The sequence below is a fragment of the Streptomyces sp. JK94 genome (genome assembly GCF_053613315.1).
This window is the reverse complement of the sequence record NZ_JBSICH010000038.1, coordinates 1-56,199: the sequence shown is the minus strand read 5'-3', so window position 1 is coordinate 56,199 and position 56,199 is coordinate 1. Positions and strand designations below refer to the sequence as shown.

The following is a 56,199-nucleotide window of genomic DNA, read 5'->3' as shown; positions in this document are numbered from 1 at the left end:
GGTGTCACCGCGCCGCTCGACCAGGCCGCGCTCGCTGAGCTGCTTGAGGCGCTTGGTGACGGCGGCGCCGGAGGAGAAGGTCTCCCGGGCCAGGTCGCCGGGGGTCAGCTCGTGCCCGGTGCGGCGCAGCGCGCCCAGCAGGTCGAACTCGGCGCGGCTGAGTCCGGCCCGGCGCAGCGGGGCGTCCTCGGCCTGCTGGAGGAGGGCCGCGCAGCGGTTGATACGGCCGATGATCTCCATCGGCCCGGTGTCGAGGTCGGGGTGGACGGCCCGCCACTGCCGCACGACCGCGGCGACGGTGTCCCCGCCCGGTCCGCCCCTCGCGTCGCCCCCGGCCGCCGAGCCCCCGTCGGTTGCGGTCATGGCCGTACGTCCTCCGTTCTCGTGCCCGTGTCCCGGTCCGGACGCGCTGTACGGCGTCGAACCGTTGCGGCGAGCGTACGGTGTCCGGACTGCTCGGCGAGCACGACCCTCTCCTGCGGCACGGCGCGTCCCCACCATTCACCGGCCGCCGCGTCGACGGTGGTCCGCAGGTCGGTCAGTGCGGCGGCCAGACTCCGGCGGGCGGCCTCCAGGGCGCCGGGCGCCGGGTCGGGATCGGCCAGGAGGCGGGCGGCGTGTTCGCGGGCACGGTCGGCCGCGGTCACCGCCTGTCCGACGCGGCTTCCCGCGCGCCGGTTGGTGACGACGACGGCGGCCAGGAAGCCGACCAGGGCGCCGACGAGGGTGTCCACCACGCGCTCGGTGATCAGCTCGCCGGGTGCCTGGTACCCGGTGAACTCGGTGATGAGCAACGCCATCGGGGTGACGCAGACGCTGCCGAGCCAGTAGTTGCGGGTGATGAGCGCTTCGGCACCGAAGTTGAGGGCGAGGCAGAACAGGACCAGGAGGGCCTGGCCCAGGTGGGCGAGCGGGGCGATGGCGGCGAACACCAGCACCCCGGCGACGTTGCCGACCACGCGCTGGACCGCGCGGCTCCACGTCAGGGTCATGTTGGCCTGGTACAGGGCGGCGGCGGTGACCAGGGCCCAGTAGGGGCGGCCGACACCGAGGGCGAGGGAGGCGTAGCCGGCCAGGGCGCAGCCGAGGGCGGTGCGCAGGGCGATCGGGGTCAGTGGGCCGAGCCGCTGCCCCAGGGGCGTGGGGCGGGCGGCGAGTTCGGCTTCCACGCCGAGGAGTTCGTCGGCGTCCCCCGGGGCGCCGCCGGTGCGGGGGACGCGGCCGGAGCCGCGCAGGGCGCGGGCCCAGGTGCGCAGCCGCTCCGGGTCGGTGTCGGCGGGCGCGGCCAGCGCGACCTCGGCGCGGACGACGAGGCGTTCCAGGGCGTGCCGGGTGGTGGCGTGCCTGCCGGTCGCGGGGAGGGAGAGCAGCGTCTGCCAGGCGGCCTGCACGGCGGCGTAACCGGCGGCGCGGGCGGGGATGTGGCCGTCGCCGGTGCCGTGGGTGCCGGCGTACTCGGCGGCGGCGACCAGGGCCTGGGCGGTGGCGCGGCGTTCCGGGCCGTGCGGTCGGACGAGCGCGGGGGCCATGCCGACGAGCCAGGCCCAGGCACCCGCGGCGGCGCCCAGGGCCAGGTGGGCGGGGACCTGGCCGAGGGTCTGCGGGACGAACAGGGCGGCGGAGCTGATGAAGGTCAGGACCACGTTGCCCGGCGGACCGAAGCGGGCGACGTCGCACAGGGTCTTCTGCACGGCGGCCAGCAGGGCGCCGACGGTGACCAGCACGACGGCGTCTCGGGTGAGCGAGGCGGTGACCAGGGCGACGGCCACACCGCCGAGCATCGTGAGCACCACCCGGGCCAGGACGCGGGCCCGCACCGCGTAGGGGCGGTTGTGGGCGTAGAGGGCGCACAGGGATCCGGCCATGGTGTACAGCGCCAGGTCGAGCCGGCCGAGCGTGAGCAGGATCAGGTTGGGCGGGGCGACGGCGGCGACCGAACTCAGGGCGGGCTTGAACCAGATCTCGGAGGGCCGGCGCAGGCGCAGTACGCCGGTCAGGGACAGACGCCGGCCGCGTGGAACGCCGGAGGCGGGGGTCGCACTGCTCATGGAATAAAGCTTAACATGTGTTTTATCCGTAAAATGATTCTGGGGGCCCGGCTTCCGCGGCCCACCTGCGGCGAGCCACCGCGCTCCCCCGAATACTCCCCGTGTACTTCCTTGCGCTCGCGTGTGCGCCGCGCGGCCCGGGCAGTCCTTGACCGACCGGCCAGCGTCGAGCGGGGAGGCACGCGTGCACGGACCGGCGTCGTCCGGATGGCTGCTGGTCGCGCTGTGCGCGACGACCGGCGCCTACTGCCTGCTGCGCATGCGCAGCAGGGTCGAGGAGCAGCGACGCGCGGCGGGCGGCGAGGCCCTCATGGGATTCGGCATGGCCGCGATGGCCGTGCCGGCGGCGGCGTTCACCCCGCCGCCGTGGGCCTGGCCGGTCTACGCCGCGGTGTTCGGCGCGGCCGGGCTGCGTGCCCTGTGGGCGGCCCGGTCCGGGCGGCACCATCTGCACCACCTCGTCGGGGCCGCGGCCATGGTCCACATGGCGGTGGCGATGTCCGGTTCCCCCGCCCACGGGCACGGCGCCTCCGGCCTCCCCGTGCTGACCGGGGTGCTGCTGCTCTACTTCACCGGGTACGTGCTGCTGACCGGCGTACGCCTGGTACCCGTCGCCTCCGGGGCCGGGGCCGGGGCCAGGGCCGGAGCCGGGGCCGGGGGCCTGCCGGCCGCGGGGTGGGGCGACCGGCCGGAGCTGGCGCTGGCCTGCCGGCTCTCCATGGGGATCGCGATGCTGGCCATGCTGGCGGCCGTGTGACATCCGGCGTCGGCACCCGCCGCACCGGGCAGGTGCGCACACCATCCCCGGCCCGGCCGGCAGGCGCCGTCGCCCGCGTCCCTGCGCACGACCGGCCGGCAGAGGCCGTCACCTGCGTGCACTTCGCGCGACCGGCCGGCAGGCGCCGTTGCCTGCGTCACTTTGCGCGGTGGGCCGTACACCCGGCGCCCCGGCGCTCATAGGCTGCCCCCATGATTCTCCCCGCGGCACTGTTGCTGCTCGGTGCCCTGACCGCAGTCCTCGCCCCCAGGCTGCTCGCGCGGGCCGACTGGCCGGACCGCGAACCGGTGGTCGCGCTGTGGGTGTGGCAGTGCGTCGTGGCGGCCGTGCTCCTGTGCTGCGCGCTGTCGATGACGTTCAGCGCGGCGGCGGCCTGGCACGCGGTGGGCGGGCACGTCTTCGCGACGGCGCCGGGCCCGGTGGCCGAGGCCTACGCGCTCGGCACGTCCGGCCCCTGGGCGGACACGACCGCCGTCACGCTGGCCTGCGGCGGGCTGTGGAGCCTCGCGATGCTGGTCCGGGTGGTCGTACGGGCCCGGGCGCGGCGTCGGCGGCGCCGGGCCGAACTCCTGCTGCGCGTGCCGCTGCTGCCCGGCGAGGTGCCCGGCTCGGACCCGCTGGTCGTCCTGGAGGGCGAGCGGCCCGGCGCCTGGTGGCTGCCCGGCACTCCCCCGCAGCTGGTCGTCACCACCGCCGCGTTGCGCCGTCTCACGGGCCGGCAGCTCGACGCGGTCCTCGCCCACGAGAGGGGGCACGCGCGGGCACGGCACGACTGGCTGCTCCACTGCTCGGCCGCGCTGGCGGAGGGATTCCCGCAGGTCCCGGTGTTCGCCGCGTTCCGCGACGAGATGCACCGGCTGGTCGAGCTGGCCGCCGACGACGTGGCCTCCCGCCGCTTCGGCCGGCTGACGACCGCCCTCGCGCTGGTCGAACTCAACGAGGGCCGCGGGGTGTTCGGGCCGTGTCCGACCCCGCAGGCGCAGGTCCCGCAGCGGGTGCACCGGCTGCTCACCCCGCCGGACCGGCTGACGGCGGCCCGGCGGGTACGGCTGACCGCGGCAGCCTCGCTGGTCCCGGTCGTGCCGGTGCTGGTGGCCTTCGTTCCCGGTCTGCGGGCACTGGGCTGATCCCGTACCGCCCGCCCCATTCCGGGGATTGGCCCCGGAACGCCCGAGTCCGCGAGTATCGCAGCATGCAGACGCCACCCGTCGAATCCCCGCCCGGCCCTCCGCGGTCCCGTGCCGCCCTCCGTACGACGTGGGTGCTCGCCCTGTGCTCCGCGCTGCTGCTCACCCTGGTCGCGGCCGAGTGGCGCCCGTTGATCGTCCTGGACGACGACATCGCCGGCGCGACGCACCGCTGGGCGGTCGACGAGCCGGGCATCACGCACGCCATGCGGATCCTCACCGACTGGGTGTGGGACACGTGGACGATGCGACTGCTGTGTGCGGTGGTGGCGGTGTGGCTGTGGTTGCGGCGCGGCGACCGGTGGACGGCCGTGTGGCTGGGGACGTCCTGTCTGCTGGGCAGCCTGTTCCAGCAGGCCCTGAAGGCGGCGGTGAACCGGCCCCGCCCGGTCTGGCCCGACCCCGTGGACTCCGCGCACTTCGCGGCCTTCCCCTCGGGCCATGCCATGACCGCCACGTTCGTGTGCGGCCTGCTGGTGTGGCTGGTCCACGACCGCGGCGCCGCCCGGGGCGCGCGCTCGACCGCTCTGGCCTTGGCGGTGGTCTCCGTGGCGGGCGTCGGCGTGACACGGGTGTGGCTCGGCGTCCACTGGGCCACGGACGTCGTCGGCGGCTGGCTCCTGGGCACCCTGGTCGTGGCCGTCGCGGTACTGGTCCACCGCCGACGGCATCCGTGACACGTCGGGCCGCGGCCACGGCTGCACGGGGCCCGGCCGTGCGCCCCGCCGCCGGGGGCCGCACCGGCCGCGCGGACGCGATCCCCGTATCCGCCCTTCCGTCCGTACGGGAAGCCGGCCCCTGTGCGCCGTGGACCGTCTGCCCTGAGCGCGGACCGTCCGCCGGCGAGCGAGCGGCCAACCTGGCCGCGGCGGTTCCGGCACGGGGCGCTGCGACGGAACCGTCCGGAGGCACCACTTCGCTTCGTCACGTAGCCCGAGGCAACCAGTGGGGCGGACCGCCCGCCTCGGACGATCCCCCGTGTCGCCCGAGGCAGACGTAGCCGGACCGGACCCACCAGGGCCCGTCCGCCTGCGCTGAGTATAGTTGGCTGTCAGCCAGTCAACGCAGGAGTACAGCATGTCCCCGCGCAGCGCCTCGGTCAATGAAGAGTTGCGGCGGCGTTCCAAGGAGCGGCTCCTGCAGGCCGCGGTCGAGCTGGTGGGCGAGCACGGGTACGACGCGACCACGCTGGGCGACATAGCCGAGCGGGCCGGGTCGGCGCGCGGTCTGGTCTCGTACTACTTCCCCGGCAAGCGCCAGCTGGTGCAGTCCGCCGTGCACCGGCTGATGCACCGCACACTGGAGGAGGCACTGGAGCGCGAGCCGCGTACCGCCGAGGGGCGGGAGCGGATGGCCCGGGCCATCGACGCGGTCCTGGGGCTCGCCCGGGACCGTCCGGTGCTGATGCGCCAGCACATGGCGGGCCTGCTCCAGGCCGATGTCGGTTTCGTGCCGTGCCCGGAGCAGCGGCGACTGGCGGAGCTGCTGCGGGACACGGTCGCCCGGCACGGCTCCCGGGACGTCGACCGCGACTATCCGGTGCTGCGCGCGCTGCTCATGGGCGCCGTCTTCGCCGCTCTGGTGCCGGGCGCGCCGATGCCCGTGCCGGCGCTGCGCGCCGAGCTGTTCGGGCGCTACCGGCTGGCGTGGGAACTGGGTGTCCCGCCGGACACCGAGGCGTCCGGCGGGACGGTGTGCGACACGGACCTCTCCCGCTTCTTCGCGACCGGCGGGTCCGTCCGGCCGGCCCGGGCGGACCCGGCCGACGGAGCGGACCGGCCGGCTCAGTCGAAGTAGTCCGGCTGGGTCTGCGTGTTGAGCTCGCGCAGGTGGACCCGCTTGGCCGGGTCGGTGCGCCGGTCGCTGAGCTTGAGGACGTCGAAGCCCTTGGCGATGTCGTTCGAGTAGATGTAGCCGTTGTAGTAGTACGCCGACCAGGAACCACCCGTGGTGACACCGTCCGTGGTCAGCGGGCCGCGCTCGAAGTAGGCGATCTCCTTCGGACGCTTGGAGTCGGTGAACTCCCAGACCGAGACACCGCCCTGGTACCAGGCCTGGACCATGATGTCGCGGCCCTTGACCGGGATCAGCGAGCCGTTGTGGGCGACGCAGTTCTCGGTGTCCGCCTGGTGACGGGGGATCTTGAAGTAGCTGCGGAAGACCAGTTCGCGGTGGTCGCCCCTGCCCACGATGTCGTAGATGCCGTCGGCGCCGCGGTTCGGGCCGATCTCCGCGTTGCAGGTCGCGGCGCCGCCGCCGCCCAGCTCGTCGGTGAACACGACCTTGTCGGCCTTCTGGTTGAAGGTCGCCGAGTGCCAGAACGCGAAGTTGACGTTGTCCTGGACCCGGTCGATGACCTTCGGGCGCTCGGGGTCCTTGATGGAGAACAGGATGCCGTCGCCCATGCAGGCACCCGCCGCCAGGTCCTGCGAGGGCAGAACGGTGATGTCGTGGCAGCCGGTGGTCTTGGAGACGCCCGGGTTGGTGGGCCCGCCCGGGTTGCCGCCGCCGTCGGGGCCCTCACCGGGGAACAGCACCGGGAAGCCCACCACGGCCGCCCGCTCGGGGGCGTTGCGCGGCACCTTGATGACGGAGATGCCGTCGTGCGGCGGCTGGCAGTCCGGGTAGGCGGCGTTCGGCGAGTACGAGGAGACGTAGACGTAGACGTTCCTGCGCTCGGGCACCAGGGTGTGGGTGTGCGAACCGCAGGCGGTCTCGACTGCGGCGACGTACTTCGGGTTCCGTTTGTCGCTGATGTCGAAGACCTTCATGCCCTCCCAGGAGGACTTCTCGGTCGCGGGCTGGGTGGTGCTGTTGCAACTGCTGTCGCTGCGCGAGGAGTCGGTCGACAGGAACAGCAGGTCGCCGGAGACGGAGATGTCGTTCTGCGAGCCGGGGCACAGCACCTGGGCGACGGTTTTCGGCTTCTTCGGGTTCTTGATGTCGAAGATGCGGAAGCCGTCGTAGTTGCCGGCGAAGGCGTACCGGCCCTGGAAGGCCAGGTCCGAGTTGGTGCCGGGCAGCGCGTCCTTGGGGATGTTGGCCAGGTGCTCGATGTTGTCCGAGTGGACCACCTCGTCCTGACCGGGTATCGCGCCGCTCTCGATCGCCTCGCGCACCTCGGCGCGCGCGCTCTTGGACACCTCCTGGGACGTGGCCGGGCCGTCCCCCGGGTCGGGGGTCGCCACGGCCGGGCCGGCCGTGAGCAGCGCGGACAGGAGTCCGGCGGCGGCGGCCGCGACTCCCAGGCGTCTGCGCCGCGTTCGCGGGTCGTTGAACAGGGTCACTGTTTCCTCCCTACGTCCGTTCCCGTCGGAACGGTTCACGCACCCCGCAGTATCGTCTTGGCCATGCACATATCAACAGGGGGAAACGAACTCGCTTTGAAGTTTTCCGATCAATGGCCCGCGGAAGCGTGCTAAGACGGTCGTTCCACTCACGAGGTGTTCCGGGCCCCTCCCACCCCATCGGGGCCCCAGCCACAGGAGGTCGTTGTGCCCTTCCGTCCCGCGTCGACCCGCGCGTCGCTCGTCACGGCCTCACTGACCGCCCTGGCCGTGCTCGGACTCGGGGCCTGCGACTCCGGCCCGGACACCGGGGCGGCGGCCCCGGCCGGGCCCTCGGTGATCGCCCCCGGCAAGCCGGGCGAGGGCAACCGGACGCTGTCCGCGCAGGACGCCGAGCGGCAGCGCGCCGACGACGACTCCCCCAACTCGGCGGACGTCTCCTACGCCCGGATGATGATCCAGCATCACGCCCAGGCCCTGGAGATGACCGGACTCGTCCCGGAACGCGCCGAGTCCGGCCAGGTCGAGAAGCTCGCCGACCGGATCTCCGCCGCGCAGGGACCGGAGATCACGGCGATGGAGGGCTGGCTGAAGACCCACGGCGAGGAGGAGACGGGCGGCGGACACGACCACGCCGCGATGCCGGGGATGGCGACCGAGGCCCAGCTGGAGAAGCTGCGCGCGGCGAAGGGCAAGGCCTTCGACCAGCTCTTCCTCAAGCTGATGATCACTCACCACGAGGGCGCGATCAGCATGGCCACGGAGGTGAAGGCGCAGGGCAACAACGTCCAGGTCGAGGAGATGGCGGACGACGTGGTCGCCCAGCAGACGAGCGAGATCTCCCGGATGCGCGGGATGCTCTGACGCCTCCCCGCGGCGCCTCAGCGACGCGCGCGACGCGGTGCCAGGAAGCCTTCGTCGCGCGCCTGACCGATCAGCCTGAGCGACTTCCGCCGGCCGTGCCCGGTCGCATCCATCACCGCGAGCACGGGATCGGCTCCCTCGGCGCGGGCCGCCCGGTACTCCTGGGCGACGAGCCGGCAGCTCTCCCTGCCGCGCGGCCACGCGGGGCGGGCCCGCCGCGACGCGACCCGCGCGGCACCGGCGGGAGCCGGTACGCACGCCTCGAACAGCGGGCTCTCCAGCCACTCGGCCAGCGCGGCCAGGTCGTCGAGGGACAACGGCGGTTCGGCCCGTACGTCCTCGATCATCAGGACGTGACCGCACAGCACGGCGAGCGCCTCCACCCGGGCGCCGTCGGTGAACGTCAGCCGGACGTCGAACCAGGAGGCCGTACCGCCGTCCTCGCGCACCGCCCAGGTCTGCCGCACGGACATCTCCCCGTCGTCCGGACAGCGGTCGGAAAGCCGAAGAGAACGATCAACGAAGGACGCTTCGAGCACACACGCAACGTAACCTCATGATCACATTCCGTACGAACAGAACACGCACGGAACGCGCAGCGTTCCCGGACGCGCACCCCGTCGGCGGAGCTGAGCCGGAAGGATGCCGGCGCCACCGGCGCCCTCCCGCCTCGGCCGGCGACACGGAGCGCCGCCGCACCGCGCGGCACCGTCAGTCGGAGCCGAGGCGGGCGTCCTGGCGGGCCGCGGCAGCCAGGAGGGTGTCGAGCAGCCCCGGGAAGAGCGCGTCCAGGTCGTCCCCTCGCAGGCCGTTCATCTTGGCCGTGCCCCGGTAGGCCTGCCGGATCACCCCGCTCTCGCGCAGGACCCGGAAGTGGTGCGTGGTGGTGGACTTGGTCACCGGCAGGTCGAAGTGCGAGCAGGAGAACAGCTCCCCGCGGTCGGCCGCGAGCTCCCGCACGATCCGCATCCGCACCGGGTCGGAGAGCGCGTGCAGCACGTTCTCCAGCCGGATCGCGCCGCGCGCCGGATGCGGCAGGTCACGGGCGGCGGCGGTGATGGCGGGGGGCACGGCGGCTCCAGTCGTCCGGGAGGGACCCATCGCCCAGGAGGGGCCTTCGTCGAGGGACCATTGTACGAAGGTCACCGTAGTTTGACATCCACCGTACTACGAGGGCTATCGTACGAGCGGTTCCGCCCTTCCCCGACCCCGGGAGCAGCCCTCCATGAGCGCCCTCTTCCAGCCTCTCCGGCTGCGCGACACCACGATCCCCAACCGGGCCTGGATGCCGCCGATGTGCCAGTACTCCGCCGCGCCGACGGGCCCCTCGGCGGGCGTCCCCGGCGACTGGCACGTCGCCCACTACGGCGCCCGCGCCGCCGGTGGCACCGGCCTGATCGTCGTCGAGGCCACCGGCGTGTCACCCGAGGGCCGCATCTCGCCGCAGGATCTCGGCCTGTGGAACGACACCCAGACCGAGGCCTTCCGCCGGATCACCGGTTTCCTCCGGGAGCAGGGCACGGTCCCGGCGATCCAGCTGGCACACGCCGGCCGCAAGGCGTCGACCGCACAGCCCTGGAAGGGCGGGGCCCCGGTGGGCCCGGACGCGTACGGCTGGCAGCCGGTGGCGCCGAGCGCGCTCGCGTTCGACGAGCGCCACCCGGTACCGGACGAACTGACGGTCGCGCAGCTCCAGGAGGTGGTCGGCCGGTTCGCGGACGCGGCACGCCGGGCCCTCGCCGCCGGTTTCGAGGTCGCCGAGATCCACGGCGCCCACGGCTACCTGATCCACGAGTTCCTGTCCCCGCACTCCAACCGCCGCACCGACGCCTACGGCGGCTCGTACGAGAACCGCACCCGTTTCGCCCTCGAGGTCGTCGACGCCGTGCGCGAGGTGTGGCCCGACGACAAGCCGCTGTTCTTCCGCGTATCGGCGACCGACTGGCTGGAGGAGGGAGGCTGGACACCCGAGGACACCGTCCGCTTCGCCCGGGACCTCCAGGCACACGGCATCGACCTCCTCGACGTCTCCACCGGCGGCAATGTCCCGCACGTCCGCATCCCGACCGGGCCCGGCTACCAGGTTCCGTTCGCCGCGGGCGTGAAGGCCGGGACCACGCTGCCGGTCGCCGCCGTCGGCCTGATCACCGACGCCGGGCAGGCCGAGAAGATCCTGGCCAACGGCGAGGCCGACGCTGTCCTCCTGGGGCGCGAACTGCTGCGCAACCCTTCCTGGGCCCAGCACGCGGCCCGGGAACTCGGTGACGAGATCCGGGTGCCGGATCAGTACGGGCGGGCCGTGTGAAGGGGATCGTCGCGCGAAGCGTTGACTAGAAAGCGCTTGCCCTCTACGGTCCGTTCATCAGCGTGACCGTCGCGGACGCTGTCGACCACCCTTGCGTCGCCTCGTGGGCCGCTCAGCGTGCGCGACACCAACACGAGCACAAACAGCATTCACGTACATGTTCCGTTCCACCCCCACTCCCTACGGAAGGGATCAGAACATGACTGCTGCGACACGCGCCCGCGCGCACCGGCGCGCCGCGACCGGCGCGCTGGCCGCTCTCGGACTCTCGGTTGGCATGCTCATGTCAGTCGGAGCGGCCGGGGCACACGCCGCCACCTGGCCGGCCCCCAACGGCAGCACAGGCGTCTCCGCCACCATCCCGGTCTCCGGCACCAAGGACTACGGGATGAAGCGCCTCTACGGCACGGGAGAACTGGGCTCCGGCAGCCAGGACGAGGACCAGGGACCGATCCTGGAACTGGCACCCGGCGCCGTCCTCAAGAACGTGATCATCGGTGCTCCCGCCGCGGACGGCATCCACTGCAAGGGCAGTTGCACCCTGCAGAACGTCTGGTGGGAGGACGTCGGCGAGGACGCGGCGACCTTCCGCGGCTCCTCCTCGTCGAACGTCTACACCGTTTCCGGCGGAGGCGCCAAGGAAGCCGACGACAAGGTGTTCCAGTTCAACGGCGCCGGGACGCTGAACGTGTCCAACTTCGCCGTCAAGAACTTCGGCACCTTCGTACGCTCCTGCGGCAACTGCTCGACGCAGTACAAGCGGACGATCAACCTCAACACCATCGAGGTGAGCTGGAAGGGCAGCCGGATCGCCGGCATCAACACCAACTACGGCGACAGCGCGACCCTGCGCAACATCACGATCGTGGGCGACAGCGGCAAGAAGATCGTCCCGTGCCAGAAGTACATCGGCAACGACGACGGAGACGAGCCGGGCTCGAACGGCTCGGGACCCGACGGCACACACTGCAAGTACGCGTCGTCCGACATCACCTACAAGTGATCCGTGCGTGACGGGCGGCTGATCCCGCCGCTCCGGGTCCGGGCGCCCCGCACCCGGACCTGGAGGCTCCCGCCGACCGGGCCCTCGTCCTCCAGGGCCCCCTCTCCGCCTCCGCCTCTCCGCCTCCCCTCCCGGCCTCCTCCTCCCTGCTTCTCTGCCGGCCCGCCGGCGCCTCCCGCGCGGCCCTGCCCGGCGGCGACCGGGGCAGGCGACCGGGGCAGGCGTCCGGCGCGCCGCCCGCCGGGGCCGGCCTCGACGGCGCCCTGGCGCGGTGCCTGCCGGGCGCGGGCCTGGCGGCCGGCGCCGACCCACCCCTACGGATCCGACACCACCGCTCTGACCTGCGGCGACTCCCTTCCCAGAGGTGACTGTCAGTGCCGGGGTGCAGACTGGCCCGTGTCCGAGACAAAGGCGTCGACGAGGACGCCGCGGAGGTGATCGGCATGACCGAGGTACTGCTCGCCGTGGGCACCCGCAAGGGCCTGTTCATCGGGCGCCGGCGGGGTGGCACCTGGGAGTTCGACGAGAGCCCCTACTTCAACGCACAGGCCGTCTACTCGGTCGCCCTCGACACCCGCGGCGGCACCCCGCGACTGCTGGCGGGCGGCGACAGCGCGCACTGGGGCCCGTCGGTGTTCCACTCCGACGACCTGGGCCGCACCTGGACGGAACCGGCGCAGCCGGCTGTCAAGTTCCCCAAGGACACCGGCGCTTCGCTGGAGCGGGTGTGGCAGCTGCACCCGGCCGCCGCCGAGCCGGACGTGGTCTACGCGGGCACGGAACCGGCCGCGCTGTACCGCTCGGAGGACCGCGGCGAGAGCTTCGAGCTGATGCGGCCCCTGTGGGAGCACCCCACGCGGTCCCGGTGGGTGCCGGGCGGCGGCGGGGAAGGGCTGCACACCGTGCTCACCGACCGGCGGGACCCGGGGTCGGTGACGGTCGCCGTCTCGACCGCGGGCGTGTTCCGCACGACGGACGGCGGCGAGAGCTGGGCGCCGTCCAACTCGGGTGTCTCCGCGGTCTTCCTGCCGGACCCCGACCCGGAGTTCGGCCAGTGCGTGCACAAGGTGGCGCGGGACGCGGCGACGCCCGACCGGCTGTACCTGCAGAACCACTGGGGGGTGTACCGCAGCGACGACGCGGGCGCGCGGTGGACGGACATCGGCGAGGGGCTGCCGTCCACGTTCGGCTTCGCGGTGGCCGCCCACCCGCACCGCGGCGACACCGCGTACGTCTTCCCGATCAACGCCGACGCGGACCGGGTGCCCGCGGACCACCGCTGCCGGGTCTTCCGCACGGAGGACGCGGGCAGGAGCTGGGAGCCGCTCACCGCGGGACTGCCCCAGGAGGCCCACTACGGCACGGTGCTGCGCGACGCCCTGTGCACCGACGACGCCGAGCAGGCGGGCGTGTACTTCGGCAACCGCAACGGCGAGGTGTTCGCGTCGGCCGACGACGGAGACAGCTGGGAGCAGTTGGCCTCCCACCTGCCGGACGTGCTGTGCGTGCGGGCGGCCGTCGTCCGATGAACCGAACCCGGGGGGACTGCTTCGGCCACCGGTTGATCGGCGTCACCCGTACGGCAGTAGGGTGACGCCCGTGGCACCACGACCCTTGAACGAAATCGTCGAAGCGGGCTGGGCGAAGGCTCTGGAACCCGTCGCCGGTCGGATCACCTCGATGGGTGAGTTCCTGCGCGCGGAGATCGCCGCCGGACGCACCTATCTCCCGGCCGGACCGAATGTCCTGCGGGCTTTCCAGCAGCCCTTCGACGACGTCCGGGTCCTGATCGTGGGTCAGGACCCGTATCCCACTCCGGGGCACGCGGTGGGCCTGTCGTTCTCGGTCGCGCCCGAGGTGCGTCCGCTGCCCGGCAGCCTCATCAACATCTTCCGGGAGCTGAACGCCGACCTGAATCTCCCGCAGCCCTCGAACGGGGACCTGACCCCGTGGACCCGGCAGGGCGTGCTGCTGCTCAACAGAGCACTCACCACGGCCCCGCGCAAGCCCGCCGCGCACCGCGGCAAGGGGTGGGAGGACGTCACCGAACAGGCGATCCGGGCCTTGGCGGCGCGCGGCAAGCCGATGGTGTCCATCCTCTGGGGCCGGGACGCCCGCAACCTGCGTCCCCTGCTCGGCGACCTGCCGTCCGTGGAGTCCGCGCACCCGTCCCCGATGTCGGCCGACCGGGGATTCTTCGGCTCCCGGCCGTTCAGCCGGGCCAACGACCTGCTGGTCCGACTGGGAGGTCAGCCGGTCGACTGGCGCCTGCCGTGAGCGGCGGCTACCTCGCCGTCGACTCCGGGGGCTCGGGCCTGCGCGTCGTCGTCGGCCGGGCCGGTGACGGCGGGGGTGGTCCGGACGGGCTCGGGCGGCGTACGTCGCGGGAGCCCGTGCGCACCGGCGCGCGTGGCATCGACCCCGGGCACCTGATGGGGCAACTGCTGCCCATGGCGAGGGCGTTGACCGCCGAGACCGGCGTGCCCCGGCTCGACACCGTCGTCGTCGGAGCCGCCGGGCTGGCCACCCTGGGCCACGCCCTGCGCGCCGAACTGCCCGGTGCGCTGGCCCGTGAGCTGGGTGTGCGGACGGTCGCCCTGGTCGCCGACGCCGTCACCGCGTACGTCGGCGCCCTCGGTCCGCGGGCCGGAGCGGTGGTCGCCGCCGGCACCGGCCTGGTCGCCACCGGCACCGACCTGGCGCGCTGGCGCAGGGCGGACGGCTGGGGTCATCTGCTGGGCGACTGCGGTGGCGGCGCCTGGATCGGCCGGGCCGGTCTGGAGGCGGCGCTGCGCGCCCACGACGGGCGCCGGGGCGGCTCCGCTCCCCTGCTGGCCCGGGCCGAGGAACGGTTCGGGCCGGTGGCGGGGCTGCCCGGCCGGCTCTACCCGCGTACGGACCGACCGGCCGTCCTGGCCTCCTTCGCGCCCGACGTGGCCGCCTGCGCGGCCGACGACCCCGTCGCCGCGGACATCCTGCGGGCCGCCGCGCGGCACATGGCCGACTCGGCCGCCGCGGTGTGCCCGCCCGGGGGCGAGCCGCGCGTCGCGGTCACCGGCGGCCTGCTGAAGATGGGCGAGCCCCTCCTCGCACCTCTGGAGGAGGCGCTGGCAAAGCGACTGCCGCACGCCCGGCGCACGGCCGCGGAGGGTGATCCTCTGCGGGGCGCGGTCCGTATCGCGACGGACCTGGTGACCGGCTCGTTCGCCCTTCCGGGCGATGACAGCCTGCTGTGGTTGACGACTGGAGCGTACGGCCGGTAATCGGTCCTCCGGCGAGGTGAATCGTGCCGATGTCAGCCGATCCGTACATCACTCTTCAGACAAAACCGGACGGATACCGCTCACCTGCACCCTCCCCGAACAGGGAAACCCGGGAAACCAGTAACATGCGGCGCCATGAGCTCCCCCACTGGGCCCGCGTCCGGCCTGCCAGTACGAATGCCGCGCCCCCGCCAGCCCGGACGGCACCGCCGTCCCGAACCCCTGGTGGCTCCGGAGGGCGCGCCGGCGCTCGTTCTCGCGGTGCCGGGGACGCCCAGTGGCGCCACCCGAGGCCTCGCCGACGAGGTCATCAGCATCGCCCGCTCCGAGCTGCCCGGCCTCGACGCCCGGATCGGCCACCTCGACGGGGACGACGAGGAGTTCCTCTCCCTGTCGACCGTGCTCGTGCGCACCGCCGAGGAGCGCGCCGCCCGCTACGAGCAGGCGGTCGCCGCCGGGCTGGCGGTGACGGAGCCCGAGGGCCCCGTCGCCGTCGTCGTGCCGCTGCTCGCCGGTCCGGACAGCGCGCTGCTGCGCCGGATCCGGCAGGCCGTCATGGACAGCCGGATCGCGGCCGAACTGACCGACGTGCTCGGCCCGCACCCGCTGCTGGCCGAGGCCTTGCACGTGCGGCTCTCCGAGGCCGGCCTGGCGCGCGCCGACCGTGCCCGCCTGTTCACCGTGGCGACCGCCGCGGACGGCATCATCCTGGCCTCCGTGGGCGGCGACGAGGCCGTGCAGGCGGCCGGGATCACCGGCATGCTGCTCGCCGCGCGCCTCGCCGTGCCGGTGATGGCCGCGGCCCTGGACGAGGAGGGCTCGATCGCTTCGGTCGCCGAGCAGCTGCGTTCCTCGGGGTCGCAGCAGCTGGCGCTCGCGCCGTACCTGATCGGCCCGGAGATCGAGGCGAGCCTGCTGGAGGAGGCTGCCAAGGAGGCGGGCTGCTCCACCGCCGAGCCGCTCGGCCCGTACCCGGCGATCGGCAAGCTGACGCTGGCCAGGTACACCACGGCGCTCGGCATCTCGCCGCAGCAGCCGCAGGGCGCGCCGGTGCGCTGACGGGCACGGCCCGCGCGGGCACCGCACGACCACACGTACGACACGACGGAAGGGGCCCGCTCCTCCGCCGGAGCGGGCCCCTTCCGTCGTGTCGTACGGCGCGGGAGCCACCGTGTGACGGGAGGGACCGGCCGCACGACCGCCCCGCCTCGCCCCGGGCAGCCGACCGGGTCCGGCGGAACCGGCGAGTCCGAGGGGTCCGAGGGGTCCGAGGGGTCCGACGGAACCAGCGAGCCCGGCGGGTCCGACGGAACCAGCGAGTCCGACGGGACCGACGGAACCGCTGAGTCCGATGGGACCGGCGGCACCAGTGAGCCGACGGGTCCGCGGGCCTGGTGAGACCGGTGGTCGTCAGCCGAAGACCACGCAGGACGCCGCGGGCACCGCGAGTGAGCCGGTGCGTCGCGGGATGCCGGTCTCCGGGTCCGGAGCGAACCAGGTCACGTCTCCGGAGCGCTCGTTGGCCGCGTACAGGAAGCCGCCCGACTCGGCGATCGCCCGCGGCCAGTGGCCGCCGCACGGCACGGTCCCGGACAGCCTCAGCCCGTCCGGCTCCACGACGAACACGGACAGCACGTCCTCACCGCGGGTCGCGGTCCACACGAAGCGGCCGTCGGGGGAGGCGACGATGCCGGACGGGTAGGCGTCGCCGGACGGGACGCCGGGCAGCACCGGTACCTCGCCGAGGGGCCGCAGGAGGCCGTCGGCGGCGTCCCAGTGGCACACGGTGACGGTCGGCGCCAGTTCGTTGACCACGTAGGCGCGGGAGCCGTCCGGGTGGAAGGCGAGGTGCCGCGGGCCCGAGCCGGGGCGCAGCGCGATCTCCCGGTGCACGGCGAGGGCGCCGTCCGCCAGGGTGCACACCCGTACCGAGTCGGTGCCGAGGTCCACGCTGACGGCCCACCGCCCGCTCGGGTCGGGCCGCACCTGATGGGCGTGCGGTCCCTGCTGGCGCTGGGCGTGCGGGCCCGAGCCGGTGTGCCGCAGGACGCCGGACGCGGCCCGGGCGAGGGAGCCGTCGGGGCGGACCGGCACGGCGGTGACGCTGCCGGAGCCGTAGTTGGCGGTCAGGACGTGTCCGGCGTGGAGACTGAGGTGGGTCGGGCCGTCGCCCCCGACGGGCACCGGCCGCCCGGCGGGCTCGGGCTTGTCCCCGCCCACCCGGTAGGCGGCCACCGCGCCCTCGGCCGTCTCGCTGACGGCGTAGAGCGTCTCCCCGTCGGGCGCCAGGGCGAGGTAGGAGGGGTCGGGGAGGCGGTCCGTGCCGTTCAGGACCGTGAGGGCGCCGGTGCCGGGCGCGACGGCCGCCGTGACGATGCCCGGCCCGCCGGCCGCCGTGAACGACCCGATGTAAGCCCGTCGCTGCCGCCTGCCGCCGTCCGCCACCGCTGGCCCCTCTCGTCCCGCCTCGTGCCGCCTCGGGCGGCGCCTCGTCGAGTGCCGACTGATCGTCTGCCCCGGGGCGACGGTAGCAGCCGCCCTCTTGCGGTCCAGACCAAACGGGTGGTGCGGGGCCGAACGGGGTCAGGCCCCGACGAGCGGTGAGCCGGAGGGGGCGCGCAGGGGTGCGGCCAGTTCGGCCAGGGCGCGTTCCACGCCGTGGAGGTGGGCCAGGGCGGGTTCGGTGGTGCCGGACCCGTCGGCCCGGGCGGGGACCGCTTCGCCTCCGGTGAGCGCCTCGACCGCGTTCTCGACACGCCAGCAGGCGGCGGCCAGTCGTGCGTCGTGCGAGGCCTCGGGGTCGGCGGCGACGGCGACCAGACCGCGAATCTCCCGGGCGCAGTCGTCGAGCAGGTCGAGTACGCGGCGGGCGCGGCGCTTACGGCCGTACATCGGGTTGAGCGGGTGCACGAGCGGGGCGAGCGACAGCCGTACCCGGCCGAGCAGCTGCTCCAGCTCGGCCACCCGCGGCGCCGGGTCGGCGCCCTCGGTCCCGGCGAGGCGGGCGGCCGCCTCGGCGGTGCAGGCGTGGACGCAGCGCAGGGCCCGCTGGATCCAGGCGTCGTTGACGGCGTGCGTGGTGACGGGCAGGAGGAAGAGCACCGCGAGCACGGCCCCCAGCGCCCCCACTCCGGTCTCGACGAGCCGCAGGGCGAGCAGCCCGGGGGTGAGGACGCCGAGGAGACCGTAGAGCAGCTCGGCGAGCAGCGTCACGCAGAGCATCATCCAGGTGTACGAGACGGCGGCAGTGTAGAAGATGCCGAAGACGCAGGCGGCGGCGAGGACGGCCGTGGGCACCGCGGACCCGGCCACCGGGACGGCGACCAGGAAGCCGAGTCCGATACCGACGACCGTGCCGAGGACCCGGCGGAAGCCGCGGACCAGGGTCTCGCCGCGTGAGGTGGTGTTGACGAACACCCACCAGGTGGCGCCGACGGCCCAGTACCAGCGCTCGTCGGACACCAGCTGGCCCACGACCAGGGCGAAGCCGGCGCCCGCGGTGGCCTGGACGGCCTGGCGGGTGGTGACGCGGGCGAGCCCGGTGCCGGCGGGCGGTGCGAGAACGGCGGGCGGGGGCAGGCGGCGCTCGTAGCACCACAGACCGAAGCGCACCGTCGCGGCGGCGGCCACGGACAGCAGCACGGCCGCGAACATCCCGGGCAGCCGGTCCGTGGTCGCGTGCAGGAACTGGGCGATGAAGAAGGTCATGAAGGCGAACACGCCGAGGCTGTGCCCGCGCGGGCCCCAACGCCTGGCGTACACGCCGGCGCCGACGACGGCGAGGAAGGTGAGGTCGCGGGCCGCGGGGTGGTCGTGCAGCGCCGCCGCGGCGGTGAGCACGGGCAGTCCGGTGACCGGCAGCAGCACGGTGGTGACCACCTGCCCGCGCACGGTGGCGTCGGTGACGGTGAACAGGGCGAGCAGCGCGGCCAGCCCGCCGATGACGGCCCCCATCAGGGAGGTGCCGGCCAGGCCGCAGACGACGACGGCCAGTCCGATACCGAGGACGGCCCGGGCGGCGAACCGCAACCGCGTCCGTCCCGGGTCCGGGCTCACGAACACCCTCTTCAGCACTGACTACCGCCCCCTCGCACTGGCCCCTGTGTCACCGGCATGAAAAAGGCGCCGCGGAATCCGCAGCGCCATCGACCCACCTATAGGAGCATCTTCCCCGCCACTGGCTCAACCGGCTCTCACGGAAGTGTGCCGTTGGTACAGTAGCGACGGTCGTTCCACGGCCACCGGAGAGCCAATGGCCGACGAAGGGAGCCGGGCGCCGTGGCGGTCGACGCACTCGACACCCGCATCCTGCGGCTGCTGCTGGAGCAGCCGCGCACCAGCGTGCGCGAGTACGCCCGTCTCCTCGGGATCGCCCGGGGCACGCTCCAGGCCCGGCTGGACCGCCTGGAGCGTGACGGTGTGATCACCGGCAGCGCTCCGTCCCTCTCCCCCGCCGCGCTGGGCCATCCGGTGCTCGCGTTCGTGCACATCGAGGTCACGCAGGGCCACCTGGACGAGGTCGGTGAGGCGCTGGCCGCCGTCCCGGAGATCGTCGAGGCCTTCTCCATCACGGGCGGCGGGGACCTGCTGACCCGCGTCGTGGCCCGGGACAACGCGCACCTGGAGGACGTGGTCCAGAAGCTGATCAGCCTGCCCGGCGTGGTGCGCACCCGCAGCGAGGTGGCGTTGCGCGAGCGCGTCCCGCACCGCCTGCTGCCCCTGGTGGAGTCGATCGGGCGTACGGCGCGGAAGTGACCCCCTGGCGTACTGCCGGCGGGTGAGGGCGTGTCCCTGGCGGTGGCGTCCGGATCGTCGTACGAGGCCACCGCGGCGATCCTCTCCCGCGCGGACTGACGAGGGTCAATCTTTTACCCGAGGAAGTGATCGGTTCGCCGCCCGCATCCGTATCTCCTGGTGTCCGAGCCTGTCCTCGTCCCAGGAGGCACGATGCGCGTCACGCGCACCACGGCAGGGACCGCCTTCGTGGCCGGTGCCCTGGTCCTCACCCTCACCGCGCTCGCCTACCCGACCATGCTCGGGGTGCAGAACGCGGGCAGCGCCCAGGACCGCGTCGTCACCAACACGCGGTACGGGCCGCTCACCGAGGCCGACCGGGACTTCGTGGTGAAGGTCCGTGCCGCGGGCTTGTGGGAACACCCGCTGGGGCTGATGGCCATGGAGCGGGGGACGACACCGGAGATGAAGGAGGCCGGCGAGCACCTCGTCGTCGGGCACGCCCGGCTCGACGCGACCTGCCGAAGAATCGCACCCGAACTCGGCATCACCCTGCCCAACCTGGCGTCCCCGCAGCAGCAGCGGTTCGTGTCGACCGTGGACGGGACCACGGGCAGGCAGTTCGACACCACCGCGGTCAACATCATGCGCATCACGCACGGCCAGATCTTCCCGGCCATCGCCAACATCCGCGCCAACACCAAGAACTCCCTGGTGCGGCAGTTGGCCGACCAGGCCAACGACACCGTGCTGGACCACATCACCGTGCTGGAGAAGACCGGGCTGGTCAACTTCGACCAGGTCAACTTCCAGCAGTCGGCCGCGCCGGGCCTGCCGAAGGCGCAGCTCACGCCGCCGGCGCCGCAGCCGGGCGAACCGGTGCTCTCCCTCACCCAGCCGCCCGGGCTGGACGTCAACACCTCCGCGCCGACGCCCGGTCCGACGGTCCGCTGAGGGGCCCGGGCCCCGCCGCGTCAACGGTGGCGGGGTCTGCCGCGCCTGCCGCCCTTGCCGCCGCCGCTGCTGTTGCCGCCCTTGCCGCCGCTCCTGGCCCCGCCCTTGGTACCACCCTTGGTGCCGGTGCCGGAGCCGCCCCTGGCGCCGCCGCCGGTCCGGTTCCCGGTGGCGGTCCTGCGCCCGGCCGGGGCCCCTTCGGTGCGCTCGCCCTTCGTCCGGGCCTGGGCGGGCTGCCGGCCGCGGGTGCTGTTGACGGTCCGGCCCCGGACGATGCCGATGAAGTCCTCCACCCGGTCCGTGTGGGCGTCCTCCGGCCAGGACAGCGCCACACTCGACTCGGGGGCGTCCGTGACCGTCCGGTACGTGAGGTCCTTGCGGTGGTGCAGCCGGGCCAGTGACAGCGGCATGAGCAGCACACCGATCCCGGCCGCGACCAGCTCGACGGCGTCCGCCGTGGTGGCCGGACGCTCGAAGGCGGGCCGGCCCGGCGGCCGCTCCCAGCCGAGGACGTCGTCCAAGGGGTGCAGCACGATCTCGTCGGCCAGGTCCTCGACGGTCACCTCGTCGGCCGCGGTGACGAGGTGGTCCCTGGGGACCACGACGACCGTGGTCTCGGTGTACAGCGGGATCGCGCTGAGGGCGGTCCGGTCGACGGGCAGCCGGACCAGCCCGGCGTCGGCGTCACCGCCCAGCAGCACGCCGTCCGCCTCCGCGGGGGTGGTCTGCCTCAGGGACAACGGGACGTCGGGCAGTCGCTCGTTCCAGATGCGCACCCACTTGTCGGGCGTCACCCCCGGGACGTACGCGAGCCGGAACGAGGGGGTTTCTTCCGAGCCTGTCACCCGGCCAGGCTACCGGCCGCGGCCGAAGGGCCGCGGCCGGCCGGGCACGGCCCTCGCACCGCGGTCACCCGGCGTGGTCGGCGGTCGCTCTGACGCTCGATACCCTTGACACCATGACGTCGCACCAGAACACCCAGACCATGAAGCCCGCGACCGCGGCGAAGAAGCTGGGTGTGTACCTCGAGGCCACACCCGTCGAGTTCCGGGAGGGCGTCGTCACACGCGCCGAGCTGAACACGCTCCAGGCCGACCCGCCGGCATGGCTGCGGGACCTGCGGCGCGACGGCCCGCACCCGCGTCCGGTGGTGGCGGCCAAGCTGGGAGTGTCCATCGCGGGTCTGCACCGGGGCGGTGTCACGGAGCCGCTCACCACCGAGCAGATCGAGACGCTGAAGCAGGAGCGCCCGGAGTGGCTGGAGCGGGAGCAGGCCGTCCAGGCCGACGTCCGCAAGGAGGCGGCCCGCGTGAAGAAGCTGCACGCCGACCGCGCGGAGTCGGCCGAGCGCGACTGACGTCACCCGGTGGGCGCGCCCCGCGCGTCCCGGCCCGCTGTCCCGGGACAGCGCTCACTCACCGCACCGGTTTCCCGGCCCGCGCTTCCCGGCCCGCCCTTCCCGGCTCACTTCTCGGGCTTCCGCTGCGTCGGGGCTCACTCCTCGGCCTTCAGCTCTGTCAGCCCTGTCAGCTCTGTCAGCTCTGTCAGCTCTGTCAGCTCTGTCAGCTCTGTCAGCTCTGTCAGCTCTGTCAGCTCTGTCAGCTCTGTCAGCTCTGTCAGCTCTGTCAGCTCCAGGCGTACTGCAAGCCAGTCCGACACGGCTACGGCGCTCAGTCGGTCATGGCTGCCTCCTCGCGGGACCGCCTCTTCGACCGGCGTCCCGGTCGGTCACACGCGTGCGCCGGGGCTGCTCTCAGCGCTGTGCGGTCCGGCCGAAGAGGTCGGCGAAGTCCACGGGCAGCCAGGTCAGGAGACGGTCGATGCGTTCGCCGGGCACCGCTTCGGTGAGAGTGGAGAGCACGGCACTCGCGTCCCACTCCGCCGTGCGCGGCCGGGCGCCGGTCTGCTGGGCCACGCGCCGGAGGAACTCCTCACGGCCGAAGGACTCCGGACGCCCGCGTTCCAACCGCAGCGCGTCGTCCAGGGGCGCCGGTAGTTCGGAGGCCAGGTCGGCGGCCTCCTCCGGACCGACGCGGGACGCCACCGCCCACAGGACGGCTGCGCTGACCTGCTCGGCCTCGTCCTCGCTGTGATACTCGCCGCGGTCACGGACCGAGGTCAGGAATTCGTCGAGCCGCACGGGTCCCCTCCTTCCGCCGGTACACCTTCGGGCCGGGTGCCCCTGGACCGGGCGGGGAAACGGCTCTGTCCCGCCCGGGGCCGGTGCGGGGGCGGAGCCGGGCCGGTCGGGATTGGTCGGGATTGGTACGGGGCCGGTCGGGATCGGTGCGGGGCCGGTGCGGGGCGCGGCTCGGAGCCGACGCGGGCTGGGTGGACACGGCTCCCGCGCAAGCACGGCTCCGGGCGGGCGCAGCTCCAGGCGAGCACCGCTCAGGCAGACGCAGCTCCGGAGGGGCGTGGATGTGCGGCGGGTGCTCTCACCGGCGTGGCCGCCGGGCGTCGGTGAGGGCGAGGAGCCGGGTCAGGGCGTCGTCGGTGAACAGTGCCCGTCCGGCGGCGACCCGCTCCCGCCGCGCCGGACCGGAGGCGGTGAGCCGCCGCACCGCCGCGAGCAGTGCGGCGTCGTCCTCGGCCACCTCCGACAGGCCCAGCGCAGCCATCCGCCGGACCCCGTCCGCACCGTGGCCGGGTATCGGGCGGTACCCCACGACCGGCAGCCCGGCGGCGAGCGCCTGTACGGCGGTCTGGCCGGCGGCGTTGTCGACCAGGGCGCGGGCGGCGTGCAGCAGGCCGGGCATGTCCGTCACCCAGCCCGGCGCCACCACGCCCGGTGTGCCGGACAGTTCGCGGCGCAGCCGTTCGTTGCCCCCGCACAGGACGACCGGCAGGAAGCCTTGGTCCGCCAGGAGCCGGACGGTGGCGGCCAGGCGCGAGCCGACTCCCCAGGCACCGGCGGACAACACCACGGCGGGCCTCCCCGGACCGAGCCGGTCGAACAGCCTCCGCCACTCGGCCGTCCCCGGAGCGTCGGTGAAGAACTCCGGAGCCACGACCGGGCCGCACGCCGACGCGGACGCGCCGGTGCTCTCCCGCACCTCGCGGGCCGCTTGCTCCGTGAGGCACAGACAGTGGTCGTTGCCGGTGTGGAGCCACTGCCGGTGGACGGCGAAGTCGATCACCAGGACGACACTGGGCACCGGCAGCAGGCCCCGGGCGCGGAGGTGACCGGTCAGCTGGGCGCCGAGGTGGAAGACGGGCACGACCACGTCCGCGCCCGTGCGCTCGGCCAGCTTCCGCAGCCGGCCGCCGGCGAGCCGCGCCAGGGGCGTGCCACCCGGCCGACGGCCGGCGCCGGGACGCAGGAACAGGCGGTACAGAGCGGCGTACGCCCAGGGGTAGTGGCGTACCGACCCGCGGTAGAAGCGCCGCAGCGCGCCGCCCAGGCCGTACGGCAGCAACGCGAGGACGTCGACGACGCACGCGTCGTCACCGCGTTCCCCGGCCCGGCGGACCAGTTCGGCGGCGACCGTGTCGTGCCCGGCGCCCATGCTCGCGCTGACCACGAGCAGACGCCGTCCGCCCCGGGGCACGGGCGGGGCCGTCGGCCGGCGGGGGGTCGATGAGCTGCGGGCATGCACGGCGGTCCAAGTTGCCCGTCCGACAAACCCCAAACCATGACGGATACGGACGTTTCGGGTGTGCGGTCAGGGATACTCCTTGATCGCCCGTCCGGCCGGACGCCGGAGCCCGACCACCGGGTCGGCCGCTCGTCGGCGTCCGCCCCGAGCCAAGGTGGTCCTCATGGTCCAAGCGTTCTCCCGCTCGCGGTCGGCTCCCGGACCGCAGGCCGCCGCGGCCGGCGCGGGGCGTGCCAGGCCCCGGCGGGAGCCCGTCGGCGGCCGGGTCACGCGGACGCGCACGGCGCTCGTGACGGGGGCGTCCTCCGGCATCGGCGCGGCCGTGGCCCGCCGGCTGGGCGACGAGGGCGACTGGCGGCTGGTACTCAGCGGACGCGACCCGTCGCGGCTGCGGGAGGTCGCCGAGGAGGCGTCGGCCACCGCCTTCGCCGCGGACCTCACCCTGCCCGGCGCCGACCGGCAGCTCGCCGACTTCACACTGGCCGCGGTGGGTCCGGTGGACCTGCTGGTGGCCGGCGCCGGGGTCGGCTGGGCCGGGGAGTTCCTGGACATGCCCCCGCACGCCATCGACGAGGTGCTCGGGATCAACGTGCCGGCCACCCTGCGGCTGGTGCGGCTGGTGCTCCCGGGCATGGTGGAGGCGGGATCGGGGCGGGTGGTGCTGATCGGATCGCTGGCGGGCAGCGTCGCGGTACGCGACGAGGCCGTGTACTCCGCCGCCAAGGCCGCGATCGGCGCCTTCGCCGACGCCCTGCGCTACGAGTTGCGGGGCACCGGCGTGGGGGTCACGCACGTGGTGCCCGGTGTCGTGGACACGCCTTTCTTCGAGCGTCGCGGGACGCCCTACCGGCGGTCACGGCCGCGTCCCGTGTCCGCCGAGCGGGTGGCCGACGCGGTGCGGACCGCGGTGGTGCGGGGCCGGGACGAGGTGTACGTCCCCGGCTGGCTCCGGTTGCCGTGCCGGGTGCGGGGCGCGGCTCCGGGACTGTACCGGCGGCTGGCCACCCGGTTCGGATGAGGTCCGGATGAGCGGGAGTGCGCGGCGGTGAGTGTCCTCACCGTCGTCCTGGCCCTGTGCGCGGCGCTGTCCAACGCCGCGGCGTCGGTGTTGCAGCGCCGGGCGGCGGCGTTGGACGAGAACCGGGCGGGGGCCGTTCACACGGTGGTGCGCTCCCTGCTGCGGCTGGTGCGCGACCCGTACTGGGTGGGCGGCGCGGCGCTGCTCGCGCTGACGACGGTGCTGCAGGGGGCCGCGCTGGCGGTGGGCAGTCTGGCCGTGGTCCAGCCGCTGATGGCCAGTGAGCTGCTGTTCACCCTGGTGGTCGGCAGCGTCGTCTTCCACCGGCGTCCCGACCCGCGGACCTGGCTGGCGTTCGTGGCCCTGGCCGGGGGGCTCGCGCTGTTCCTGGGCGCCGCCGCGCCGGCGGCCGGCCAGGACACCGCGACCCCGGGGCGGTGGGGCTGGGCGAGCCCGGTGCTGTTCGTCGTGGTGACCGCCCTCGCGTCGTTCGGCAGCCTGGTGCGCGGCGCGCCCCGCGCCGCGCTGTTCGGGTCGGCGTCCGCGGTGGCGTTCGGCGGTACGGCGGCGCTGCTGAAGGAGGTCACCGGGCGGCTCCCCCAGGGGGTGGGCGCCGTGCTGACCCAGTGGCCGCCGTACGCCATGGCGGTGGTGGGGGTCATCAGCTTCCTGCTGCTGCAGAGCGCGCTGCGGGCGGGGACCCTCGCGGCGTCGCAGCCGGCACTGACCCTCGGCGACGCGTTGACCAGTGTCGCCCTGGGCTGGGCCCTGTTCGGCGAGGAGATCGCCCTCGGGGTGCGGGTGGTGCCCGAGCTGATCGGCGTGGCGCTGATCGGCCTCGGCAGCGTCGGACTGGCCCGGGCGCCGTCGGTCCACGGGGCGTGGGACACGGCCCCGGCGGCTCGGGACGGCCCCCGGCCGGGCAGTCACGGCACGGAAACACGGACAGAACCGGGCCCAGGGCCATGACCGCGACCAGGGCCGAGGGCCAGGGGCCACACGCCACAGGGCCAAGGGGCAGGGGCCACGGGGCCCTCAACGCGGGGAACAAGCCAGGGACCAGGACCGGCGGGGACATGGCAGCACTGCGCGGCACGGCGACAGGAGGGACACCATGCGTCAGGGACCGGCTGTCGGACCGGCGGTGTACGCCGCCGTACCGGTCGCCGCCGTCGCGCTGGCCCACATCGGCCCGGCCGCGACCTGGCTGCCGGAACTCCGCAGGCGCCTGTTTCCGGGCCTGGCCGGGCAGGGCCGCCCCGACCACGTGGCGCTCACCTTCGACGACGGCCCCGATCCGGCGTCCACGCCGCGGTTCCTCGACGCACTGGACGAGCTCGGCGTGCGGGCGACGTTCTTCCTCCTCGGAGAGAACGTCGTGCGCCACCCGGCGACGGCGCGCGAACTGGCCCGGCGCGGCCACGAACTCGCCGTCCACGGCTGGGCACACGACCGCCCCTGGCTGCCGTCACCGGCCCGGGACGCGTACGAGCTGCTGCGCGCCGTCCGCGCGGTGGGCGAGGCCGCCGGACGCGCCCCGCGCTGGTACCGCCCGCCCTACGGCATCCTCACCTCCGGACGCTGGGCCGCGGCACGCCGGGCGGGGCTGCGGCCGGTGCTGTGGACGGCATGGGGGAAGGACTGGCGGCCGAACACCACGCCCGCCTCGGTGCGGGCCACGGTCGCGGCGGACCTGCGCGGCGGCGGCACGGTCCTCCTCCACGACACCGACCACGCCTCCGCCCCGGGCAGCTGGCAGGCCACCCTCGGCGCACTGCCCGGCGTCGTGCGCGACTGCCGGGAGGCGGGGCTGACGGTGGGGTCGCTGGGAGACCACGGGGTGGACCCCGGGCGACCACGTCAGCCGTCGGCCGACCGGACGGCGCGGGCCGGCACCAGCCTCCAGCCTCCAGCCACCTGACGGCTGACGGCTGACGGCTGACGGCTGACGGCTGACGGCTGACGGCTGACGGCTGACGGCTGACGGCTGACGGCTGACGGCTGACGGCTGACGGCTGACGGCTGACGGCTGACGGTACACGTCGCGCACCAGCCCGGTGACCGGACCGGCGACCCTCGCCCGGTGCAGGCGGCCGGGCGAACCCCGCCCCCACCACCGCCTTTCCCGCGGCCCCGCCCGGGCGGGGCCGCCCCCGGGCCGCCCCCGTCGGACAGCCCCCGGACGGGACGATCAGGCCGCCGCCCCCGTCAGGTCGCGGTGGATCGGCGCCGCCCCGCCGGTCAGGGGGACGCCCGTGCCGCCGCGCCGGGCGGCGACGATCTCCGCCGCGATGGAGAGCGCGGTCTCCTCGGGCGTCCGGGCGCCGAGGTCCAGGCCGATCGGTGAGCGGAGCCGGGACAGTTCGCCCTCGGTCAGGCCCGCCTCGCGCAGCCGCCGGTCGCGGTCCTCGTGGGTGCGGCGCGAGCCCATGGCGCCGACGTACGCGACCGGCATCCGCAGCGCCTCCGTCAGCAGCGGTACGTCGAACCTGGCGTCGTGGGTGAGTACGCACAGCACCGTGCGCGCGTCGGTCGGCGTGCTGCGCAGGTAGCGGTGCGGCCAGTCCACGACGACCTCGTCGGCCTCGGGGAAGCGGGCCGGTGTGGCGAAGACGGGCCGGGCGTCGCACACGGTCACGTGGTGGCCGAGGAACTTGCCGGCGCGCACCAGGGCCGCGGCGAAGTCGACCGCCCCGAAGACGATCATGCGGGGCGGCGGCACCCTGGACTCGACGAGCAGCGTGAGCCCGCCGGGGCAGTGCGCACCGTCCTGCGAGACGCCGACCGTGCCGGTCCGGCCGGCGTCCAGCAGGGCCCCGGCCTCGGCGACCGCCGTGCGGTCCAGGTCCGGACGGCCGCCGAGTCCCCCTTCGTACGAGCCGTCGGGGCGGACGAGCAGGGCCCGGCCCAGGAGCCCGGGCGGGCCCTCGACGACCCGGGCGAGGGCCGCGGTCCCACCCCGGGCGGCGGCCGACAGCGCCGCCCGGAGCACCTCCCGGTCGGGTGAGTCCGCGCCGACCGGCGTGACCAGCACGTCGATGACCCCGCCGCAGGTCAGTCCCACCGCGAAGGCGTCCTCGTCGCTGTAGCCGAACCGCTCGCGCACGGACTCGCCGTTTCGGAGGGCCTCGGCGCACAGCTCGTACACCGCGCCCTCGACACAGCCGCCGGAGACGGAACCGATCGCCGTGCCCCCGCTGTCGACGGCGAGGGCGGCGCCGGGCCCGCGCGGTGCGCTGCCGCCGACGGAGACGACCGTGGCGACGGCGAACTCCCGGCCCTCCGTGAGCCAGCCGTCCAGCTCGTCGGCGATGTCAAGCACCGGCCGCTCCCCCGCTCGCGGGCACCGCGGCCGACAGCACGCGGTCGGGCCGGATGGGCAGGCTGCGGTGGCGCACGCCGGTCGCGTGCCAGACGGCGTTGGCGACGGCCGCCGCCGCGCCGACGATGCCGATCTCACCGACGCCCTTGATGCCGACCGGGTCGTCCGGGTCGGGGTCGTCCACCCAGTCCGCCTCGACGTCCGGGACGTCGGCGTGCGTGGCGACGTGATAGGCGGCGAGGTCGGGGCCGTAGAGGCCGCCGGTCCGGTCCCGGACCGCTTCCTCGTGCAGGGCCATGGAGATGCCCCAGACCATGCCGCCGACCAGCTGGTTGCGGGCGGTGAGCGGGTTGACGATGCGGCCCGCCGCGAAGATGCCGAGCATCCGGCGCACCCGTACCTCACCGGTGGCGGTGTCCACGGCGACCTCGGCGAACTGCGCCCCGTAGGAGTGCCGTTCCTTCTGCGCCAGGGCGCCGAGGGCCTCGGTGGTGTCGGAGCGGACGGTGATGCCCTCCGGCGGGACGACGGCACCCAGGGCGAGCCGTTCGCGCAGTTCACCGGCCGCGGCTGTGATCGCCCACGCCCAGGAGCGGGTGCCCATCGAGCCGCCCGCGATCATCGCCGGCCCGAAGTCGCTGTCCCCGATGCGGACCCGGACCTGCTCGGGCGCGACCTCCAGCGCGTCCGCGGCGACCAGGGTGAGGGCGGTGCGGGCTCCGGTGCCGATGTCGGCGGCGGCGATCCGCACGGTGAAGGTGCCGTCGGCCTCCGCGGTCAGCAGGGCCGTGGAGGGGCCGGCACCCGCCCCGAACGAGGCCGCGGCCGTGCCGGTGCCCAGCAGCCAGCGTCCGTCGCGGCGCAGGCCGGGGCGCGGATCGCGGTCCGCCCAGCCGAACCGCCGGGCGCCCTCGTGGAAGCAGGCCGCGAGGTTACGGCTGCTGAACGGCAGGCCGGAGACCGGTCCGGCCTCGGGTTCGTTGCGCAGGCGCAGTTCGACGGGGTCGATGCCGCAGCGCTCGGCGAGTTCGTCGAGCGCCGACTCGATGGCGAAGGACCCCGGCGCCTCGCCCGGCGCGCGCATGAAGGTCGGGGACGGGACGTCGAGCCGTACGACGTGGTTGGCCGTGTGGTGGGCGTCGGCGTCGTACATCACCCTGGCCACACCGGCGCCGGGCTCGACGAACTCGTAGAAGGCCGAGGTCTGGTTCAGCGAGCGGTGCTCAAGGGCGCGCAGCCGGCCGCCGGCGTCGGCGCCGAGCCGCACGCGTTGGGCGGTGGGGCTGCGGTAGCCGGCCAGGGAGAACATCTGTCGCCTCGTCATCACCACCCGTACCGGTCGGTGCAGGACGGTCGCCGCCATGACCGCGGCCACCTGGTGGGCCCGCAGGCCCTTGCTGCCGAAGCCGCCGCCGATGTGTTCGGAGCGCACCCGCACCGCGGACTCGTCGAGCGAGAACATCTTCGCCAGCTCGCCCTGGACCCAGGTGGTGCCCTGGTTGGAGTCGACGACCTCCAGCCGGCCGCCGTCCCACAGGGCCGTGGCGGCGTGCGGCTCCATCATGCTGTGGTGCTCTTCGGGGGTGGTGTACTCCTCGTCCACCACGACGGCGGACGCGTCGAGGCCGGCCGCCAGGTCGCCCTTCGCGGTCTCGGCCGGCATGTGCCCGTCGGCGGGGTAGGCGCCCGGGTGGCCGGCGGTGAGCGCGGTGTCGTGCGGCTCCACGTCGTAGGTGACGACGAGTGCCTCGGCGGCCTCCCTGGCCTGCTCCGGCGTCTCGGCGACGACGAGGGCGACCGGCCAGCCCGCGTGCGGCACCCGTTCGTGCTGGAACACGGCGGCGGTCGGGTCCGGCGGGATCCCCAGCATGCCGATGAAGTCGGTGTCGACGCGCGGGGCGTTGCCGTGGTGCAGGACGCCGAGCACGCCCGGCATGCCGAGGACGGGGTCGGCGTCGATCGAGCGGATACGGCCGCGGGTGACGGTGGACAGCACCAGCCAGCCGTGCGCGAGGCCGGCGAAGGGGATCTCGCCGGCGTAGCGGGCGGCTCCGGTGACCTTGTCGCGGCCCTCCACGCGCGTGTGCGCGGTGCCGACGGCGCCCCTGGCCGCCGTACGGCCGGTCGTGGTGGTGGTCATCGGGCGGCCTCCTCGGCGAGTTCGGTCAGGACGGCCACCACGAGGTTGCGCACGAGGGGCAGCTTGTATCCGTTGTCGGGCAGGGGCCTGGCGGCCGCGAGTTCGGCGTCCGCGGCGGCGGCGAAGGTCGCGCCGTCGGCCGGCGCGCCGACCAGCACCTCCTCGGCCGCGCGGGCCCGCCAGGGCCGGGAGGCGACGGCTCCGAGGGCCAGCCGCGCGTCGCGTACGACGCCGTCCTCGACGTCGAGCGCGGCGGCGACCGAGCCGATCGCGAAGGCGTAGGAGGCGCGCTCGCGCACCTTGCGGTAGCGGGAGCGGGCGGCGACCGGGGCGGGCGGCAGGGTGACGCCGGTGATCAGCGCACCGGGCGGCAGGACGGTCTCGCGGTGCGGGGTGTCGCCGACGGGGAGGTAGAAGTCGGTGAGCGGCGACTCGCCCGGCCCGTCGGGTGTTTCGTAGGTGACGACCGCGTCGAAGGCGGCGAGGGCCACGCCCATGTCCGAGGGGTGCACGGCCACGCAGTGGTCGGAGGCGCCGAGGACGGCGTGGTTGTGGTGCTCGCCCGTGACGGCGGGGCAACCGCTGCCGGGGACGCGCTTGTTGCACGGCTTGCTCACGTCGGTGAAATAGCCGCAGCGGGTGCGCTGGAGCAGGTTGCCGCCGACGGTGGCCATGTTGCGCAGCTGCCCGGAGGCGCCCGCCAGCACCGCCTGGGTCAACGCCGGGTAACGGCGCCGCACTTCGGGGTGGGCGGCGAGGTCACTGTTGGTGACGGTCGCGCCGACGCGCAGGCCGCCGTCGGCGGTCGGTTCGATGCCGTCCAGGGGCAGTTCGCGGACGTCGACGAGCCGGGCGGGCCGCTCGACGCCGGTCTTCATCAGGTCGACGAGGTTGGTGCCGCCGCCGAGGTACCGGGCGTCCGGATCGGCGGCGAGCAGTGCCACCGCGCCGAAGACGTCGTCGGCGCGCTGGTAGCCGAACTCCCTCATGCCGCCGTCTCCTTCGCGGTCTCGTCCCCGGCACCGTCGCCGTCGCGGGCCGGCGCCTCGTGGGCCTCGGCCGCACGGGCGACCGCCTGGACGATCGAGACGTAGGCGCCGCAGCGGCACAGGTTCCCGCTCATGCGCTCGCGGATCTCGTCCGGTGTCAGGGGTGGTGGACCGGCCTCGGGGCGGACGTCCTCGGTGGCGGCGCTGGGCCAGCCGGCCGCGTGCTCCTCGATGACGGCGACGGCCGAGCAGATCTGGCCGGGTGTGCAGTAACCGCACTGGTAGCCGTCGAGGTCGAGGAAGGCCTGCTGCACCGGGTGCAGCCGGTCCCCCTCGGCCATGCCCTCGATGGTGGTGATCTCGCACCCCTCGGCGGCGACGGCGAGGTTCAGGCAGGAGACGGCACGGCGTCCGTCGACCAGGACGGTGCAGGCACCGCACTGGCCCTGGTCGCAGCCCTTCTTGGTGCCGGTGAGATCGAGGCGCTCGCGCAAGGCGTCGAGCAGGGTGGTGCGGTGGTCGACGGTCAGCTGGTGCTTCTCGCCGTTGATGTTCAGGATGACGGCGCTGGATGTCGACGAGGTCGCTGGGGCCATGATCAGCCTTCTTTGTGTCTGGTGACTACGTCTGGTGACGGTGGGGCTGTCGACTGTGTCTGGTGACTGGAGGAACGGTCCGCAGGCGGCGGGTTCACGTGTTCGGGGCCACCGGCGGGTCCCGCCGGCCGGATCCGCCGCTATCGTGGGGGGGGTAACCGGACAGCTGTCCGCTCACTGGAAACGTAACGGACAGTTGTCCGCTTAGCAAGGACGGGATTCGGCCATGACCCCGGAAGGAGGACGAGTGCCGCAGTCGAGCAGGGACAACCAGGACGCTCCCCTGCGCTCGGACGCCCAGCGCAACCGCGAGCGCATCCTGGAAGTGGCCACGGAGGAACTGACGCGCCGCGCGGACGCGCCACTGAGCGCCATCGCCAAGAAGGCGGGCGTCGGGCAGGGCACCTTCTACCGCAACTTCCCGCACCGTGAGGCGCTCGTCCTGGAGGTCTACCGCTACGAGATGCAGCAGGTGGCCGATGCCGCGACCCAGCTGCTTGCCACGCGGGAGCCCGAGCAGGCCCTGCGCGAGTGGATGGACCGGCTGGCCCGGTTCGCCATGACCAAGGCCGGACTGGCGGACGCGATCCGTCTGGTCACCTGCGCGCCCGGGGGGCCGGCGAAGCCGGGGCCCACCCCCGTGCTGGACGCCGCCGGGCTCCTGCTCCGTGTCAACGAGGAGGCCGGGACCATCCGCCCGGGAGTCTCCGCGGACGACTTCTTCCTCGCCATCGGCGGCCTCTGGCAGGTCGACCCCCGCGAGGACTGGCAGCCGCGGGTCACCCGCCTCCTGGACCTGGTGATGGACGGACTGCGGGCGGTCACACCGAGCCGGCCACCACCCCCGCGGAATACGGACGGGAACACCGAGCCAGTCCCCGCGCCGCGGACGGCCGCGGGGAGACCCGGCCGGCCCTTCCCGTGACGCCGGACAATGAGCCCTCGACGGACTCCGGCAGTCGGGGCCGGAGCAGAATCAGGACAGGAGTGGCCGCTCGTGCCGGGGCCACGGGCGGACGGCCGGTGCGACGACTGAGCCGTACCAGGCCTCGCGGCTCCGCTCCGGGCACGATCCGCCGGGCACAACCTCAGGAGGGAAAGCGTGACCGAGACCAGCAACAGCCGATCCGCCACCGATGAGGCGCAGGGGGCGCCCCGAAGCCGACTGGAACGCCTGATGCGCCTCCTCCCCCTGATCGCCCCCGTTCTGCTGTGGGCCGTGCCGTGCTGGGTACTCCTGCACACCGGTCAGCACTGGCCGCTCCCCGTCGCACTGACCGGCACCGCACTGTTCGCCCTCGGCCTGGCCGGTATGCCGCTCGCGATGGCGCGCGGCCACGGCCGACGCCAGCGGGACCGGGCGGCGATCGTCGGTGACACGCTGCTGGGCGCCGTCTGGGTCCTGTTCACCTGGTCCGTCCTGCTCGGTGTCCTGCTGCGGCCCGCCCTGGCCGTGGCCGGCATCGGTGACGGACAGGACCGGGCGCGCATCGTCACCTGGGCCGTCCTCGGCACGGCCGCCGTACTGCTCGCCTGGGGGTACGCCGAGGCGCGCCGCGTGCCGCGCGTGCGCCGGCTCGACGTACGACTCCCGCGTCTGGGAGCCGGACTGGACGGCACCCGAGTCGTCCTGATCACCGACACCCACTACGGTCCACTGGACCGCGCCCGCTGGTCGGCACGGGTCTGCGAGACGGTGAACACCCTGGAGGCCGACCTGGTCTGCCACACCGGCGACATCGCGGACGGCACGGCCGAACGCCGTCGCGCCCAGGCCGCCCCGCTGGGCACCGTGCGGGCGACCCGGGCCCGTGTCTACGTCACCGGCAACCACGAGTACTACAGCGAGGCCCAGGGCTGGGTCGACCTGATGGACGAGCTGGGCTGGGAACCGCTGCGCAACCGTCACCTGCTGCTCGAACGCGGCGGTGACGCCCTCGTGGTCGCCGGTGTCGACGACGTCACCGCCGAGTCCTCGGGGCTGGCGGGCCACCGCGCCCACCTCGCCGGAGCCCTGCACGGCGCCGACCCCGACCTCCCCGTCCTCCTCCTCGCCCACCAGCCCAAGTTCGTCGACCGCGCGGCAGCCCACGGCGTCGATCTCCAGCTCTCCGGCCACACCCACGGCGGTCAGATCTGGCCCTTCCACCACTTGGTCCGCCTCGACCAGCCGGCCCTCGCCGGTCTCAGCCACCACGGCACCCGCACACTCCTCTACACCAGCCGCGGCACCGGCTTCTGGGGCCCGCCCTTCCGCGTCTTCGCCCCCAGCGAGATCACCCTGCTCGTGCTCCGTTCCCCCCAGCAGCCCACTCCGTCCCAGGCGGGAGAACGGGACCGGCCGTGGCCTGCCTGAGCGCGCGGACCTGACGTGGGTGCTCGACGCGTTGGGCCTTCCCCGGCAGCCTGGGCACTCCGACCCGGCCGCGCGCACGGGTTTCGGCGCATCTCACTCCTTCCGGTACCGGAGGCCGCCTCACCGTCACGTTTCTCCTGAGCGCAGGGTTGCGCAGATGTACTCAACCCGCCAGGTCCGGGACCGACGGACCGCAGGAGACAGGTGACGGACATGCGAACCGAGGCTGCCGAGCGGGCCGAACTGGTCTTCTCCCTTTTCGACGCCAACGGCAACGGAGTCCTCGACTCCGCCGACTTCGACCTCATGACGGGACGTGCTCTGGAGGCGGCCGTCGCATCGGACGACGGGGCCAAGGAGGGCATCCGGGCCGCGTTCCGCCGCTACTGGACGACGTTGGCCGCGGAACTGGACGCCAACGGCGACGGCGTCATCACCATCGACGAGTTCCGCCCGTTCGTGCTCGACCCCGAGCGCTTCGGGCCCACGATCACCGAGTTCGCCGAAGCGCTCGCCGTACTGGGCGACCCCGACGGGGACGGCCTGATCGAGCGTCCGCTCTTCGTATCGCTCATGACGGCGATCGGCTTCGCGGAGGCGAACATCCACGCGCTCTTCGACGCCTTCGGCCCGGATGCCGAGGACCGCGTCACCGTGGCCACGTGGGCCGCCGGCATCAAGGACTACTACGCGCCGGACATGGCCGGGATCCCGGGCGACCAGTTGGTGGCCGTCCGGGCCGCCTGACACGGCCGGGACATGGACGCCCCGCGGCGGTCGTCCGTGTCGTGGGTGTCAGGGTCGTGGCTTGTGCGCGAAGACCCACCGGTTACCCTCCAGCGCGTCGTTCGGCTCGGGGAGGGGGCCGCGTCCCTGCAGGCGGGTGAAGTCGAAGGGCGTGTGCATCGAGGTGGTCCAGCCCTTGGCCGCCAGGTCGCCCGCGGAGTCGGGGCGTGGCCCCTTGTCGAAGAGGTCGAGCAGGTCGATGCCGATCTGCTCGCGCGTCGCCGTGTAGATCGGGCTGTCGCGGTACGCCAGCAGGTCCTGCTCCAGCTTGGCCTCGAAGGCCAGGGCGCTGCCCCGGGTGGTGAGCCGGTCCACCGTGTCGACGAGGTACGTCTCGGCGGGACCCGGCAGGTAGAAGAGCAGTCCTTCGGCCAGCCAGACGCTCGGGGCGGCCGGGTCGAAACCCGCGGAGGTCAGCGCGGTGACCCAGTCGGCGCGCAGGTCGACCGGTACGGGGACGCGCTTCGCCTTCGGGGCGGCCGGTAGCCCCGTGAGCACGTGATGCTTGAAGGCCAGTACGCCCGCCCGGTCGATCTCGAAGACGACGCAGTCGGACGGCAGGTCCAGCCGGAAGGCACGGGTGTCCAACCCCGCTCCCAGCAGGACCACCTGGCGGGCGTCCGCACCGACCGACCGGAGGACGAAATCGTCGAGGACCCTCGTCCGCAGGCCGAAGTAGCGGGCGAACCTCCCCCACAGCGGATCGTCGTCCCCGTCCGGGACCTGCTGGATGCGCACCGGCCAGTCCGCGCAGGCCCCGGCCGCGCGCACGAAGTGTTCCGCATAGTGGTCCTGGGCCAGGCTGTCGTGGCGGTGGGTCTCGATCGCCCGTGCGGCGGCGACCAGGAGGGCGGTCAGTCCCACACCTCCGTCCACGCCTTCCGCGTCACCCCCCCGCGTCGCCGCGGCGGTCGCATCCCCTTCGTCGCGTTCGCCGCGCGCGAAGGGCGAGGAGGGCCCGCCGGTGGGACGGCGAGGGTCTTCGGTGCTGGTCGTTTCACTCATCGGTCTCCTCTTTCCGGCAGCAGGACGGGCTTGACCACGCGTCCGGCGTCGCAGTCGCGTTCCGCCTCGTTGATGTCGGCCAGCGGATAGGTGCGGATCAGTGCGTCGAAGGGGAAGCGGCCGGCCTGCCACAGGTCGATCAGCCGGGGTATCAGCAGTCCGGGTACGGCGTCCCCTTCGCAGATGTGCCGGATGCTGCGGCCCCGGTCGAGCGTGCCCGGTTCGAGCGGCAGCGCGGTGTGGAGGCGTGCCACGAGACCGAGCACGCCGGTGGGGCGCAGGGCGCGGAGTGCGTCGTTGATCAACGGGGCCGAGGCCGTGGTGTCCAGGGCGTACTGCGCGCCGCCGTCGGTCTGCCGCCGGAGGCGCTCGTCCAGTCCGGCCGTAGTGGTCAGGGGGATCGCGCCGAAGCGTTCGGCCAGGGCCAGGCGTCCGGGGTTCCCGTCGACGGCCACGGTCCGTGCGCCGGCGGCTGCGGCCGCCATCACCGCGCTCAGGCCCACCGCTCCCGCGCCGAGGACGACGAGGGTGTCGCCGGGTCCGGCGCGGAAGGTGTTCAGCACGGCTCCGGCACCGGTGAGGACACCGCAGCCGAGCGGTCCGAGCAGCTCGAGCGGCAGGGCGGGGTCGACCCGGACGGCGTTGCGCGCCGGGACGAGGGCGTATGCGGCGAAGGAGGACTGGCCGAACCACCGGGGGGCCAGCGCTCCGCCCATGGCGTCGGTGAGGCGTCGCGTGTGCTCCTCGCGCCCGCCGAGGAGGTTGAGGGAGGCGAAGGAGTCACAGTAGGCGGGGGCCGCTCCGCGGCAGTTCCGGCATTGTCCGCAGGAGTCGAAGCTCAGTACGACGTGGTCGCCGACACCGGTCGTGCCGTCCGGGCCGTCGCCCGAAGCCACGACGACTCCGGCCCCCTCGTGGCCGAGGATCACCGGCAGCGGGGTGCGGCCGGCCGATCGCCGGACCGCGAGATCGGTCCGGCACATTCCGCAGCCGGTGATCTCGACGAGGATCTCACCGGCGGCCGGACCGTCGCTCAGGACCACCTCCTCGACCGCGAACGGGGCGTCGTACGAGCGCAGCACAGCAGCCTGGAACCTCACCGTCCTCCCTCCCGCGGCCGGTGGACGACGAACGGCCGGAGGTTGCCGTACAGGCCCCAGGGCCCGCCCGCGACGCCGACTCCGCTGTCCTTGACGCCTGCGAAGGGCTGGGCGAGGGAGAGTTCGGCGTGGTGGTTGATCCAGGCCGTGCCGCATTCGAGCCGGTCGGCCGTCGCCGTCGCCCGGTCGAGGTCCGTGCCCCACACCGAACCGCCCAGCCCGAAGCCGGTGCCGTTGGCCGCGTCGACGGCTTCGTCGAGGTGCCGGTACGGCAGCACCGGCAGGACCGGTCCGAACTGTTCCCCGGTCACCACCGGGTCGTCGGGGAGGACGTCGGTGAGGATCGTGGGCGCGAAGAAGTGGCCCGGTCCGTCGAGCCGGTGACCGCCGGCCGCCGCCCGGGCACCGGCCGCCAGGGCCCGGTGCGTGACCTGCTCGATCCGGGCCAGTTGGGGGGCGTTGTTGACCGGCCCGAGCCGGGTGGCCGGGTCCAGGCCGGATCCGACGACGACCGTCTTCGCACGGTGGGCGAGGGCCTCGACGACCTCGGCGTGGAGCCGGGCCGGTGCGTAGACGCGTTTGACCGCCATGCAGACCTGCCCGCAGTTGCGGAAGGCGGCCCAGAACAGCCGGTCCGCGATCCGGTCCACGTCGACGTCGTCCAGGAGGACGGCCGCGTCGTTGCCGCCGAGTTCCAGGGTGACACGGACGAGCGAGGCCGCCGCCGTCGCGGCGACGGCCCGCCCGGTCGGCACCGAGCCGGTGAAGGTGACGTGGCGGATGCCCGGGTGGGAGGCGAGACGGGCACCGAGGGGTTCCCGGCCGGTGACGACGGTCAGGACGTCCTCGGGCAGCACCGCGGCGAGGACGGCACCGAGCAGTCGGGTGGCGAGGGGGGTGTACGGGGACGGTTTGAGGACCACGGTGTTGCCGGCCGCGAGCGCGGGCGCGAACTTCGCCGCCGCCAGTTGGAGGGGGAAGTTCCACGGCACGATCGCGGCGACGGGCCCGAGGGGGCGCCAGCGGATCTCGCTGTGCACGGGCCGGCCGTCGTTGATCCGCTGGGTGCCGGGTGCCAGGTCGGCGAAGTACCGCAGCCGGGCCGCCGTACGGGCGACCTCCGCGCGGGCCTCGCCCAGGGGCTTGCCCTGTTCCCGGGTGAGCAGCCGAGCGAGGTCGTCACCGGCCGCTTCCACGGCGTCGGCGGCGGCGTGCAGGGCCGTGGTGCGGGCGGCCGGGTCGGCGCGCCATCCGGTCCAGGCGCGCCCGGCCCGGTCGACCACGTCGTCCAGCTCGTCCGGCCGCTGGTCGGGGGCCTCGTCGAAGGGCTGTCCGGTGGCCGGGTCGACGACGGCGAGGGGTGCGGCACGCCGTCCGGGGACGCGGTCGGCTTCCGGGGTCGGCATCCCGGTGGTCAGTTGACGGCCGGGACGCCGGCGGCGCACTCCCGGGCCTGCCGGTCCATCTCCGCCCGGAAGGCGGCGACCAGGTGCGGCTGGATCCGTCCGGCCGTGCGGTCACCGCCCGCGCAGACCGCTCCCCGCACGCCCACGATGTCCGTGCCGATACGGGTCAGCGGACCGAGGTCGGCCTGCCTGACGCTGCCCGCGAGGGCGGCCAGCAGGCCGGACGCGTGGGCGCGGCGGACGAACTCGGCGCAGGCGTCCGGCGGGACGTGGTCGAAGAGCCGTGTCCCGTCCTTGACCGCGGTGTCCAGCATGGCCGCGTCGGCACCGGCGCGGGCGGCGATGTCCGGGAGGGCGAGCGGATTGACGCAGCCGACACGGTGGGCGTCGGCGTAGCCCGAGGCGACGACGAACGCGTCCGGGCGGTGGTCCTTCACCGCCCGGACGACCGCCCGCATGACCTCGACGCCCTGCTCGGGGGTCGTGCATCCGTACAGGCCCACCTTGATGTACGTGGCGCCGGAGACGGCCGCGCCCAGCGCGGCCTGCGCCACCGTGCCGGGCTTGTACGGCACGTCGCCCACGGTGGCGGACACCGGTGTGTCCGCCGGTACCGCGTCGCGGATCTCCCGGATGACCCAGGGGAAGTTGGCGCCGAGAGAGCCCTCGTCGGGCTTCTTGACGTCGACGATGTCGAGGTGCTCCGCCGCCTTCGCACAGTCGAGGGCCTCTGCGACGCCGTCCGGGGAGATGAGAAGCAACACCGTGAACTCCTTCCACCGCGAGTCCGCCCGGCCGAGGGGCGGGGGACCGCGGATCACCTGGTTCATGTGCGGTGCGCTCATCATTTCCGCCGCCCGTGCGCACCGGTAGGGCGTGCGGAGCTTCCCGGGCGGCGCCTTCGGGCGCACGTACGACTCCACATGCACCGGCGTGAACCAGGGCCCGTCGCTCCGCGCCGGACCCGGCCGACCGCCCTCGCGTGCGTGCCGGCCTTCCCGCTCGGTGCGCCCGGAGGTCGCCGTCGCCCTCCACGTCGCGACTGCTCCGGGCTCGCCCGAAGAAGCCCAACGGCACCTGCCGGTGGGGGTTGCCCTCGTCGCTGTCCGCCGACCTCCGTCGAGGCGACAGCCAAGGCGCCCGCACGCGTGCTTCACTCGACGCGTCATGGTTGACGCCGGGTCTCGCCGGTCGATCAGCGCGACGGTCCGGTTCCGCGTGGAGGCGTCGAGCGGCGCCGCGATCCCCCGGTTCGCAGACCCTGGCAGGGCCAGAATGGATAGGTCGTCCATGTGGAGGCCGTCCAGGCTCCGGCCGGTACCGTCGGGGGCCCAGGACGCGGGCGAAGCCGACGATCGCGTCATACTCGACTCCGGTCCTGGTCCCGTGGTTGACCTGGGCACGGACCGACTCGCCCGCGGCAGACCGGCCCGCTGCGTCCCGGCGACCCGAGGCCCCGCTGTCGTCCTGGTGTCCGGGCCCGCCCGCGACCCGGCAGCCGAAGCCTGGGCCAACCGGCCCGTCGCCGAAGTCGGCGGACAGGAGTAGCTGCTGTACGAAGGCCCCGAGGACCTCCTCCACGAGTCGCGGGACGGTGATGTGGTCCGACGGCGGGTACGGCGCGCTGTGCGTGCACGGCGCCACCCCGGCCCTCCAGGTCGGTGAGGTGCGCGAGATGGTCCGCGCCGCCCACGAGACCGGCTTCCAGCTCCGCGTCCACGTCACCGGTGACCGGGCGATCGACACGGTCGTGGACGCGTTCGTCGCGGCACAGGAGGCCTCGCCCCGGGCGGACGCGCGGCACTACGTCACCCACGGCGACTTCATCTCCACGCGGTCGCTGTCCAGGCTGGCGGCCCACGGCTACGGGGTGAACATGAATCCGGCCATCAAGTGGACCGTCTGCGACCTCATGGACGAGGTGGTGGGCGCGGAGCGTTCCGCCCACCAGTGGCCGGTGCGGACCGCGTTCGCCTCCGGCGCCACCGTGCGCGCCGGTTCGGACGCGCCGATCACCGAACCCGACTGGCGGCGCGGCGTGGCCGGCATGCTGCTGCAAAAGTCGAAGGCCGGCGGCCGCAGGAGCGGCCCGGAACAGTGCGTCGGCCTGAACGAGGCGCTGCGCGCCTACACGGTGAACGCCGCCCGGCAGGACTCCGCGGAGGAGTGGAAGGGGTCCGTCGAACCGGGCAAGGTCGCCGACCTGTGCGTACGGGACCGCCCGTTGCTCGACGCCGCACCGCACGACATCGCCGATGTAGGGGTGGACCTCACGGTGTTCGACGGGCGAATCGTCCACGAACTCTGACGGGTGGCCGACCGTACACTTTGTCTCGAACGACCGGACGGACCTCACGGGGCCGTCCGGTTCTGCCGAGAGAACCGAGGAGCAGGCCTTGCCCGGGCAGCGATCCATCACCGAAGCGGAGAAGCTCGCGGAGGCCAAGCTGGGAGGCATCCCGGTCCGGCGGGAGCAGATGGCGGCTGTGGCCAACATCTATCGCGCCGCCGCCACGGTCCGGCACCACCTGGAGAACTCCGTGCTGCGGGGCTCGGACCTGACCTGGACGGCGTTCGTCGTGCTGTGGGTGGTCTGGGTCTGGGGTGAGGCGGAGACCCGGCACATCGCCGAGGAGGCGGGCATCTCCAAGGGGACCCTGACCGGTGTCTCGCGCACCCTGGAAGCCCGCGGTCTGCTGGTGCGCGGCGGCCATCCCACCGATGGCCGGCTTGTCCTGCTGCGCCTGACGGAGGAGGGCGAGGAGTTCATGCGCCGCGTCTTCCCGGCCTTCAACGACGAGGAGGCCTTCGTCACCTCGGGGTTGACCGGCGAGGAGTGCCGGACGCTGGCGGACGGGCTGCGGCGCGTGGTCCTTCAGGTGGAGCAGCACGGTGAGGACCGCCGAAGGTCGCTGCTCGACGGCGCCGAGCCCGCGCGCCGGCGCAGCGGCCGGCGTGCCAGGAGCTGAGCCGGCCGTTCCGCGCCCCGCAGGTCAGCGGACGCCGCCCGCGGCCCCGACCAGCGCGTCGAACAGGCTCTGTTGTCCGGGGTTGTCGGCGGCGGTGTCCTCCGGGTGCCACTGCACCGCCAGAAACCAGCCGTCCTCGCCGCCGTTGCGCTCCACGGCCTCGACCGTGCCGTCGGCGGCGCGGGCGGTGACGACGAGCCCGTCGCCGAGCCGGTCGACGTGCTGGTGGTGGTAACAGGACGCCTCCAGTTTGTCGGCCCCGGTGACGTCGGCCACGGTCGAACCCGGGGTGAGGGACACCGGGTGCCGGACATGCCGGTGCTCCTGCCCGGAGCCGCCCATGTCCTGGTGCAGCGTGCCGCCGAGCGCCGTGTTGACGACCTGCAGCCCTCGGCAGACGGCCAGCAGCGGCAGTCCCAGCGCGAACGTCTGCCGGGCGACCTCCAGGTCGAAGCCGTCCTGTTCGTCGTCCACGTCGTACACGGTCTCGTGGGCGGTGCCGGCACCGTAGCGGTGCGGGGCCAGGTCGCCGCCGCCGGGGAGCAGGACGCCGTCGAAGCGGGCGAGGCGGGCGGCGACCTCGGCCGGGGAGGCGGTGCCGTCGGGGGCGTGCGGGTGGATGGTGGCGGGTTCGCCGCCGGCCCGCCAGACCGCCTCGACCAGGGCGCGGGCGTTGACCTCGGCGGCGTAGCGCAGGGCCGAGGTGGTGGCGGAGAAGCGGGCGGGGATCGCGATGAGAGGGCGGTGGGTCACAGCTGTATCCACGTGGTCTTCAGTTCGGTGTACTTCTCCAGAGCGTGGACGGACTTGTCCCGTCCGTTGCCGGACTGCTTCCAGCCGCCGAAGGGCACGGTGAGGTCGCCCTCCTCGTAGCAGTTGACCCAGACGGTGCCCGCCTTCAGGGCGCGGGCGGCCTGGTGGGCGGTGGACAGGTCGGAGGTCCACAGCCCGGCGGCGAGGCCGTACTCGGTCGCGTTGGCGAGGGCTACGGCCTCGTCGAGGTCGTCGAAGGGCAGGACGGACAGAACCGGACCGAAGATCTCCTCCCCGGCCAGCCGGCTGCCGGGGGCGACCCGGTCGAAGACGGTGGGCTGGAGGTAGGTGCCGCCGGTCTCGACGAGGGCGCGTTCACCTCCGGTGCGCAGCCGCGCTCCGGCGTCGACGCCCGCGTTGATGTGGCCGAGGACCTTCTCCAGGTGGTCCTGCCCGACCAGTGCGCCCATCTCGGTGGCCGGGTCCAGGGGGTCACCGACACGCAGGGCGCGGGCCCGCTGGACGACGGCTTCGGTGACCTGTTCGGCGATGGAGGAATGCACCAGGAGCCGGGAGGGGGCGGTGCACATCTCGCCCTGGTTGAAGAAGATGCCCCAGGCGGCGGTGGCGGCGGCCTTGTCCAGGTCGGGGGCGTCGGGCAGGACGATGTTCGGGGACTTGCCGCCCAGTTCGAGCCAGACCCGCTTGAGGTTGGAGTCGGCGGCGTAGCGCAGGAAGTGACGGCCGACGGCGGTGGAGCCGGTGAAGGCGAGGACGTCGACGTCCGGGTGGAGGCCGAGGGCGCGTCCGGCGACCGGTCCGTCACCGGCGACGACGTTGAGGACGCCGGGCGGCAGGCCGGCCTCGGTGGCGAGTGCGCCGAGGCGCAGTGCGGACAGCGGTGAGTTCTCGGAGGGCTTGAGGACGACCGTGCAGCCGGCGGCGAGGGCGGGGGCGACCTTCCAGCCGGCCAGGGTCAGCGGGAAGTTCCAGGGGACGACGGCGCCGACGACGCCGGTCGGCTGACGGGTGACGAGGGCGAGGGCGTCGGGCGCCGTGTGCGGGGACTCGTCGGTGAGCTTGTCGGCCAACTGTCCGTACCAGCGGAAGGTGTTGATCAGGGCGCGCAGCTCGATGTCGTGGGCGTCGGTGATGGGCTTGCCCATCTCCAGGCTGACGGTGAGGGCGAGGTCCGCCCGGTGCTCCTCGAAGAGGTCGGCCATGCGGTTCAGGACCCGGCCGCGTTCGGCGGGGGCGAGCCGGGGCCAGGGCCCGTGGTCGAAGGCACGGCGGGCCGCGGCCACCGCCAGGTCGACCTCGGCGACGCCGCCGTCGGCGACCTCGGCGAGTATCCGGCCGTCCCTGGGGGAGACCACGGAAAAGGTGCCACCGCCGTGGTGCGGCGCGCCGTCGATGACGTGAGCGCCGGGGAGCGGGAGGGTCTCGGCGCGGGTGATCCAGTCGTCACGGGTGGCTTCCACCGTGAGTCCTCTTTTCGTGGAGTGCGGACGGAGCGGGTACGGGGGTGATCGGTGCGCCGGCTCAGCGGACGGTGCGCAGCGGCAGGGAGAGCAGGTCCTCCCCCACCACCACGCGTCCGCCGAAGCCGGCGCGGGCCCGCCGTGCCCAGAAGCCCTTGCCGACCTTGGCGGGGTCGGCCGGTACGAGGTGGCTGAGCACCAGCGTGCCGACGCCGGCGCGTTCGGCCGGCGGGCCGGCCTCGGTGACGTCGGTGTGCGAGACGCGGAGGTGGTCCAGCAGGGCGTCGTCGAGACCGGAGTCCGCGTGGAAGTCCAGGTCGATGACCTCGTGCACGAGGATGTCGGCACCCCGGGCGAGCCGGACCAGGTTGTCGGAGGCGGAGGTGTCGCCGGAGAAGACGACGGAGCCGTAGGGGGTGTCGAAGCGGTAGGCGTACGACGGGAAGACCGGGCCGTGCGGGACGAGGACCGCGGTGACGGTGACGGTGCCGTCGTCGGCGACGGTGAAGGGCTCCATGTCGGGGGCGGTGGGTCCGTGAGGGGCGGCGCCCGCCTCGGGCGCGTCGACCTCGTGGACGCGCATCAGGTCCCGGACGTCGGTGATGCCCGAGTCCCGCAGGAAGACGTTGGTGCTGTAGGCGAACGCCTCGACCTGCCTGGCCAGCAGGTCCGCGAGCCCGGGGGTGGGGTCGGACGGGGCGACGGTGGGTACGGTCCCCCCGCCGTACACGGGCGGCAGGCCGCCGGCCGGTCCGGGGCCGTGCACGTCGACGGGCGAGGTGATGCCGTCGTTGCTGTCGTTGACGCCGAAGCCCGGCAGCAGGAAGAAGTTGTGCAGGTCGGCGATGTGGTCGGCGTGCAGGTGGGTGACGAAGACGGCGGTCAGGTCCCGGTAGCGCAGGCCGACCGCCAGGTACTGGGTGACGGCGGCGCGTCCGGCGTCCACCAGGTACACGCGTCCGTCGACGGTGAGGGCGGAGGAGATGCCCGCGCGGCCCGGTTCCGGGGGCGGCCCGCCCGCCGTGCCGAGCAGCACCAGGCGGTTCGCCGGGAAGGTGCGGCCCGGCGCGGCGGCGGCCGTCTCGGTGGCGAGCGCCGGGAGCAGGGCGGCGGAGGCAGCGGCGGCGGTGCCGCCGAGGACGGTACGCCGGTCCGTGCTTCTCGGCCGGCTCCCGGCCCGGTCGCGGCGGGCCGCTGCCCCGGGCCGGTGGGCGTCGTGCGTCATGTGCGGGTTCCTTTCAGGCGGCTGGGATCGGCGCGGGGTTACGTGCGGGGTTACGTGCGGGGTTACGTGCGGGGTTACGTGCGGGGTTACGTGCGGGGTTACGTGCGGGGTTACGTGCGCGGCCGGATGCCGGCCGCGCACGACACGTCCCTGCGGGGTGGTTCAGTCCGGGAGCCGAGCCGTCCGGCGCCGCCGCAGCCGGTCGGCGCCGACACCCAGCAGCATCACCACCGGCACCGTCCCCACCAGCCACACGGCCGTGCCCATGTCACCGCCGATCAGCGTGGTGAAGTTGGCCAGGATCAGCCAGACGGCACCCGCGAGACCCAGTGCTCCGAGCACCGGAGCGATCACGGTGTTCCACGGGCGGGAGTCGACGCCCTCACGGCGGAAGAAGACGATGACGGAGACCGACGTCAGCAGGTAGAGCAGCATCATCGCCAGGACGGCGAGCCCGCTGAACCAGGAGAACAGGCTCACCACCGGGTCCCTGCCGCCCAGCGCGAACGGGACGACGAGGGCGAGAGCGATCACCGTTTGGGCACATCCGGCGACCCAGGGGGCGCGGTGACGGTTGAGGCGGCACAGCCCCGTCGGCAGCAGCCGGTCCCGTCCGAGGGAGAACAGGTAGCGGTTGGCGGAGTTGTGGAAGGTGAGGATACCGGCGAAGAGGGAGGTGGCCAGCAGGATCGGCAGGACCTCGTTGACCCAGCCGCCGAACTCTGCCGCGATCGGTGCGAAGACGAAGCCCGAGGAGTCGCCGCTCTCCAGCGCCGCGCCCGCCGCGCCGGGGGCCTCGGAGGCGCCCCAGGCCGAGATCAACATCCAGGAGGTCAGCGCGAAGAAGCAGGTGACCACGACCACGGCGAGGTAGGTGGCGCGGGGCACGGTCTTCTTCGGGTCGCGGGCCTCCTCGCCGTAGATGGCGGTGGCCTCGAAGCCGAACATGGACGCCACCGCGAACATCACCGCGATGCCCGGGGCGCCCGCCATGACGGCCGACGGGGAGAAACTGTCGGAGACACCGAGCCCCTCGGGCCCGCCGCCCTTGAACAGGGTGACCAGGCCGAAGACGAGCAGGATGCTGAACTCCGCGAGGACCAGGACCGCGAGCACCTTCGCGCCGACCTCGATGCCGGTCACCGCGAGGGCCTGCACCACGGCCATGGTGATCAGAGCCCAGGCCCACCAGGGCAGGTCGAGGCCGGCGTGGTCGGCGATCAGGGGGCTCATGGTGGCGCCGTACAGGCCGTACATGGCGCCCTGGATGACGCAGTAGGAGAAGAGGGCGACGGCCGCGCTGCCCGCGCCGGCGGTCCGGCCGAGCCCGGTGCCCACGTAGGTGTAGAACGCGCCGGCGTTGACGACATGGCGGCCCATGGCGACGAAGCCGACGGAGAAGAGCAGGATGACCGCGCCGGCCAGGACGTAGGCGGCTGGGGTACCGGCCCCGTTGCCGGTGGCGACCGAGATCGGGGCGGCCCCCGCGATGCCCGTGAGGGGCGCCTGGCCGGACAGGACGAAGAAGAGGATGCCCAGGACACCCAGGGCGTTTGGTTTGAGCGCGGTCGCGGTGGGCGTGTCGCGTACGGTCCGCTCCGCGGGCACCGTCTGACTGTCCACTCGGATCACCTGCCAAGGAAAGAGGAGGGTCGTTTCAGGCCAAACGAGTTGCCTCATCGTGGGGCGCTCCTATCCGTTTGGCAAGGGGTGGGGAGCGGACGATCCCCGTGAGCGCCGAATCCTTACCGAGCCGAAACCGGAGCGCCCCGTGAGCGGGTCGCGAGCGGACGAACCGGCGGTCTCAGTCGCCGTCGCGCTCGTCGGCCAGGGTGCGGAGCAGGTCGCGCAGTTCGGTGAGGGCTTCCTCGGTGACGTCCTGCTCGCCGAAGACGAGCTGGTGCAGGACGAGCCCCTCCAGGGCGGCGAAGACCAGCCGGGACAGCCCGCGGTCGACGGGCCGGGACAGCAGCCGGGACAGGTCGCGCCGGGTGGCGGCGAAGTACTCCTCGTACAGGGCGCGCAGCTGCGGCAGCAGTTCCGGCCTGCGCCGGGCCTCCAGGAGCAGTTCGTACTGGAAGGCCTGGAGGTCCGGCCCGGACTCGACCATGGCGGCGAGTCCGGTGGCGAAGTCGTCGGCCTTGCCGGTGCCGGTGTCCATCGCGCTGCTGCTCAGGGAGGAGCGGATGGCGTGGGCGACCGCCTCCTCGATGAGCGCGTCCCGGGAGCCGAAGTGGTGCACGACGAGCCCGTGGGTGACGCCGGCCTCCTCGGCGACGGCCCGGTAGGTCAGCTTGCGCAGACCGCCCCGGGCCACCACCCGAACAGCGGCGTCCAGCAGCGCCACCCGTCCCGCGCCGTAGTTCGTCACGCGCTTGCGGGGACGGCGCTCGCCGGCGGGCTGGACGGGGTCGGTCATGCCGACGACCCTACCGGCGGCACCCGGATCACCGCTTGGGCGGCCTGACGCCGCGGAACTCCCAGTCACCGCCGAGGGCGGTGGACAGGACCTCCTCGGACTCCGTCGGCCGGGCTCCCACGTCGGTGCGGACCGCGGTCGGTCCGGTGACGATGTGGTTGGTCAGGCGGCCGAGTCCCTCGACCTCCACCTCGACGGTGTCGCCGGGCCGCACGGGCCGGGAGTTGGCCGGGGTGCCGGAGAGCAGGACGTCTCCGGGGCAGAGGGTGATGGTGCGGGCGATGTCGGCGACGAGGTAGTGCATGTCCCACTTCATCTCGTCGGTGGAGCCGTCCTGCACCACCTCGCCGTTCACGAAGGTCCGCAGCCGTTTGCCGTGGAAGTCCCAGTCGGTGACCAGGCCGGGGCCGAGCGGGCAGAGCGTGTCGGAGCCCTTGACGCGGAGCATGGAGCCGGCGTCGGTGTCGCGGAAGTCGTGCAGACCGTAGTCGTTGGCCACCGTGTAGCCGGCGATGTACTCCCCCGCCTCGGCCGGGGAGATGTTCCGCGCCGTCTTTCCGATGACGATGGCGACCTCCCCCTCGTAGTTGAGCCACTTGCAGCCCTCGGGCCGCACGATCGCGCCCTTGTGCGCGTTGAGGGAGGAGGTGGGCTTGTGGAAGTAGGTCGGGGTGTCGGGCAGGCCGATCCGGAACTCGTCGACGCGGCTGCGGTGGTTGAGGTGGACGGCGACGACCTTGGAGGGTACGACCGGCGGCAGGTGCTGCGCGTCGTCGGTCTTGACGCGGCGGCCGTCGGCGGCGACCAGTTCGTCACCGTCGACGGTGACCTGGACGGTCGCGCCGTCCAGGAGGATACGGCGGTACTCGGGCATGGGCGCAAGCCTTTCTAGGAGCGGGTCCGGCCATCGGCCGGGCGGTCGAACCAGAGGTGCACCTGTCCGGTGCCGATGGAGTTCTCGTACTCGCCGTACTGGCGGGCCTTGGCGGTGCACGCCTGCTCGCCGAGGGCGCCGGCCATCATCAAGTAGTGGAAGAACTTCGCCTCGGGCTTGTACTTCCAGAACTCGTCCATGGTGTCGAGGACCTTGTCGTGGCGGCCCTCCTTGAACCAGGCGATGCGCTCGAAGTCGGCCTCGCGCGCCTCGGGAGTGAAGATGTGTGCCGGGTCGCTGGCCTCGTGGTCGCGCAGTTCGCGCAGTGGCCAGAAGGTGTGCGAGAGGGCGCCGGAGGCGATCAGCAGGACACGGCGGCCGGGGGTGGCGGCGATGCCGTCGGCCAGGGCGCGGCCCAGGCGCAGGTGGTCCTCCATGTCGCCGGTCTGGCAGACGCCGATGGTCACCCACCGCTTGTCGGGCAGGCCCTCGCCGAGGAACTTCCACAGGTTGATCGTGGCGTAGTAGATCGGCAGGTACTCGTCCTCGATCGCGGTGATCCAGGTGCCGTGCTTGTCGGCGCAGGAGGCGATGTTGCGGGCGAGTTCGGGGTCGCCGGGGAAGTCGTAGGGCATGCGGCACATGCCGCGCGGCAGTTCCTCGGAGGTGAACAGGCCGGCCCGGCGCTGCTGTGCGGTCACCACGAACTCGACGGTGGTCGCCCAGTGGGAGTCGAGGACGACGACGGTGTCGTAGTCGTCGCGCGCGAAGACGTCCTCGCGGAGCTGCTGAAGGCCGGTGACGAGGGTGATTTCCTTGCCCCCGTTCAGCTCCAGGCGCGTCTCCTCGGGGAGCACGATGGTGGGGACGTGGGCCAACAGGCCCGCCCCGACGATCTCACCCATGGTCCTTCCACCCCTTCGGTGCGGTGACGGTGTTCTTGAGGTCGCAGTAGAAGTCGAAGCTCCAGGTACCGCCCTCACGGCCGACCCCGGAGTGGCGGGAGCCGCCGAACGGAGCCTGGAGATCGCGGACGAAGAAGCAGTTGACCCAGACGGTGCCCGCGACGAGCTGTGCGGTGACCCGCTCGGCGCGCTCGGGGTCGCCGGTGGCGACGGTGGCGGCCAGGCCGAAGCGGGTGTCGTTGGCCAGGCGGACCGCCTCCGCCTCGTCGGCGAAGGTCTGCAGGGTCAGGACGGGTCCGAAGACCTCCTCCTGCACGATCTCGGAGTCCTGGGCGACATCGGTCAGCAGGGTCGGGAGGTAGTACTGGCCCTCGCCGCGCCGGCCGCCGACGACCGCGCGCGCGCCGGCCGCGAGGGCGCGTTGCACGAAGCCGTCGATCTTCTCCAGCTGCCGGGGGTGGATGTTGGGGCCGAGATCGGTGGCCTCGTCGCGCGGGTCGCCCTGCTTCAGTCGCGCCGCCTTCTCGGTGAAGCGGCGGGTGAACTCCTCGGCGACGCTCTCCTCGACGAGGATGCGGGTGGCGGCGAGGCAGACCTGGCCGGCGTTGTCGTACTGCTCGACCGCGAGGTCGACGGCGAGGTCCAGGTCGGCGTCGGCGAAGACCAGCAGCGGGGACTTGCCGCCGAGTTCCAGGCTGAGCGGGGTGAGGTTGGCGGCGGCCGACGCCGCGATGTGCTTGGCGGTCGGCACCGAGCCGGTGAAGCTGATGCGCCGCACGTCCGGGTGGGAGGTGAGGGCGTCACCGATCTCGGAGCCGTGGCCCTGGACGACGTTGAGGACGCCCGCGGGCAGCCCGGCCTCGGCGGCGATGTCCGCGAGCAGGGACGCGGTCAGCGGGGACCACTCGGCGGGCTTGAGGACCACCGTGTTGCCCGCCGCGAGGGCCGGGGCGACCTTCCACGTCTCCATCATCAGCGGGGCGTTCCACGGCGTGATCAGCACGCAGGGGCCGGCCGGATCCCAGCTGACGTGGTTGGTGTGGCCACGTGTCTGGAAGTCCTCGTGCTCCAGCTTCAGCAGCCAGTCGGCGAAGAAGCGGAGGTTGTGGGCGGCGCGCGGCATGACGCCGCGGCGGTGGGAGCGGAGCAGGGCGCCGTTGTCGCAGGTCTCGACGTTGGCGAGTTCTTCGAGGCGCTTCTCGATGCCGTCGGCGATCGCGTGCAGGAGGCGGGCGCGCTCGGCTCGGGGGGTGGCGGCCCAGCCGGGGAAGGCGGCCTTGGCGGCGGCGACGGCCGCGGCGGCCTCCATGGCCCTGCCTCGGGAGATCTCGCCGAGGGTGCTGCCGTCGATGGGTGAGGTGTCGGTGAAGGTCTCGGTGGAGGCGACGCGTTCGCCGCCGATGAAGTGGCGGGTGTCGACGGTGACTCCGGCGACGGTGGTGAGGTGTCCGCTCATGGTCGCGGGGGCTCCTGGGGTGCGTGAGGACGGTTTCACTCGGCGGCGGCGCCGGACGTGCCGGACTCCAGCAGACGGCCGCCGTCCCAGACGACGCCGACCTGGCGGTAGTAGGCGGCGATCGGCTCGCGGATCTCCAGCCGGGCCAGTTCCTCGGTGGGCGACTCGAACAGTTCCAGCTCGGCGTCGCCGGTCCAGGCCTGGCCGCCCTCGAAGGAGGCGGCGCCGGACTCGATCAGCTCGTCCAGTGCGAGGCCCTTGCCCTTCTCGATGGAAGGCAGCCAGCGGTGGTGGGCCATCGGACGGCTGTTGACGAAGCCGTTGGTCTCGGACGGCTCGCGCAGGGTGACGACGGCCTGCGCCAGGCGCCGGTCGGCGGCGGCGAGGGTGGCGCCGAACCGGGCGCCGGCCTCGATGCGCGGCGCGGGACCGTAGGGGTGCGGGCGGGTCTGGTGGATGGAGCCGAGCTTCTTCGGGTAGCCCTGGTGCAGTCCGCGGGCGATCGCGAAGTCCTTGTCGACCCAGATGTGGACGCAGCGGGTGTAGGTCTGCCCGTTGTACGTGCAGCGGACGACGGCGAACGCCTCCTTGTACTGGGCGAGCACCGGGTCCAGCAGTTCGTGGCCGTCGGCGGAGCAGGACTGCCAGTCGGCCCAGATCAGGGCGACCGCGCCCGGGTCCTCGTCGGCGAGTTCCAGCGGCTCGGGCAGCAGTTCGCGCACCCGGGCGGGGTCGGTGCGGTACTCGACGGTCAGCAGGTCACCGGAGTAGCGCCAGGGCGGGCTGGGGATCAGGGACGAGGCACCCGTCGCCGTCTTGGGGTGGAAGTATCCACGGACACTGGTCACTTGGGTTCCTTACGCGGTGAGGGCGGGCTGCTTCAGCAGTTCGGCGCGGTAGCGGGCGGCGGTCGCCGCGGCGGCCCGGCCGCCGAGGGCGACGACACCGACCAGCCGGCCGCCGGTGTGGTAGCCGGCCAGGACGTCGCCGTCGAGGTCGCCGTCCAGGACGCGGACGTCTTCGCGGCCGAGGGCGGGGGCGCCGAAGGACTGGAGCCGGAAGTCGTGCTGGTCGGACCAGAAGGTCGGCAGCGGCGCGAACGGCGCGAGGCCGGCGTCCTTCCCGGTGAGCACCCGGGCGGCGTGCTTGGCGGTGTCCGTCGGAATCGACCAGTGCTCGACGCGGCGCGGCACGCCGTCGTAGCGGGCGTTGGGGAAGCGGGCGACGTCGCCCACGGCGACCACGTCGGGGCGACCGCCGACCCGCAGGTGCTCGTCGGTCAGGACACCGTCGGTGAGGTCGAGGCCGTTGCCGTCGAGCCACTCGGTGTTGGCCAGCGAACCGACCGACTCCACCACCACGTCCGCCGGCAGGACCGTACCGTCGGTGAGGACGGCTCCGGTCACCGTGGTGTCCCCCTCGAAGCCCGCCACACCAGTGCCGAGGGCGAACCGTACGCCCCGCTCCTCGTGCCGTTTCAGCAGCGCCCCGGCGAGCAGCTCACCGAGCGGGCCGATCATGGGCAGTGGCAGGGGGTCGACGACGGTGACCTCGGCGGCGCCGAGTGCCACGGCGGTGGCGGCGACCTCGCAGCCGATGAAACCGGCGCCCACGACGACGACGCGGGCCCCTGGGCGGGTCAGCGCCTCGCGCAGGCCCTGCGCGTCGGCGAGGGTGCGCACGGTGTGCCGGCCGGCGCGCGGTCCGGGGCAGTTCAGCCGGCGGGGGCGCATGCCGGTGGCGACGACCAGACCCGCGTACGACAGGGTCTCCCCGTCGTCGAGGCCGACGGTCCGCCGGTCGAGGTCGGCGGCCGCGATCCGGGTGCCCAGCCGCCACGTCACGTCGGCCACGCTGGCCCGCGGCCGGAAGACCAGCGACTCGAAGGGCGCCTGGCCCGCCAGCACCTCCTTGGACAGCGGAGGCCGGTTGTACGGCATGTGCGGCTCGTCGCCGACGAGGGTGATCGCGCCGGTCCAGCCGGCCGCCCGCAGCTGCTCGGCGGCGCGCAGGCCGCCCATGGAGGCGCCGGCCACCACGATGGGTGCGCTCACGGCTCAGTCCTCGATCCGGATGGCCTGCAGGGGGCAGACGTCCGCGGCTTCCTCGACCTCGTCGCGCAATGCGTCGTCGGGGTCGGCGACGTAGGCCAGGTGACCGGCGTCGTCGAAGCTGAAGACGTCGGGTGCGGCGAAGACGCACTGGCCGTGGTCCTGGCACTTGTTCATGTCGACGACGACCTTCATGGCCGGTCCTCCTGGTGCTGAGGGCGTCGGGCAGGGAAAGAGGGGAAGTGGGGCCCGGCCCGGACGGAACGGGCCCCGGCCAAAGGGACACGGTGTGCACCGCACTCCCCTACTCGTTTGGCTTCAAACAACATAGGAAGTCGCCGACCTCTGGTCAATAGCTATCCAGCTGGATAAATTTTTGCGACCGACCCCTTGCGGGAAGGTGACAGGCTCCATACCGTTTGACGCCAAACGAAGAGGTGATCCCGCGTTCTCCACGCGGTGCGAAACCGCCTCCGCCCTCTCCCCCAGCCCCCGTGCCCGGGGAGGCGCCCCCTTCCCCTAGAGGAGACTTCGGTGAGCGCATCCGACACCCACCCCGTCCACCGGCACATGGACCGGCTCGCCGCCGACGGCATCGACGTGGTGCGGGTGACCTATCCCGACCTCATCGGCACCGACCGGGCCCGGGACGTCCTGCTGGACCACCTGCCCGCCGCCATCGACCACGGCCTCGCCTTCTGCCGCGCCGTCTACCACACCAGCCCCCAGGGCGATGTCGTCCCGGTCGCCGGCGGTCTGGACGCCGGGCTGCCCGACATCTGCGTCGTCCCCGACCTCGACACGCTCACCGCGCTGCCCTGGGAGCCGGGCGTGGCGACCTGCATGGGTGACGTCACCGACCCGGCGACCGGCCGGCCCGCCCCCGAATCGCCCCGCGACCTGCTCCGCACCGTCCTCGACCGATGCACCCAGCACGGACTGCGTCCGGTGGTCGGCCCCGAACTGGAGTACTTCCTCTGCGACGCCGCCCCCGGCACCCCGCAGGGCTGGCGCCGCTACGACGAGGCCACGGGCGTCATCTACACGGCGGGCCTGCGCGCCGACGGCGACAACCACCTGCTGCGCACCCTGCGCAAGCTGCGCGACCTCGGCATCGGCGTGACCAGCGGAAACCACGAGTTCGACGGCGGGCAGTTCGAGATCAACCTGACCCACTCGGACGCCCTGAGCGCCGCCGACCGGGCCTTCCGCTTCAAGGCCGCGATCAAGGAACTGGCCCGCCAGGAGGGCAGGCTGGCCACCTTCATGGCCAAGCCCTTCAACGACGCCGGCGGCTCCGGCTTCCACCTGCACCTGTCCTGCCTCACCGAGGACGACAGCAACGCCTTCGACGACCCGTCGGCGCCGTACGGCCTGTCCGCCACCGGCCGGCACGCCGTGGCCGGGGTGCTGGCCCACGCCCCGGCACTGGCCGCCCTGGCCAACCCGACGGTCAACTCCTACAAGCGCTTCGGTCCGGGCACCCTCGCCCCCTGGCTGGTCGACTGGGGCATGGACAACCGCAGCGCCATGGTCCGCATCCCGCCCGAGCGCGGCTCCGGCTCCCGCCTCGAACTGCGCCTGGGCGACGCCGGCGCCAACCCCTACCTGCTGATCGCCGGCACCATCGCCGCCGCGCTGCTCGGCGTCCTGGCCGGCGAGGAACCCGCCGCGCCACTGGAGGGCTACGGCTACGACATCGCCAAGTCCGCCGTCCTGCCGATGAGCCTGCCGGCCGCCCTGGACGCGCTGGAGGCGGACACCGCCCTGGCCGACGTCCTGGGCAAGGACTTCACCGCCTCCTACCTCGCCTACAAGCGCGACGAGGTCGCACGCTTCCACCGGCACGTCACCGACTGGGAGTTCACCGAGTACGCCTACCACCTGTGACGCCGTCCGCCTCCCCCGTCCGTACGCCCAGGAGTTCTTCCACGATGACCACGACCGCCCAGTCCCTGACCGACGCCGTGCGCGAGCCGATGCCGCTGGCCGACGTCGACCTCGCGAACCTCGACCACTTCACCGACGGCGTCACCCCTTGGCGCATGTTCCACACCCTGCGCCACCACGACCCGGTGCACTGGCAGGAGGAGGAGGCGCCCAACTCGGGGTTCTGGTCCGTCACCCGGCACGCCGACATCGCCCGCGTCGACCGCGACGCCGAGACCTTCACCTCCACCCAGTTCGTCAACCTCGAAGAGGTCGACGAGGACCAGATCAAGAAACGCGCCTCCATCCTGGAGCTGGACGGCGTCCGCCACCGCGCGATGCGCAGCCTGCTCCAGCGCCAGTTCGGCGCGAGCGTCATCAACTCCTACGCCGACTTCCTGCGCGGCCTGACCGCCACCACCCTCGACAACGCGCTCGCCAAGGGCACCTTCGACTTCGTCAAGGAGGTCTCCGCCGACTTCCCCATCAACGTCCTCGCCCGCCTTCTCGACGTGCCCCCGGAGGACAACCAGCAGCTCATCGACTGGGGCAACCGCATCATCGGCAACACCGACCCCGACTACGCCGACGTCCTGCTGGACAGCGAGGAGAGCGAGCAGTACCGCGACCTGCCCTTCCGCTCCCCCGCCTCCCTGGAGGTCTTCGAGTACGGCCGCGAACTCGCCCGGCAGCGCCGCGGCGGCAACGGCACCGACCTGATCTCCAGACTCGTCAACACGACCCCCCGCGACGGCGTCCCGCTCTCCCCGCAGGACTTCGACAACTACTTCCTGCTCCTGGTCGTGGCCGGCAACGAGACCACCCGGCACACCATCACCCACTCCATGCTGGCCCTCCTCCAGCACCCCGAGCAGCTCGCCCGCCTCAAGGACGACCCCTCCCTCATCCCGACGGCCGTCGAGGAGTTCCTGCGCTGGGCCTCCCCCGTCTACCACTTCCGCCGCACCGCCACCCGCGACGTCGAACTCGGCGGCAAGCGGGTCAAGGAGGGCGACAAGGTCGTCATGTGGTTCGCCTCCGGCAACCGCGACGAGGAGGTCTTCGGCAACCCCTACGACTTCGACGTCGCCCGCCACGACAACGACCACGTCACCTTCGGCAAGGGCAGCCCGCACCTGTGCCTGGGCAATCTGCTGGCCCGCACCGAGATCCGCATCATGTTCGAGGAACTGATCCCGCGCCTCGCCGACATCCGGCTCGCCGGCGACGTGCCCCGCGTCCGCTCCAACTTCGTCAACGGCATCAAGAAGCTGCCGGTCGAGGTGACCCTCGCCTGATTGCTCGGCGCCCCGATCCGCCTGCCGGGAGTGGGGGGGGGGGGGGGGGGGGGGAGAACGGAGAAACACCGAAAGGAAAAGAAAAAACCCCCCCTCAGG

The 56,199-nt window shown here is 73.4% G+C and carries 53 protein-coding genes and 1 pseudogene (1 of these 54 only partly in view); 24 read left to right on the top strand and 30 right to left on the bottom strand.

Annotated elements, in window-relative coordinates; all coding sequences use genetic code 11:
• Window positions 1-363, bottom strand: partial view of a MarR family winged helix-turn-helix transcriptional regulator gene (locus tag ACVV2G_RS28315; RefSeq protein WP_453845612.1) — the 5' portion only. It extends 195 nt beyond the left edge of the window; 363 of the gene's 558 nt are visible here — the first part of the coding sequence; the start codon lies at window positions 361-363; the stop codon falls past the left edge of the window.
• A complete protein-coding gene (locus tag ACVV2G_RS28310) occupies window positions 360-2,048 on the bottom strand; it encodes an FUSC family protein (protein WP_453845611.1) in 1,689 nt (562 codons plus the stop codon). The genes ACVV2G_RS28315 and ACVV2G_RS28310 overlap by 4 nt, the downstream gene beginning before the upstream one ends.
• 184 nt (window positions 2,049-2,232) lie before the next feature.
• On the opposite strand from ACVV2G_RS28310, the gene ACVV2G_RS28305 reads away from it, so the two are divergent.
• The 4 genes from ACVV2G_RS28305 (at window position 2,233) to ACVV2G_RS28290 (ending at window position 5,810) form a co-directional block, all read left to right on the top strand.
• Complete coding sequence (locus ACVV2G_RS28305) at window positions 2,233-2,805, top strand: DUF5134 domain-containing protein (protein ID WP_453845610.1); 573 nt, start codon at window positions 2,233-2,235, stop codon at window positions 2,803-2,805.
• Window positions 2,806-3,017: 212 nt separating this feature from the next.
• The gene (locus ACVV2G_RS28300; RefSeq protein WP_453845609.1) at window positions 3,018-3,953 is read left to right on the top strand and encodes a M56 family metallopeptidase; all 936 of its coding nucleotides are present in this window, start codon (window positions 3,018-3,020) and stop codon (window positions 3,951-3,953) included.
• Between the two features lie 65 nt (window positions 3,954-4,018).
• Window positions 4,019-4,690, top strand: coding sequence for a phosphatase PAP2 family protein (locus tag ACVV2G_RS28295; RefSeq protein WP_453845608.1), 672 nt, complete (start codon window positions 4,019-4,021; stop codon window positions 4,688-4,690).
• A gap of 400 nt (window positions 4,691-5,090) precedes the next feature.
• Window positions 5,091-5,810, top strand: coding sequence for a TetR/AcrR family transcriptional regulator (locus ACVV2G_RS28290; RefSeq protein WP_453845607.1), 720 nt, complete (start codon window positions 5,091-5,093; stop codon window positions 5,808-5,810).
• On the opposite strand, the gene ACVV2G_RS28285 is transcribed toward ACVV2G_RS28290, so the two are convergent.
• Window positions 5,798-7,300, bottom strand: a complete 1,503-nt coding sequence (locus ACVV2G_RS28285; RefSeq protein ID WP_453845606.1) for an LVIVD repeat-containing protein — start codon at window positions 7,298-7,300, stop codon at window positions 5,798-5,800. The genes ACVV2G_RS28290 and ACVV2G_RS28285 overlap by 13 nt on opposite strands.
• A gap of 207 nt (window positions 7,301-7,507) precedes the next feature.
• Between ACVV2G_RS28285 and ACVV2G_RS28280 the strand changes: the two genes are divergently transcribed.
• A complete protein-coding gene (locus tag ACVV2G_RS28280) occupies window positions 7,508-8,164 on the top strand; it encodes a DUF305 domain-containing protein (protein WP_453845605.1) in 657 nt (218 codons plus the stop codon).
• A gap of 17 nt (window positions 8,165-8,181) precedes the next feature.
• Here the strand turns inward: ACVV2G_RS28280 and ACVV2G_RS28275 are convergent, their stop codons facing one another.
• Both ACVV2G_RS28275 and ACVV2G_RS28270 read right to left on the bottom strand, forming a co-directional pair.
• A complete protein-coding gene (locus ACVV2G_RS28275) occupies window positions 8,182-8,637 on the bottom strand; it encodes a DUF6214 family protein (protein WP_453845604.1) in 456 nt (151 codons plus the stop codon).
• A 238-nt stretch (window positions 8,638-8,875) separates the two neighbouring features.
• Window positions 8,876-9,265: an ArsR/SmtB family transcription factor gene (locus ACVV2G_RS28270; protein WP_453845623.1), complete on the bottom strand. Its 390-nt coding sequence runs from the start codon at window positions 9,263-9,265 to the stop codon at window positions 8,876-8,878.
• 124 nt (window positions 9,266-9,389) lie between these two features.
• Between ACVV2G_RS28270 and ACVV2G_RS28265 the strand changes: the two genes are divergently transcribed.
• The 6 genes from ACVV2G_RS28265 to ACVV2G_RS28240 all read left to right on the top strand — a co-directional run bounded on the left by ACVV2G_RS28265 (window position 9,390) and on the right by ACVV2G_RS28240 (window position 15,794).
• Complete coding sequence (locus tag ACVV2G_RS28265) at window positions 9,390-10,469, top strand: NADH:flavin oxidoreductase/NADH oxidase (protein ID WP_453845603.1); 1,080 nt, start codon at window positions 9,390-9,392, stop codon at window positions 10,467-10,469.
• Between the two features lie 199 nt (window positions 10,470-10,668).
• Window positions 10,669-11,472 carry a pectate lyase gene (locus ACVV2G_RS28260; protein ID WP_453845602.1) on the top strand — a complete coding sequence of 268 codons (804 nt, stop codon included), beginning with the start codon at window positions 10,669-10,671 and terminating at the stop codon, window positions 11,470-11,472.
• Window positions 11,473-11,846: 374 nt separating this feature from the next.
• A complete protein-coding gene (locus tag ACVV2G_RS28255; protein WP_453845601.1) occupies window positions 11,847-13,001 on the top strand; it encodes a WD40/YVTN/BNR-like repeat-containing protein in 1,155 nt (384 codons plus the stop codon).
• Between the two features lie 70 nt (window positions 13,002-13,071).
• Complete coding sequence (locus ACVV2G_RS28250; protein WP_453845600.1) at window positions 13,072-13,749, top strand: uracil-DNA glycosylase; 678 nt, start codon at window positions 13,072-13,074, stop codon at window positions 13,747-13,749.
• Window positions 13,746-14,735, top strand: coding sequence for an N-acetylglucosamine kinase (locus tag ACVV2G_RS28245; RefSeq protein WP_453845599.1), 990 nt, complete (start codon window positions 13,746-13,748; stop codon window positions 14,733-14,735). The genes ACVV2G_RS28250 and ACVV2G_RS28245 overlap by 4 nt, the downstream gene beginning before the upstream one ends.
• A 135-nt stretch (window positions 14,736-14,870) precedes the next feature.
• Window positions 14,871-15,794 carry a sirohydrochlorin chelatase gene (locus ACVV2G_RS28240; RefSeq protein WP_453845598.1) on the top strand — a complete coding sequence of 308 codons (924 nt, stop codon included), beginning with the start codon at window positions 14,871-14,873 and terminating at the stop codon, window positions 15,792-15,794.
• A gap of 351 nt (window positions 15,795-16,145) precedes the next feature.
• On the opposite strand, the gene ACVV2G_RS28235 is transcribed toward ACVV2G_RS28240, so the two are convergent.
• Together ACVV2G_RS28235 and ACVV2G_RS28230 are read right to left on the bottom strand one after the other, a co-directional pair.
• Window positions 16,146-17,180, bottom strand: a complete 1,035-nt coding sequence (locus tag ACVV2G_RS28235; protein ID WP_453845597.1) for a lactonase family protein — start codon at window positions 17,178-17,180, stop codon at window positions 16,146-16,148.
• Window positions 17,181-17,318: 138 nt separating this feature from the next.
• Window positions 17,319-18,809: an FUSC family protein gene (locus ACVV2G_RS28230; RefSeq protein ID WP_453845596.1), complete on the bottom strand. Its 1,491-nt coding sequence runs from the start codon at window positions 18,807-18,809 to the stop codon at window positions 17,319-17,321.
• A 204-nt stretch (window positions 18,810-19,013) separates the two neighbouring features.
• Here ACVV2G_RS28230 and ACVV2G_RS28225 point away from each other — a divergent pair, with 204 nt between their 5' ends.
• Both ACVV2G_RS28225 and ACVV2G_RS28220 read left to right on the top strand, forming a co-directional pair.
• On the top strand, window positions 19,014-19,490 hold the full coding sequence (locus ACVV2G_RS28225; RefSeq protein ID WP_453845595.1) for an Lrp/AsnC family transcriptional regulator: 477 nt from the start codon (window positions 19,014-19,016) through the stop codon (window positions 19,488-19,490).
• 192 nt (window positions 19,491-19,682) lie between these two features.
• A complete protein-coding gene (locus ACVV2G_RS28220) occupies window positions 19,683-20,423 on the top strand; it encodes a DUF4142 domain-containing protein (RefSeq protein ID WP_453845594.1) in 741 nt (246 codons plus the stop codon).
• A 20-nt stretch (window positions 20,424-20,443) separates the two neighbouring features.
• Here the strand turns inward: ACVV2G_RS28220 and ACVV2G_RS28215 are convergent, their stop codons facing one another.
• Window positions 20,444-21,268, bottom strand: a complete 825-nt coding sequence (locus ACVV2G_RS28215; protein WP_453845593.1) for a LysR family substrate-binding domain-containing protein — start codon at window positions 21,266-21,268, stop codon at window positions 20,444-20,446.
• A 113-nt stretch (window positions 21,269-21,381) separates the two neighbouring features.
• Between ACVV2G_RS28215 and ACVV2G_RS28210 the strand changes: the two genes are divergently transcribed.
• Entirely contained in the window at window positions 21,382-21,780 is a 399-nt protein-coding gene (locus tag ACVV2G_RS28210) for a DUF5997 family protein (protein WP_453845592.1), read from the top strand.
• Between the two features lie 137 nt (window positions 21,781-21,917).
• Here ACVV2G_RS28210 and ACVV2G_RS28205 read toward each other — a convergent pair whose 3' ends face one another.
• The 3 genes from ACVV2G_RS28205 to ACVV2G_RS28195 form a co-directional block, all read right to left on the bottom strand.
• Window positions 21,918-22,082: a hypothetical protein gene (locus ACVV2G_RS28205; protein ID WP_453845591.1), complete on the bottom strand. Its 165-nt coding sequence runs from the start codon at window positions 22,080-22,082 to the stop codon at window positions 21,918-21,920.
• A gap of 94 nt (window positions 22,083-22,176) precedes the next feature.
• Window positions 22,177-22,563, bottom strand: a complete 387-nt coding sequence (locus tag ACVV2G_RS28200; RefSeq protein ID WP_453845590.1) for a DUF2267 domain-containing protein — start codon at window positions 22,561-22,563, stop codon at window positions 22,177-22,179.
• A 298-nt stretch (window positions 22,564-22,861) separates the two neighbouring features.
• Window positions 22,862-23,932, bottom strand: a complete 1,071-nt coding sequence (locus ACVV2G_RS28195; protein ID WP_453845622.1) for an MGDG synthase family glycosyltransferase — start codon at window positions 23,930-23,932, stop codon at window positions 22,862-22,864.
• Window positions 23,933-24,185: 253 nt separating this feature from the next.
• Between ACVV2G_RS28195 and ACVV2G_RS28190 the strand changes: the two genes are divergently transcribed.
• The 3 genes from ACVV2G_RS28190 (at window position 24,186) to ACVV2G_RS28180 (ending at window position 26,961) form a co-directional block, all read left to right on the top strand.
• Window positions 24,186-25,040: an SDR family NAD(P)-dependent oxidoreductase gene (locus ACVV2G_RS28190; protein ID WP_453845589.1), complete on the top strand. Its 855-nt coding sequence runs from the start codon at window positions 24,186-24,188 to the stop codon at window positions 25,038-25,040.
• A gap of 27 nt (window positions 25,041-25,067) precedes the next feature.
• A complete protein-coding gene (locus tag ACVV2G_RS28185) occupies window positions 25,068-26,009 on the top strand; it encodes a DMT family transporter (RefSeq protein ID WP_453845588.1) in 942 nt (313 codons plus the stop codon).
• A 145-nt stretch (window positions 26,010-26,154) separates the two neighbouring features.
• Window positions 26,155-26,961, top strand: coding sequence for a polysaccharide deacetylase family protein (locus ACVV2G_RS28180; protein WP_453845587.1), 807 nt, complete (start codon window positions 26,155-26,157; stop codon window positions 26,959-26,961).
• Between the two features lie 270 nt (window positions 26,962-27,231).
• Here the strand turns inward: ACVV2G_RS28180 and ACVV2G_RS28175 are convergent, their stop codons facing one another.
• From ACVV2G_RS28175 to ACVV2G_RS28160, 4 genes are read right to left on the bottom strand one after another with little or no spacing between them, the layout of a single operon-like run.
• Entirely contained in the window at window positions 27,232-28,362 is a 1,131-nt protein-coding gene (locus ACVV2G_RS28175; RefSeq protein WP_453845586.1) for an XdhC family protein, read from the bottom strand.
• Window positions 28,355-30,502: a xanthine dehydrogenase family protein molybdopterin-binding subunit gene (locus tag ACVV2G_RS28170; protein ID WP_453845585.1), complete on the bottom strand. Its 2,148-nt coding sequence runs from the start codon at window positions 30,500-30,502 to the stop codon at window positions 28,355-28,357. Before ACVV2G_RS28170 ends, ACVV2G_RS28175 begins: the two co-directional genes overlap by 8 nt.
• Window positions 30,499-31,491, bottom strand: a complete 993-nt coding sequence (locus ACVV2G_RS28165) for an FAD binding domain-containing protein (RefSeq protein WP_453845584.1) — start codon at window positions 31,489-31,491, stop codon at window positions 30,499-30,501. Before ACVV2G_RS28165 ends, ACVV2G_RS28170 begins: the two co-directional genes overlap by 4 nt.
• Complete coding sequence (locus tag ACVV2G_RS28160) at window positions 31,488-32,087, bottom strand: 2Fe-2S iron-sulfur cluster-binding protein (protein WP_453845583.1); 600 nt, start codon at window positions 32,085-32,087, stop codon at window positions 31,488-31,490. Before ACVV2G_RS28160 ends, ACVV2G_RS28165 begins: the two co-directional genes overlap by 4 nt.
• A gap of 247 nt (window positions 32,088-32,334) precedes the next feature.
• On the opposite strand from ACVV2G_RS28160, the gene ACVV2G_RS28155 reads away from it, so the two are divergent.
• From ACVV2G_RS28155 to ACVV2G_RS28145, 3 genes are all read left to right on the top strand, one after another.
• Window positions 32,335-33,012 carry a TetR/AcrR family transcriptional regulator gene (locus tag ACVV2G_RS28155; protein WP_453845582.1) on the top strand — a complete coding sequence of 226 codons (678 nt, stop codon included), beginning with the start codon at window positions 32,335-32,337 and terminating at the stop codon, window positions 33,010-33,012.
• A gap of 177 nt (window positions 33,013-33,189) precedes the next feature.
• Window positions 33,190-34,443: a metallophosphoesterase gene (locus ACVV2G_RS28150; protein ID WP_453845581.1), complete on the top strand. Its 1,254-nt coding sequence runs from the start codon at window positions 33,190-33,192 to the stop codon at window positions 34,441-34,443.
• A gap of 213 nt (window positions 34,444-34,656) precedes the next feature.
• On the top strand, window positions 34,657-35,190 hold the full coding sequence (locus tag ACVV2G_RS28145; protein ID WP_453845580.1) for an EF-hand domain-containing protein: 534 nt from the start codon (window positions 34,657-34,659) through the stop codon (window positions 35,188-35,190).
• Window positions 35,191-35,238: 48 nt separating this feature from the next.
• Here the strand turns inward: ACVV2G_RS28145 and ACVV2G_RS28140 are convergent, their stop codons facing one another.
• Genes ACVV2G_RS28140 through ACVV2G_RS28125 form a run of 4 tightly spaced genes read right to left on the bottom strand, consistent with a single transcriptional unit; the run spans window position 35,239 to window position 39,504 of the window.
• Window positions 35,239-36,234: a class I SAM-dependent methyltransferase gene (locus ACVV2G_RS28140; RefSeq protein WP_453845579.1), complete on the bottom strand. Its 996-nt coding sequence runs from the start codon at window positions 36,232-36,234 to the stop codon at window positions 35,239-35,241.
• The gene (locus ACVV2G_RS28135) at window positions 36,231-37,334 is read right to left on the bottom strand and encodes an NAD(P)-dependent alcohol dehydrogenase (RefSeq protein ID WP_453845578.1); all 1,104 of its coding nucleotides are present in this window, start codon (window positions 37,332-37,334) and stop codon (window positions 36,231-36,233) included. Before ACVV2G_RS28135 ends, ACVV2G_RS28140 begins: the two co-directional genes overlap by 4 nt.
• Window positions 37,331-38,740: an aldehyde dehydrogenase family protein gene (locus ACVV2G_RS28130; RefSeq protein WP_453845577.1), complete on the bottom strand. Its 1,410-nt coding sequence runs from the start codon at window positions 38,738-38,740 to the stop codon at window positions 37,331-37,333. The genes ACVV2G_RS28135 and ACVV2G_RS28130 overlap by 4 nt, the downstream gene beginning before the upstream one ends.
• Window positions 38,741-38,748: 8 nt before the next feature.
• Entirely contained in the window at window positions 38,749-39,504 is a 756-nt protein-coding gene (locus ACVV2G_RS28125; protein WP_453845621.1) for a (5-formylfuran-3-yl)methyl phosphate synthase, read from the bottom strand.
• Window positions 39,505-40,340: 836 nt separating this feature from the next.
• Here ACVV2G_RS28125 and ACVV2G_RS28120 point away from each other — a divergent pair.
• A pseudogene (locus ACVV2G_RS28120) lies at window positions 40,341-41,048 on the top strand (amidohydrolase family protein); the annotation flags it as partial.
• Between the two features lie 88 nt (window positions 41,049-41,136).
• Entirely contained in the window at window positions 41,137-41,709 is a 573-nt protein-coding gene (locus tag ACVV2G_RS28115; protein ID WP_453845576.1) for a MarR family winged helix-turn-helix transcriptional regulator, read from the top strand.
• Between the two features lie 24 nt (window positions 41,710-41,733).
• Here ACVV2G_RS28115 and ACVV2G_RS28110 read toward each other — a convergent pair whose 3' ends face one another.
• The 11 genes from ACVV2G_RS28110 to ACVV2G_RS28060 form a co-directional block, all read right to left on the bottom strand.
• Complete coding sequence (locus ACVV2G_RS28110; RefSeq protein ID WP_453845575.1) at window positions 41,734-42,462, bottom strand: gamma-glutamyl-gamma-aminobutyrate hydrolase family protein; 729 nt, start codon at window positions 42,460-42,462, stop codon at window positions 41,734-41,736.
• The gene (locus ACVV2G_RS28105) at window positions 42,459-43,943 is read right to left on the bottom strand and encodes an aldehyde dehydrogenase (RefSeq protein ID WP_453845574.1); all 1,485 of its coding nucleotides are present in this window, start codon (window positions 43,941-43,943) and stop codon (window positions 42,459-42,461) included. Before ACVV2G_RS28105 ends, ACVV2G_RS28110 begins: the two co-directional genes overlap by 4 nt.
• A gap of 61 nt (window positions 43,944-44,004) precedes the next feature.
• Window positions 44,005-45,168 (bottom strand): MBL fold metallo-hydrolase, encoded by a 1,164-nt coding sequence (locus ACVV2G_RS28100; RefSeq protein WP_453845573.1) that lies wholly within the window; start codon window positions 45,166-45,168, stop codon window positions 44,005-44,007.
• A gap of 162 nt (window positions 45,169-45,330) precedes the next feature.
• Window positions 45,331-46,791, bottom strand: coding sequence for an APC family permease (locus tag ACVV2G_RS28095; RefSeq protein WP_453845572.1), 1,461 nt, complete (start codon window positions 46,789-46,791; stop codon window positions 45,331-45,333).
• 181 nt (window positions 46,792-46,972) lie between these two features.
• Window positions 46,973-47,587, bottom strand: a complete 615-nt coding sequence (locus ACVV2G_RS28090) for a TetR/AcrR family transcriptional regulator (protein ID WP_453845571.1) — start codon at window positions 47,585-47,587, stop codon at window positions 46,973-46,975.
• 28 nt (window positions 47,588-47,615) lie between these two features.
• Entirely contained in the window at window positions 47,616-48,461 is an 846-nt protein-coding gene (locus ACVV2G_RS28085) for a fumarylacetoacetate hydrolase family protein (protein WP_453845570.1), read from the bottom strand.
• A gap of 14 nt (window positions 48,462-48,475) precedes the next feature.
• Window positions 48,476-49,366 carry a 3,4-dihydroxyphenylacetate 2,3-dioxygenase gene (locus ACVV2G_RS28080; RefSeq protein ID WP_453845569.1) on the bottom strand — a complete coding sequence of 297 codons (891 nt, stop codon included), beginning with the start codon at window positions 49,364-49,366 and terminating at the stop codon, window positions 48,476-48,478.
• On the bottom strand, window positions 49,359-50,822 hold the full coding sequence (locus ACVV2G_RS28075; RefSeq protein WP_453845568.1) for an aldehyde dehydrogenase: 1,464 nt from the start codon (window positions 50,820-50,822) through the stop codon (window positions 49,359-49,361). The genes ACVV2G_RS28080 and ACVV2G_RS28075 overlap by 8 nt, the downstream gene beginning before the upstream one ends.
• Window positions 50,823-50,857: 35 nt before the next feature.
• The gene (locus ACVV2G_RS28070) at window positions 50,858-51,670 is read right to left on the bottom strand and encodes an acetoacetate decarboxylase family protein (protein ID WP_453845567.1); all 813 of its coding nucleotides are present in this window, start codon (window positions 51,668-51,670) and stop codon (window positions 50,858-50,860) included.
• Window positions 51,671-51,679: 9 nt separating this feature from the next.
• The gene (locus ACVV2G_RS28065; RefSeq protein WP_453845566.1) at window positions 51,680-52,876 is read right to left on the bottom strand and encodes an NAD(P)/FAD-dependent oxidoreductase; all 1,197 of its coding nucleotides are present in this window, start codon (window positions 52,874-52,876) and stop codon (window positions 51,680-51,682) included.
• A 3-nt stretch (window positions 52,877-52,879) separates the two neighbouring features.
• Window positions 52,880-53,068, bottom strand: coding sequence for a ferredoxin (locus tag ACVV2G_RS28060; protein ID WP_365662232.1), 189 nt, complete (start codon window positions 53,066-53,068; stop codon window positions 52,880-52,882).
• Between the two features lie 339 nt (window positions 53,069-53,407).
• On the opposite strand from ACVV2G_RS28060, the gene ACVV2G_RS28055 reads away from it, so the two are divergent.
• Together ACVV2G_RS28055 and ACVV2G_RS28050 are read left to right on the top strand one after the other, a co-directional pair.
• A complete protein-coding gene (locus ACVV2G_RS28055; protein WP_453845564.1) occupies window positions 53,408-54,763 on the top strand; it encodes a glutamine synthetase family protein in 1,356 nt (451 codons plus the stop codon).
• 44 nt (window positions 54,764-54,807) lie between these two features.
• The gene (locus ACVV2G_RS28050; RefSeq protein ID WP_453845563.1) at window positions 54,808-56,100 is read left to right on the top strand and encodes a cytochrome P450; all 1,293 of its coding nucleotides are present in this window, start codon (window positions 54,808-54,810) and stop codon (window positions 56,098-56,100) included.
• The last annotated feature ends 99 nt before the right edge of the window (window positions 56,101-56,199 follow it).

Excerpts from the sequence above, each read along its gene's own strand:
- ACVV2G_RS28075 (WP_453845568.1), bottom strand. The coding sequence starts at position 50,822 with ATGAGCGGACACCTCACCACCGTCGCCGGAGTCACCGTCGACACCCGC.
- ACVV2G_RS28295 (WP_453845608.1), top strand. The coding sequence starts at position 4,019 with ATGCAGACGCCACCCGTCGAATCCCCGCCCGGCCCTCCGCGGTCCCGT.
- ACVV2G_RS28220 (WP_453845594.1), top strand. The coding sequence starts at position 19,683 with ATGCGCGTCACGCGCACCACGGCAGGGACCGCCTTCGTGGCCGGTGCC.
- ACVV2G_RS28265 (WP_453845603.1), top strand. The coding sequence starts at position 9,390 with ATGAGCGCCCTCTTCCAGCCTCTCCGGCTGCGCGACACCACGATCCCC.
- ACVV2G_RS28170 (WP_453845585.1), bottom strand. The coding sequence starts at position 30,502 with ATGACCACCACCACGACCGGCCGTACGGCGGCCAGGGGCGCCGTCGGC.
- ACVV2G_RS28050 (WP_453845563.1), top strand. The coding sequence starts at position 54,808 with ATGACCACGACCGCCCAGTCCCTGACCGACGCCGTGCGCGAGCCGATG.
- ACVV2G_RS28290 (WP_453845607.1), top strand. The coding sequence starts at position 5,091 with ATGTCCCCGCGCAGCGCCTCGGTCAATGAAGAGTTGCGGCGGCGTTCC.
- ACVV2G_RS28310 (WP_453845611.1), bottom strand. The coding sequence starts at position 2,048 with ATGAGCAGTGCGACCCCCGCCTCCGGCGTTCCACGCGGCCGGCGTCTG.
- ACVV2G_RS28160 (WP_453845583.1), bottom strand. The coding sequence starts at position 32,087 with ATGGCCCCAGCGACCTCGTCGACATCCAGCGCCGTCATCCTGAACATC.
- ACVV2G_RS28100 (WP_453845573.1), bottom strand. The coding sequence starts at position 45,168 with ATGACGCACGACGCCCACCGGCCCGGGGCAGCGGCCCGCCGCGACCGG.
- ACVV2G_RS28240 (WP_453845598.1), top strand. The coding sequence starts at position 14,871 with ATGAGCTCCCCCACTGGGCCCGCGTCCGGCCTGCCAGTACGAATGCCG.
- ACVV2G_RS28210 (WP_453845592.1), top strand. The coding sequence starts at position 21,382 with ATGACGTCGCACCAGAACACCCAGACCATGAAGCCCGCGACCGCGGCG.
- ACVV2G_RS28080 (WP_453845569.1), bottom strand. The coding sequence starts at position 49,366 with ATGGGTGAGATCGTCGGGGCGGGCCTGTTGGCCCACGTCCCCACCATC.
- ACVV2G_RS28190 (WP_453845589.1), top strand. The coding sequence starts at position 24,186 with ATGGTCCAAGCGTTCTCCCGCTCGCGGTCGGCTCCCGGACCGCAGGCC.
- ACVV2G_RS28270 (WP_453845623.1), bottom strand. The coding sequence starts at position 9,265 with ATGGGTCCCTCCCGGACGACTGGAGCCGCCGTGCCCCCCGCCATCACC.
- ACVV2G_RS28090 (WP_453845571.1), bottom strand. The coding sequence starts at position 47,587 with ATGACCGACCCCGTCCAGCCCGCCGGCGAGCGCCGTCCCCGCAAGCGC.
- ACVV2G_RS28060 (WP_365662232.1), bottom strand. The coding sequence starts at position 53,068 with ATGAAGGTCGTCGTCGACATGAACAAGTGCCAGGACCACGGCCAGTGC.
- ACVV2G_RS28195 (WP_453845622.1), bottom strand. The coding sequence starts at position 23,932 with ATGGGCGCCGGGCACGACACGGTCGCCGCCGAACTGGTCCGCCGGGCC.
- ACVV2G_RS28260 (WP_453845602.1), top strand. The coding sequence starts at position 10,669 with ATGACTGCTGCGACACGCGCCCGCGCGCACCGGCGCGCCGCGACCGGC.
- ACVV2G_RS28275 (WP_453845604.1), bottom strand. The coding sequence starts at position 8,637 with ATGTCCGTGCGGCAGACCTGGGCGGTGCGCGAGGACGGCGGTACGGCC.
- ACVV2G_RS28140 (WP_453845579.1), bottom strand. The coding sequence starts at position 36,234 with ATGAGTGAAACGACCAGCACCGAAGACCCTCGCCGTCCCACCGGCGGG.
- ACVV2G_RS28145 (WP_453845580.1), top strand. The coding sequence starts at position 34,657 with ATGCGAACCGAGGCTGCCGAGCGGGCCGAACTGGTCTTCTCCCTTTTC.
- ACVV2G_RS28180 (WP_453845587.1), top strand. The coding sequence starts at position 26,155 with ATGCGTCAGGGACCGGCTGTCGGACCGGCGGTGTACGCCGCCGTACCG.
- ACVV2G_RS28300 (WP_453845609.1), top strand. The coding sequence starts at position 3,018 with ATGATTCTCCCCGCGGCACTGTTGCTGCTCGGTGCCCTGACCGCAGTC.
- ACVV2G_RS28165 (WP_453845584.1), bottom strand. The coding sequence starts at position 31,491 with ATGAGGGAGTTCGGCTACCAGCGCGCCGACGACGTCTTCGGCGCGGTG.
- ACVV2G_RS28130 (WP_453845577.1), bottom strand. The coding sequence starts at position 38,740 with ATGCCGACCCCGGAAGCCGACCGCGTCCCCGGACGGCGTGCCGCACCC.
- ACVV2G_RS28085 (WP_453845570.1), bottom strand. The coding sequence starts at position 48,461 with ATGCCCGAGTACCGCCGTATCCTCCTGGACGGCGCGACCGTCCAGGTC.